General features: G+C 59.4%; 49 protein-coding genes (2 of these 49 only partly in view). 29 read left to right on the top strand and 20 right to left on the bottom strand.

Annotated features, from left to right (window positions below; translation table 11 throughout):
* Together pgl and E1573_RS23910 are read left to right on the top strand one after the other, a co-directional pair.
* Window positions 1–42: the final stretch of a 6-phosphogluconolactonase gene (gene pgl / locus E1573_RS23915; RefSeq protein ID WP_133217010.1), read on the top strand. The gene continues 672 nt to the left of window position 1, outside the view; only the last 42 of its 714 coding nucleotides appear in the window; the start codon falls outside the window, past its left edge; it ends in the stop codon at window positions 40–42.
* Window positions 43–59: 17 nt separating this feature from the next.
* Window positions 60–734, top strand: coding sequence for a bifunctional 4-hydroxy-2-oxoglutarate aldolase/2-dehydro-3-deoxy-phosphogluconate aldolase (locus E1573_RS23910; RefSeq protein WP_133217009.1), 675 nt, complete (start codon window positions 60–62; stop codon window positions 732–734).
* 104 nt (window positions 735–838) lie between these two features.
* Here E1573_RS23910 and E1573_RS23905 read toward each other — a convergent pair whose 3' ends face one another.
* From E1573_RS23905 to E1573_RS23865, 9 genes are all read right to left on the bottom strand, one after another.
* Window positions 839–2,314, bottom strand: a complete 1,476-nt coding sequence (locus E1573_RS23905; protein WP_133217008.1) for a DUF6384 family protein — start codon at window positions 2,312–2,314, stop codon at window positions 839–841.
* Entirely contained in the window at window positions 2,311–2,574 is a 264-nt protein-coding gene (locus E1573_RS23900) for a hypothetical protein (protein ID WP_133217007.1), read from the bottom strand. Before E1573_RS23900 ends, E1573_RS23905 begins: the two co-directional genes overlap by 4 nt.
* A 140-nt stretch (window positions 2,575–2,714) precedes the next feature.
* The gene (locus E1573_RS23895; RefSeq protein WP_256659609.1) at window positions 2,715–3,722 is read right to left on the bottom strand and encodes a DUF6384 family protein; all 1,008 of its coding nucleotides are present in this window, start codon (window positions 3,720–3,722) and stop codon (window positions 2,715–2,717) included.
* The gene (locus tag E1573_RS23890) at window positions 3,719–4,861 is read right to left on the bottom strand and encodes a merozoite surface protein 3b (RefSeq protein WP_133217005.1); all 1,143 of its coding nucleotides are present in this window, start codon (window positions 4,859–4,861) and stop codon (window positions 3,719–3,721) included. Before E1573_RS23890 ends, E1573_RS23895 begins: the two co-directional genes overlap by 4 nt.
* Window positions 4,862–4,870: 9 nt before the next feature.
* Window positions 4,871–6,271, bottom strand: coding sequence for a hypothetical protein (locus E1573_RS23885; protein ID WP_133217004.1), 1,401 nt, complete (start codon window positions 6,269–6,271; stop codon window positions 4,871–4,873).
* A gap of 182 nt (window positions 6,272–6,453) precedes the next feature.
* A complete protein-coding gene (leuA, locus tag E1573_RS23880; RefSeq protein ID WP_133217003.1) occupies window positions 6,454–8,130 on the bottom strand; it encodes a 2-isopropylmalate synthase in 1,677 nt (558 codons plus the stop codon).
* 420 nt (window positions 8,131–8,550) lie between these two features.
* Window positions 8,551–9,375, bottom strand: coding sequence for a M23 family metallopeptidase (locus E1573_RS23875; RefSeq protein ID WP_133217002.1), 825 nt, complete (start codon window positions 9,373–9,375; stop codon window positions 8,551–8,553).
* A 3-nt stretch (window positions 9,376–9,378) separates the two neighbouring features.
* The gene (xseA, locus tag E1573_RS23870) at window positions 9,379–10,758 is read right to left on the bottom strand and encodes an exodeoxyribonuclease VII large subunit (RefSeq protein ID WP_133217001.1); all 1,380 of its coding nucleotides are present in this window, start codon (window positions 10,756–10,758) and stop codon (window positions 9,379–9,381) included.
* A 114-nt stretch (window positions 10,759–10,872) separates the two neighbouring features.
* Complete coding sequence (locus E1573_RS23865; RefSeq protein ID WP_133217000.1) at window positions 10,873–11,754, bottom strand: LysR family transcriptional regulator; 882 nt, start codon at window positions 11,752–11,754, stop codon at window positions 10,873–10,875.
* 102 nt (window positions 11,755–11,856) lie between these two features.
* Between E1573_RS23865 and E1573_RS23860 the strand changes: the two genes are divergently transcribed.
* The 7 genes from E1573_RS23860 (at window position 11,857) to tadA (ending at window position 21,262) form a co-directional block, all read left to right on the top strand.
* Entirely contained in the window at window positions 11,857–12,639 is a 783-nt protein-coding gene (locus tag E1573_RS23860) for a sulfite exporter TauE/SafE family protein (RefSeq protein WP_133217077.1), read from the top strand.
* 18 nt (window positions 12,640–12,657) lie between these two features.
* Entirely contained in the window at window positions 12,658–13,215 is a 558-nt protein-coding gene (locus tag E1573_RS23855) for a sugar ABC transporter ATPase (RefSeq protein WP_133216999.1), read from the top strand.
* Window positions 13,216–13,300: 85 nt separating this feature from the next.
* Window positions 13,301–14,770: an IMP dehydrogenase gene (guaB, locus tag E1573_RS23850; protein WP_133216998.1), complete on the top strand. Its 1,470-nt coding sequence runs from the start codon at window positions 13,301–13,303 to the stop codon at window positions 14,768–14,770.
* A gap of 125 nt (window positions 14,771–14,895) precedes the next feature.
* Window positions 14,896–16,473 carry a glutamine-hydrolyzing GMP synthase gene (gene guaA, locus E1573_RS23845; protein ID WP_133216997.1) on the top strand — a complete coding sequence of 526 codons (1,578 nt, stop codon included), beginning with the start codon at window positions 14,896–14,898 and terminating at the stop codon, window positions 16,471–16,473.
* A 209-nt stretch (window positions 16,474–16,682) separates the two neighbouring features.
* Window positions 16,683–19,280, top strand: a complete 2,598-nt coding sequence (locus tag E1573_RS23840) for a membrane-targeted effector domain-containing toxin (RefSeq protein ID WP_133216996.1) — start codon at window positions 16,683–16,685, stop codon at window positions 19,278–19,280.
* Window positions 19,281–19,400: 120 nt separating this feature from the next.
* The gene (locus E1573_RS23835; RefSeq protein WP_133216995.1) at window positions 19,401–20,780 is read left to right on the top strand and encodes a multicopper oxidase family protein; all 1,380 of its coding nucleotides are present in this window, start codon (window positions 19,401–19,403) and stop codon (window positions 20,778–20,780) included.
* Window positions 20,780–21,262, top strand: a complete 483-nt coding sequence (tadA, locus tag E1573_RS23830; RefSeq protein WP_133216994.1) for a tRNA adenosine(34) deaminase TadA — start codon at window positions 20,780–20,782, stop codon at window positions 21,260–21,262. The genes E1573_RS23835 and tadA overlap by 1 nt, the downstream gene beginning before the upstream one ends.
* Window positions 21,263–21,352: 90 nt before the next feature.
* On the opposite strand, the gene mltF is transcribed toward tadA, so the two are convergent.
* Window positions 21,353–22,813: a membrane-bound lytic murein transglycosylase MltF gene (gene mltF, locus E1573_RS23825; RefSeq protein WP_133216993.1), complete on the bottom strand. Its 1,461-nt coding sequence runs from the start codon at window positions 22,811–22,813 to the stop codon at window positions 21,353–21,355.
* Between the two features lie 244 nt (window positions 22,814–23,057).
* On the opposite strand from mltF, the gene purL reads away from it, so the two are divergent.
* Window positions 23,058–26,957 carry a phosphoribosylformylglycinamidine synthase gene (gene purL / locus E1573_RS23820; RefSeq protein ID WP_133216992.1) on the top strand — a complete coding sequence of 1,300 codons (3,900 nt, stop codon included), beginning with the start codon at window positions 23,058–23,060 and terminating at the stop codon, window positions 26,955–26,957.
* Between the two features lie 2 nt (window positions 26,958–26,959).
* Window positions 26,960–27,271 carry a YqfO family protein gene (locus E1573_RS23815; RefSeq protein WP_133216991.1) on the top strand — a complete coding sequence of 104 codons (312 nt, stop codon included), beginning with the start codon at window positions 26,960–26,962 and terminating at the stop codon, window positions 27,269–27,271.
* Window positions 27,272–27,344: 73 nt separating this feature from the next.
* Here the strand turns inward: E1573_RS23815 and E1573_RS23810 are convergent, their stop codons facing one another.
* From E1573_RS23810 to E1573_RS23795, 4 genes are all read right to left on the bottom strand, one after another.
* Window positions 27,345–31,895 (bottom strand): hemagglutinin repeat-containing protein, encoded by a 4,551-nt coding sequence (locus E1573_RS23810; RefSeq protein WP_256659608.1) that lies wholly within the window; start codon window positions 31,893–31,895, stop codon window positions 27,345–27,347.
* A 27-nt stretch (window positions 31,896–31,922) separates the two neighbouring features.
* Entirely contained in the window at window positions 31,923–33,638 is a 1,716-nt protein-coding gene (locus E1573_RS23805; protein ID WP_256659607.1) for a ShlB/FhaC/HecB family hemolysin secretion/activation protein, read from the bottom strand.
* Window positions 33,639–33,818: 180 nt separating this feature from the next.
* Window positions 33,819–34,376 carry a murein L,D-transpeptidase family protein gene (locus tag E1573_RS23800; protein ID WP_133216990.1) on the bottom strand — a complete coding sequence of 186 codons (558 nt, stop codon included), beginning with the start codon at window positions 34,374–34,376 and terminating at the stop codon, window positions 33,819–33,821.
* 19 nt (window positions 34,377–34,395) lie between these two features.
* Window positions 34,396–34,950 (bottom strand): NUDIX hydrolase, encoded by a 555-nt coding sequence (locus E1573_RS23795; protein ID WP_133216989.1) that lies wholly within the window; start codon window positions 34,948–34,950, stop codon window positions 34,396–34,398.
* A 133-nt stretch (window positions 34,951–35,083) separates the two neighbouring features.
* Between E1573_RS23795 and E1573_RS23790 the strand changes: the two genes are divergently transcribed.
* From E1573_RS23790 to purT, 5 genes are all read left to right on the top strand, one after another.
* Entirely contained in the window at window positions 35,084–35,683 is a 600-nt protein-coding gene (locus E1573_RS23790) for a CoA pyrophosphatase (RefSeq protein WP_133216988.1), read from the top strand.
* A 43-nt stretch (window positions 35,684–35,726) separates the two neighbouring features.
* The gene (locus E1573_RS23785) at window positions 35,727–36,251 is read left to right on the top strand and encodes a gamma carbonic anhydrase family protein (protein ID WP_133216987.1); all 525 of its coding nucleotides are present in this window, start codon (window positions 35,727–35,729) and stop codon (window positions 36,249–36,251) included.
* Entirely contained in the window at window positions 36,251–36,463 is a 213-nt protein-coding gene (locus tag E1573_RS23780; RefSeq protein ID WP_133216986.1) for a DUF1289 domain-containing protein, read from the top strand. Before E1573_RS23785 ends, E1573_RS23780 begins: the two co-directional genes overlap by 1 nt.
* A 63-nt stretch (window positions 36,464–36,526) precedes the next feature.
* A complete protein-coding gene (locus E1573_RS23775; RefSeq protein WP_133216985.1) occupies window positions 36,527–36,994 on the top strand; it encodes a VUT family protein in 468 nt (155 codons plus the stop codon).
* 95 nt (window positions 36,995–37,089) lie between these two features.
* Window positions 37,090–38,271, top strand: a complete 1,182-nt coding sequence (purT, locus tag E1573_RS23770; protein WP_133216984.1) for a formate-dependent phosphoribosylglycinamide formyltransferase — start codon at window positions 37,090–37,092, stop codon at window positions 38,269–38,271.
* A 113-nt stretch (window positions 38,272–38,384) separates the two neighbouring features.
* Here purT and E1573_RS23765 read toward each other — a convergent pair whose 3' ends face one another.
* The 3 genes from E1573_RS23765 to E1573_RS23755 all read right to left on the bottom strand — a co-directional run bounded on the left by E1573_RS23765 (window position 38,385) and on the right by E1573_RS23755 (window position 41,993).
* Window positions 38,385–39,689 carry an MFS transporter gene (locus tag E1573_RS23765; RefSeq protein WP_133216983.1) on the bottom strand — a complete coding sequence of 435 codons (1,305 nt, stop codon included), beginning with the start codon at window positions 39,687–39,689 and terminating at the stop codon, window positions 38,385–38,387.
* 266 nt (window positions 39,690–39,955) lie between these two features.
* On the bottom strand, window positions 39,956–41,167 hold the full coding sequence (locus E1573_RS23760) for a transporter associated domain-containing protein (protein ID WP_133216982.1): 1,212 nt from the start codon (window positions 41,165–41,167) through the stop codon (window positions 39,956–39,958).
* A gap of 13 nt (window positions 41,168–41,180) precedes the next feature.
* Window positions 41,181–41,993 carry an inner membrane protein YpjD gene (locus tag E1573_RS23755; RefSeq protein WP_133216981.1) on the bottom strand — a complete coding sequence of 271 codons (813 nt, stop codon included), beginning with the start codon at window positions 41,991–41,993 and terminating at the stop codon, window positions 41,181–41,183.
* A gap of 196 nt (window positions 41,994–42,189) precedes the next feature.
* Here E1573_RS23755 and ffh point away from each other — a divergent pair, with 196 nt between their 5' ends.
* The 6 genes from ffh (at window position 42,190) to E1573_RS23725 (ending at window position 46,249) form a co-directional block, all read left to right on the top strand.
* A complete protein-coding gene (gene ffh / locus E1573_RS23750) occupies window positions 42,190–43,566 on the top strand; it encodes a signal recognition particle protein (RefSeq protein WP_133216980.1) in 1,377 nt (458 codons plus the stop codon).
* Window positions 43,567–43,804: 238 nt separating this feature from the next.
* Window positions 43,805–44,056, top strand: a complete 252-nt coding sequence (gene rpsP, locus E1573_RS23745) for a 30S ribosomal protein S16 (protein WP_133216979.1) — start codon at window positions 43,805–43,807, stop codon at window positions 44,054–44,056.
* A 5-nt stretch (window positions 44,057–44,061) separates the two neighbouring features.
* Window positions 44,062–44,598 (top strand): ribosome maturation factor RimM, encoded by a 537-nt coding sequence (rimM, locus tag E1573_RS23740; RefSeq protein ID WP_133216978.1) that lies wholly within the window; start codon window positions 44,062–44,064, stop codon window positions 44,596–44,598.
* A gap of 3 nt (window positions 44,599–44,601) precedes the next feature.
* Window positions 44,602–45,354, top strand: a complete 753-nt coding sequence (trmD, locus tag E1573_RS23735; RefSeq protein WP_133216977.1) for a tRNA (guanosine(37)-N1)-methyltransferase TrmD — start codon at window positions 44,602–44,604, stop codon at window positions 45,352–45,354.
* A 42-nt stretch (window positions 45,355–45,396) separates the two neighbouring features.
* A complete protein-coding gene (gene rplS, locus E1573_RS23730; RefSeq protein WP_133216976.1) occupies window positions 45,397–45,747 on the top strand; it encodes a 50S ribosomal protein L19 in 351 nt (116 codons plus the stop codon).
* Window positions 45,748–45,841: 94 nt separating this feature from the next.
* A complete protein-coding gene (locus E1573_RS23725; RefSeq protein ID WP_133216975.1) occupies window positions 45,842–46,249 on the top strand; it encodes an acyl-CoA thioesterase in 408 nt (135 codons plus the stop codon).
* Between the two features lie 60 nt (window positions 46,250–46,309).
* Here E1573_RS23725 and E1573_RS23720 read toward each other — a convergent pair whose 3' ends face one another.
* Window positions 46,310–48,112 (bottom strand): sodium:proton antiporter, encoded by a 1,803-nt coding sequence (locus E1573_RS23720; protein ID WP_133216974.1) that lies wholly within the window; start codon window positions 48,110–48,112, stop codon window positions 46,310–46,312.
* Window positions 48,113–48,188: 76 nt separating this feature from the next.
* Here E1573_RS23720 and xerD point away from each other — a divergent pair, with 76 nt between their 5' ends.
* From xerD to E1573_RS23695, 5 genes are all read left to right on the top strand, one after another.
* On the top strand, window positions 48,189–49,085 hold the full coding sequence (gene xerD, locus E1573_RS23715) for a site-specific tyrosine recombinase XerD (RefSeq protein ID WP_133216973.1): 897 nt from the start codon (window positions 48,189–48,191) through the stop codon (window positions 49,083–49,085).
* Between the two features lie 150 nt (window positions 49,086–49,235).
* Window positions 49,236–49,970: a bifunctional protein-disulfide isomerase/oxidoreductase DsbC gene (gene dsbC, locus E1573_RS23710; RefSeq protein WP_133216972.1), complete on the top strand. Its 735-nt coding sequence runs from the start codon at window positions 49,236–49,238 to the stop codon at window positions 49,968–49,970.
* A gap of 81 nt (window positions 49,971–50,051) precedes the next feature.
* Window positions 50,052–51,356, top strand: coding sequence for a homoserine dehydrogenase (locus E1573_RS23705; protein WP_133216971.1), 1,305 nt, complete (start codon window positions 50,052–50,054; stop codon window positions 51,354–51,356).
* A gap of 104 nt (window positions 51,357–51,460) precedes the next feature.
* The gene (thrC, locus tag E1573_RS23700) at window positions 51,461–52,870 is read left to right on the top strand and encodes a threonine synthase (protein WP_133216970.1); all 1,410 of its coding nucleotides are present in this window, start codon (window positions 51,461–51,463) and stop codon (window positions 52,868–52,870) included.
* A gap of 248 nt (window positions 52,871–53,118) precedes the next feature.
* Window positions 53,119–54,345 (top strand): EAL domain-containing protein, encoded by a 1,227-nt coding sequence (locus tag E1573_RS23695; protein ID WP_133216969.1) that lies wholly within the window; start codon window positions 53,119–53,121, stop codon window positions 54,343–54,345.
* 160 nt (window positions 54,346–54,505) lie between these two features.
* On the opposite strand, the gene E1573_RS23690 is transcribed toward E1573_RS23695, so the two are convergent.
* A complete protein-coding gene (locus E1573_RS23690; RefSeq protein WP_371925217.1) occupies window positions 54,506–55,393 on the bottom strand; it encodes a TIGR02285 family protein in 888 nt (295 codons plus the stop codon).
* Window positions 55,394–55,440: 47 nt separating this feature from the next.
* Window positions 55,441–56,640 (bottom strand): CaiB/BaiF CoA-transferase family protein, encoded by a 1,200-nt coding sequence (locus E1573_RS23685; RefSeq protein WP_133216968.1) that lies wholly within the window; start codon window positions 56,638–56,640, stop codon window positions 55,441–55,443.
* Between the two features lie 130 nt (window positions 56,641–56,770).
* Here E1573_RS23685 and E1573_RS23680 point away from each other — a divergent pair, with 130 nt between their 5' ends.
* On the top strand, window positions 56,771–57,313 hold the full coding sequence (locus tag E1573_RS23680; RefSeq protein ID WP_133216967.1) for a YaeQ family protein: 543 nt from the start codon (window positions 56,771–56,773) through the stop codon (window positions 57,311–57,313).
* A 111-nt stretch (window positions 57,314–57,424) separates the two neighbouring features.
* On the top strand, window positions 57,425–57,487 hold the start of the coding sequence (recJ, locus tag E1573_RS23675) for a single-stranded-DNA-specific exonuclease RecJ (RefSeq protein ID WP_133216966.1). It continues 1,647 nt past the right edge of the window; 63 of the gene's 1,710 nt are visible here — the first part of the coding sequence; it begins with the start codon at window positions 57,425–57,427; its stop codon lies off the right edge, out of view.

Genomic DNA, 57,487 nt, shown 5'->3' with positions numbered 1-57,487 from the left:
GCCTTTCTCCAAGACCCTCTGGATATTTACTGGTGCCCATGAGCCAAGGATCCACCGTTATGACCACGCATGAACTGAAACAGCCGGGAGTTTCGATGACCGACAAGATTGCCCGGATCGATCAGATCTGCACCCAGGCGCGCATTCTGCCGGTGATCACCATCGCCCGTGAAAGCGACATCCTGCCATTGGCCGACGCCCTGGCGGCCGGGGGTATCAAGACCCTGGAAGTCACCTTGCGTTCAGCGCACGGTTTGAAGGCCATCCAGGTCCTGCGTGAACAGCGCCCGGAGCTGTGCGTCGGCGCCGGTACGGTACTGGATCGCAAGACATTTTCCGCCGTTGAAACGGCTGGGGCGCAGTTTGTCGTCACGCCAGGGATCACTCAGGAGTTGCTCGAAGCGGGTGTCGACAGCGACATTCCGTTGCTTCCAGGTATCAGCACACCGTCGGAAATCATGATGGGTTACTGCCTGGGCTATCGGCGCTTCAAGTTGTTCCCTGCCGAGATCAGCGGCGGCGTGGCCGCGATCAAAGCCTTCGCCGGCCCGTTTGGCGACGTGCGCTTTTGCCCTACCGGTGGGGTCAATCTGAGCAATGTGCAAAGTTACATGGCACTGCCCAATGTGATGTGTGTGGGCGGTACCTGGATGCTTAACAGTGACTGGATCAAGAATGGCGAGTGGTCGCGGATTACCGAATGCAGTGCGCAGGCCATGGAGCTTTTGAGCTGATTTGAATTCGTTGTGTGCTACACGGCTTTACGGTGCGCTTGGTCGGCGCACCGTTTTTTTTTAGCCGCTCAGAAGTGGTCAGTTCTACGCTGACCTTGATCGATTTACCAGGTCAGGATCAGGTCGGCGTTTTTCACCACCCGATTGTTGAATGTCATGCTCAACGCATTGGCTGCTTTGTAGCCCATTTTTCGGTTGTCGACTTGTCCGTCACTGAGTCGGTCTTCTTTGATTCTCAGGTATTCGGCATGGCTGATTTGAATGCCGAAAGATTCGTGCGATCTCCACTCGCCTGTATCTGGGTCGAGGATCGAGGTGTAAGCCCATTTGCCCAGCGCATCACGGGATTCGACAATTGCATACCAGCGTTTACCCTGGGTTGAGTCGTCGTCCAGGTTGCAGGAGGTTTGTTCGTCACAGCGTTCAATTGCTGGCCTGATGCCGTCTTTGTCGACGATGTCGAGTGTCAGAGGCTGCTCAGCGAATTCCACCGTCCTTTCGAAACGACCCATCAGGTGGGTGGCGTCCGTTGCGGAGAACGCACCAACAGCGTTGGAAACCCGCATGGATAGCGCCTGCAGTTGTCGGGCGTCCTGGCCACTTAGTTTCAGCTGGCGTGCTCGGCGATCAAACGTGGCTTGCGACTGGATGACATTCTGCAGTTGCTTAGCTTCATCCAGCAATTTATAGAGTTGGTTGATCTCATTGCGTGCTGGGGTATAACCCTGCGTGTTGATTGCTTCGATGGCTTTTCTTGCTTTTTCGGTCTGCTGTGTGATCACAGAAAATTGCCAAGCTGCTTTTTCGTAAAACGGTTGCTCAAGAGTTTTTGACAACTCCAGACGGGCGTCGAAGATACTCTTTATCTCGTCAAGGTTCTGTTGGATATGCTGCAACTGGGTTTCAGCGGCCAGCCGCTTTTGCTTATCGTCCACCAAGTCTTTCTGAGACTGCTGCCTTAGCGAGAATTCTTCGCTCTTATACGCTTGTAATCCAATTAGATCCGCCAACTTTTGGTATTGGATCAAGCTGTCCGACAATTCTGGGCTAACCGGCACACCAGGATTTTTGCGGTGCCACTGCCGATAGTCACTGAGCTTCCGGCCGAGGCTGGAGAAAGTCTCGATAGCATCTTCTGCCTTCATTCTGTCGTTTACATGCATACTGCAGCGTGATATCAGCAGCACATTTGAGATGATTACCGATGCAACGAACACATCCTTGGTCTTAGTCATCCAGTGCTTAGACCACCAGCTGGTAGTGCGCTGTTTGGCTTGTGCTGGAGAGGTGCGCTCGGGCTTGTCGCGCCTTAGTAACCAGCGGCACAGCAATCTGTCGGACCAACTCAGGGCTGGTTGCTCGAAAACCAGTCGTTGAGAGAAAAATTCGCGCACGCCCTGGTCGATCAACTCGTCATCGAAGGCGATGTCATGGCTTTGATAGTAGTTGCGGATACTCGCAGCGATTTCGGCGCGGCGTTTGGGTAGGTCCAGGTGTTCCTGAACTTCCATTTGCTGGCGGCGCAATTCATCGACGACGGCCAGGGCGCCTACTTTCTCGGACAGAGGTACCTTTCTCATGATGTGGCGCGCTCGTTGGCCAGGGCCTGATTGCGTGCTTGCATCGCCAGCAGCATCAGTTCGTTCTGGCGATTGGCCCTGTAATTGACGCGCTTGGCCAGCATGTCATCAAGCCAGCGTTGGAAAAGGCTGTAGTGATACTCATCGGTGCCATAGCCACGATTACGCAGGAATACATAAGCCTGGTTTTCGTTGTATGCACGGAGTTTTTCCTGGCACTCCTTTTGGATATCGTCGTAGTCCCGGTGGGGGCTATGCATGCTGGTCATCCAGTGTCCTTTTCTGATGTGCGTTGCTTGAGTTACACGCTTAATAAAAGTGCCCGAGGCGTCAGTTACATCGCTTCGCGGGGCAAGCCCGCTCCCACCGGTAGGAGCGGGCTTGCCCCGCGATTGGTTTCTCAAAAGCTATGAGTAATGTTCAGTCCCGGCGAGTCCTCATCGATCAGGGGCTCGTCGAGCGTCCGCTCATCGAACGCCAGGTCCATGGTGTAAGCCGGTTTGTAACCGATGTCGCGTTGGTCTATGCGACCGTTGTCGTGTTTGTCTTTCAGCGCCTGGAGATACGCTTCGTGGGTCACCTGTACCGCGATAGAGGTGTGAACCCGCATTTCCTGAACATCTTCACGCCAGTAGGGGATGTGACCGACATTGCCTTTGCCATCGACCGCCTGGACCATCAGGTACCATTTGCGCCCGGCCGTTTTTGAGGCCTTGCACAGTGCACGGTCTGCGCAATGTTCAAAACCGGTCTGCTGGCCCGGCTGGTCGACCAGCTCTAACAGGTATTCATTTCCCAGGAAGTCCATTTGGCGTTCCATTTCCACGAGTACATCCTCCACGTACCCAGGATCACCTTTCTCGATGATGGTCTTAACGCGTAGCGCATAGGAATCCATCAGCGCCTGCAGGCCTGTCGGGAGCGGCATGCTCGCCAAGCGCTTGAGCTGCGCCTTGTAGCGTTGCATGTTGGCGCTTTCAGTTGATGTGCCAGCAACCTTTGGCGCTTGCACGGACTGGGGCTTGGCTGGTGCCTGGGCAGCGCTTGGGCTGTCGGCAACCAATGTCCAGCTCTTGATGGCGATAACCAGAGCCAGAATCAATATCCAGATCAAACCGTGCTTGAACTGCGTCTGACGCATGAACAGCCACGCGATCAGCCGTTCTGTTTTCGACAGCGTAGGGGCCTCGAACATCAGGCGGCGGTCGAAGAACTCGCGTACGCCTTGTTCCACCAGGGCATCGTCACACTCGATGCCCTGCTGCTGGTAATACGCTCTGATCCGCTCGGCGACTTCCGTGCGGCGCCGGTGCAGGTCCAGGTGCTCGCGCATTTGTCGTTGCTGATGGCGAAGCTGGTCGACGAGGGCCATGGCCCCCATCTGTTCGGAGAGTGATCCCCGCTTCATTGCCCGGCCTTGGCCAGCAAGTCGGCAAAGGAACGCTTGGCGTCTTCGACGCAGGCGGCGATTTCCCGGGCGGCGTTGGTCGACTCGGCACGGTAGGTGTCGGTCAGGCCTTTCATGTCGTTCTGGAACGTCAGCATGGCCTGAGCCAGTGAGCGCACTGCGTCAACGCGCAAGGTTGAGCCGTAGCTGGCTTTGACGGCAGCGCCCAGTTGCTGGTTGCCAAGCCCGCCCAGGGCTTCCAGGCCTTTGCTGATACCTTCGGTGGTGGCGTTGAGGGTCTGGGTCGCCTCGGCCATGCCGCTGTTGGCGGTGAACGACACGGCCAGGCTGGTGAGTACCACCTCGTTGGTGGAGAAGAACGAGACCATACGCTGGTACTGGCGCTCTTTGATCACATGCACCTGGCTGATACGGGCAAACACCATTTCGGCGGTGTTGTAGCCCACGCGCAGGTCATCAGCGATGTCTTTGATGATCTGATAGCGCTTGTCTTCATTCTGCAAGGCACGCACGGCTTCATCACGGCTCAGTTCCAGGGCAGCACGGCGAGCCGGCTCTTGGCCTTCGGCGGCCGCCACTGCATTGTTGGCGGCATCCAGCTGACGGGTGCGCTCGGCCAGTACCTTGCCAGCCAGAGCCAGGACTTCCTGGGCATCGACTTCTGCGGTTTTCATCGCCAGGCGGAAGTCCATGTAGGACTCAAGGATCACGTTCTCGCGGGAGATCTGGTCGTTGGCCGATTTGCACACTTGCAGGTAATGCTCGCGGATATCGTTGAAGCGGCTGGGGATAGAACCACGACGTACGTTCATCCACGCCAGCTTGAGCCGCTCAACGGTGTCCAGGCGCCCGTCGTCCATCCAGCCGGCCATGTCTGCGGCATCTTCACGCACCGAGGTGAAGCTGTCGGTGATGTCCATGAAGCGGGTGGAGATGTCCATGCCCTCGATTTGCTCGCGCACCATCGTGTTGAACGCGGTCGATTGTTGCAACACGGTAGCGATCGACGTGACCCGTGTGTTGTCGTAGTCGGCAACACGGTCCAGCAGGGCAAGCACCGGCGCATCCTGGGCGGGTTGCAGGAAATTGATGCCGATGCTGCGCAGGTTGCTGAGGGCCTTTTCCAGGTATTGGCTCATGGGGTGTCCTTACGATGTGGCGCAGCCGGTGGCTGACGAATGCAGGTAGGGGGTTGTTTCGTCGTCGGGCAGGAACTGGGCATCGAGCAGGCCCAGCAGGTAATCAAGGGTGATATCGCGTTTCATGTAACTGCTCAGCAGCTGAGCGACGTCCAGCGAGGCGTTGAAGTATTCACCGCTGTCGTAGTTGTAGCCGCAGACGCACTCCTGGTGACACGAACAGTTGCAGTCCTGAACGTTGCAACTTTCATCTGAACAGCCGTGCAAATGAGGCGTGCAGTGGCACTCGCAGTCGCAGTCTTCGTCGCACTCTACGTCACCGAACAGGTAGTGCCGCAGTTCGATCTCAAGGTCTTTGGCCAGTGCGAAGGCATCATCGGCGGCGAGTTGCTGCTCGTAGCAGTTGTCCAGTTCCTGAAGGATGTTTTGGTGCTCAGTGCACAAGGCTTGCAAGCGTGCACCTGCTTGTGGGTTTGAGGCCAGCACCGGAGTCAGCTCTTCCAGCACGTCCTTCATGCTTTTGCCACCGGTCTGCTCGCTGATCAATTGCAACCCTGCCTGAAAGTCTGGGTCTTCATTGGTGATCAGCGGCAAGCGCTCAGCCTGCAGTTCTTTGGCACGCTGTTTGGCGGCGAATAGCTGGCGAGTGAGCAGCTTCTGCTTGATGTTGAGCGCTTCTTTGCCCGCGGTGCGCTGTGCTTCGTCTTGCAGGTCGTACATGCTCTGCTGCAATGCTTCCAGATTGGCTTGCCGTTCGCTTCGCAGTGTTTCGTTGTAGTGCTGCATTTCCCACAACGTCCGCTCGTTTTCCAGGTTGCTGCGAAAGTTGACCCGCTTGGCCAGCCAGTCGTCGAGTACGCGTGCTACACGGCCGCCTCTGTACTCGGCCATGCCGTAGTGACGATGTCGCAAAAAGGTGTAGATCGGGTGCACCTGGTACTGTGGAAGCTTGGCGGTGCATTCGGCGAGCACTTCGGCGTAATCCGCTTCAGCTTGTTGCTCGGCGGCCAGCGCATGCTGAAGGTGTTGCGACGCGCGCTGGTACTCAGGTGAGCGCTCCAGCCTGGCCTGTGCCTGGCGGTCGATTTCATCGCGCTGTGTGCGCACTTCCCTGGAGCTGCGTAGCGCCTGGGCGATATCCCGTTCCTGTTCGGCCAACAGCTTGCGCAGGCGTTCATGCTCGGCACGGCTGGCGTTCATTCGTTGGGCCATCGTTGCCTGAGCACCGGATACGGGGCGGAAGGTGTGAGCAACGATCGGGCTGAGGTAGTCGATGAGTTCCTGCTGTATGCGCAGGTAGCGTTCCACGAGGGGCAACCGGGCATGATCGGCCTCGTTCATGCGTAGCTCATAGCTACGGGAATGATCTTCGACGATAGCCATCAAGGTGCTGGAAGCCATGCCCTTCATGGCTTGACCTTGGAGCAGGGCTGCGCGTGGTTCATCTGCGTCCTTACAGGTGTGGGTATGTCTACAAATGTGGAACTGAGCCGCAGTATAACGACGCCTAAGATCAAAGTGATGGCGTTTTAAAATTGCGCTAAAAAAAAGCCCGCCTGAAATAGGCGGGCTCTTGTGCAACGGGCTTAGCGTCAGGCGGCTTTACTTGCAGCCTGTTGCGTCAGCGAGCGGTTCAGGGCGCTGAACAGTGCCTTGAAGCTGGCGGTGGTGATGTTCTCATCGATACCTACGCCGTGCACCGGACGGCCACCGGCAACGCGCAATTCAATGTACGCAGCAGCTTTGGCGTTGGTGCCGGCACCGATGGCGTGCTCGTTGTAGTCCATGATTTCCACGGCCACTGGCAAGCCTGCGACCAGCGCTTCCAGGGCGCCGTTGCCTTTGCCGTGCCAGTGCAGGGTGGTTTCACCTTCACTGGACACTTCAACTTCAACCTTGCTGTTGCCGTTCTCTTCCTGCAAGCGGTGGCTGACCAGAGCGTATGGCGAGTTGGCTTGCAAGTATTCGCGGTGCAGCAAGCTGTAGATCTGCTGGGCAGTCATTTCCAGGCCGAGGCGGTCGGTTTCACCCTGAACCACTTGGCTGAACTCGATCTGCATGCGGCGTGGCAAGCTGATGCCGTATTCCTGTTCGAGCAGGTAAGTGATACCGCCTTTGCCCGACTGGCTGTTGACGCGGATGACCGCCTCGTAGCTGCGGCCGATGTCGGCCGGGTCGATCGGCAGGTACGGTACTTCCCACTTGGCATCGTCTTTCTGCTGGCTGAAGCCTTTGCGGATGGCATCCTGGTGCGAGCCGGAGAAAGCGGTGTGGACCAGGTCGCCAACATACGGGTGACGTGGGTGCACCGGAATCTGGTTGCACTCCTCAACTACCTTGCGCACGCCATCGATGTCGGAGAAGTCCAGTTGTGGGTCCAGGCCTTGGGTGTAGAGGTTCAAGGCCAAGGTCACCAGGTCGACGTTACCGGTACGCTCACCGTTACCGAACAGGCAGCCTTCAACGCGATCGGCACCGGCCATCAAGCCCAGCTCAGTAGCGGCGACACCAGTGCCACGGTCGTTGTGGGTGTGCAGGCTGATGATCACGCTGTCACGACGGTTGACGTTACGGCCAAACCACTCGATCTGGTCGGCGTAGATGTTCGGCGTCGAGACTTCAACGGTGGCCGGCAGGTTGAGGATGATCTTGTGCTCAGGCGTCGGGTTCCACACCTCGATCACGGCGTCACAGACTTCCTTGGCAAATTCCAGTTCGGTGGCGCTGAAGGTTTCAGGCGAGTACTGGAACGTCCACTGGGTTTCTGGTTGCTGGGCGGCATATTTGACGAACAGCTTGGCAGCGTTCACCGCGATGTCTTTCACGCCTTGCTTGTCTTGGTTAAAAACGATGCGGCGGAACGACGGGCTGGTGGCGTTGTACAGGTGGACGATGGCTTTTTTCGCACCGCGCAACGATTCGAAGGTGCGAGCGATCAGGTCTTCACGGGCCTGGGTCAGCACCTGAATGGTGGTGTCATCCGGAATATGGCCATCTTCGATCAGGGTACGAACGAAGTCGAAATCGGTTTGCGAAGCCGAAGGGAAGGAGGCCTCGATCTCTTTCACGCCGACACTGACCAGGGTCTTCCAGAAGCGCAGCTTCTTCGCCGCATCCATTGGCTCGATCAACGACTGGTTGCCATCACGCAGGTCGGAGCTGCACCAGATTGGCGTCTGGGTGATGGTCTTCGATGGCCAGGTACGGTCAGGCAAGTTGACGGTAGGGAAGGCGCTGTATTTTTTCGAAGGGTCTTTGAGCATGGTCATGAAAAGCAATCCTTTAGTGTGCGGCCTGATGAAGGTGGCCTGCCGAACGAAAACGAGATGAAAAGGCGAGGCGACGCGATTCAGCTTGGTAGTCGTGCACTGACCAGGCAGAGGCTGCGATGTTGGCGAAGCAGAATGAGGGTCTGAAAGGTTTTCATGCCTTCAACCCTACCCAGTGGGGTTAAAGATGGCAAGCGTTGAGAAAAAATTGATAGGAATGCTTAAAAAAACCAATAAGTCGAAATTTAATAGCGGCTAATTGGTGGTAGCTCATATTTTATTGCGGTGAGCGGCGAGCTTGAGAAATCCGCTGTCAGTGCGCCGGTGGGAGCGGGCTTGCCCCGCGATTGCGGACTGTCTGTTACATCGCATCGCGGGGCAAGCCCGCTCCCACAGCAAGCCCGCTCCTACTGGTTTCGATCAGGGCTGGAAGGCACCGATGAAAATAGCTGGGTCTACCCGTGCATCGTTGAGGCTGACATTCCAGTGCATGTGTGGGCCGGTGGCACGCCCGGTTGCGCCGACCCGTCCGACGATGGCTCCTCGACTCAGCTGCTGGCCAGGCTTCACGTCGATTTTCGACATGTGGCAGAACATGCTGATAAAGCCCTGGCCGTGATCGACGAACACGGTCTTGCCATTGAAGAAGTAATTGCCCACCAGAATCACTTTGCCATTGGCCGGGGTCTTGATCGGGGTACCGGCGGGCACGGCGAAATCCAGGCCGGCGTGCGGGTTGCGCTCTTCGCCATTGAAGAAGCGGCGTACGCCGAACTTGCTCGACAGTGGGCCATTGACCGGTTTGTCGAGCAGCAGGTTGCTGGGCAAGGTCGGGCTGAAGCTGCGGTAGGCCTTGAGCTGTTCGGCCAGCTCGGCGTCGATGCGCTTGAGGTCGGCCGGGTCAGGGTTGACCTGACGCTTGTTCTTCAGGGTGATGCGCTGCTCCGGGTACTTCTTGCTGCCCACAGTAAAGTTCAGCGTACGCGTACCTTGGGTGAGCTGTGCCGGGCCAGTTTTTTGTGTCAGCGGCAGGCCAACAATAGCCAGCCAGTTGTCCTGCTCTTTGACCACCAGTACCGGTTTGCCATCAAAGCGAGCGCTGGGTGCCTGGGCGGCTGGGCCCAGGTTGATGACTGCCACGCCACCGGGGACCGGTTTGTTCAGTTGACGGGTGATGTAGCTGGCCTGGGCGCTGCTGGCGAACATAAGGCACAGCAGCATCAGCGGGGCAAACAGACGAGGCATGGTTCAGTCCAGTAATGAAAGCGTGACCGGGGTCAGGTGGTTGTCTTCAACGCGTACTTGCAGTTCACCTTCGCCCAGGCGGGCTTTCAGGCGCTGACCGTTTTGGGTCTGGGCGGCGCTACGAATGGCCTGGCCGCGCTCATCGAGCAGGATGCTGTAGCCGCGTCCCAAAGTAGCCAGAGGGCTGACCACATGCAGGGTCTGCATATGTGCCTGAAGGCGCTGACGACGGTCTTTAAGTGTTTCGCGCATGGCTCGGGGCAAGCGTTCGGACAGGCTGTCCAGGCGCTGCTTGAGCAGGGCCAGGGTGCGACCAGGATGTTGCGCCGCCAGGCGGGTGTCGAGGCGGGCCAAACGCTCGCGGCGTTGATTCAGGCGTTGTTCGAAGGCTCGGCGCAAGCGCATGTCCAGGTCATCCAGGCGTTGCGCTTGTTGGCGCAGACGTTCGCCGGGGTGGCGCAGGCGTCGGGTCAGGCTGTCGAGGCGCAGGCGGTCATGGCTCAGACGGCTTTGAATACGCAGTAGCAGGCGTCGCTTGAGGCTGTCGATGCGTCGCTGCAAGTCGCTGCTGTCCGGCGCCAACAGCTCGGCAGCGGCCGACGGCGTTGGGGCGCGTACATCGGCGACAAAGTCACTGATCGATACATCGGTTTCATGGCCGACAGCGCTGACGATCGGTGTAACGCAGGCGGCAATCGCTCGTGCCACCGCCTCTTCGTTGAAGCACCAGAGGTCTTCCAGCGAACCACCACCACGGGCCAGGATCAGCGCATCGAAGCCACCACTGTCGGCCAATTGCAGCGCGCGGACGATCTGATTGATCGCTTCTCGGCCTTGCACGGCGGTTGGAATCAGGGTCAGTTCGACTTGCGGAGCGCGGCGGCGGAACACACTGATGATGTCGCGGATTACCGCACCGGTTGGCGAGCTGACAATGCCGATGCGTTGCGGGTGGACGGGTAGGGCCACCTTGCGCTCGGCACTGAACAGACCTTCAGCGCCGAGCTTTTCCTTGAGTGCTTCAAATGCCAGGCGCAGCGCACCATCGCCGGCGGGCTCGACTGTGTCGAGGATCAGTTGATAGTCGCCACGGCCTTCAAACAGCGAGACCTTGCCGCGCACCTTGACCGCCAGGCCGTCGCGCAGGGCCTGACGAACCCGCACCGCATTCTGGCGAAACAAGGCGCAGCGCACCTGAGCACCGCTGTCTTTGAGGGTGAAATAGACGTGGCCGGAGGCTGGGCGGGCGAGGTTGGATATCTCGCCTTCAACCCAGACATTGCGAAACACATCTTCGAGCAGCACCCGGGCGCGGCCGTTGAGCTGGCTGACGGTAAGGACTTCGCGGTCCAGGCCGAGTCTTTCGAAAGGGTCTTTGATCATGGGGCAGCATCATAAAGGAATGTGCCTTGGCGTGGCACTCCATCACCGGTAGGAGCGGGCTTGCCCCGCGATGCGATGTGTCAGACAGAATGCAATCGCTGGGTAAGCTGACTCCTACGTAGCCATGTGTTCGACAACCTGGCGCACCAATGGCCCGGCATCACGGCGGCAGGCCAGCGCCACCGTACTGCGGCATCCTTCATCCGTCAGGGCAATGAACCGCAGTGATGGCGGAGCAATCTCCTGCATGCATTGCGGCAACAAAGCCACACCAAAACCTGCCTGGATCAACTGCAACTGTGTGGTCTTGCGCGACACCACCCGTGCTGCTTTCGGAAAGAAACCCGCCGCCATGCACAACTCGGCAGACAAATAGCTCAAGCCACCGCGTTGGTGATGAGGGATGGAAATAAAGGCCTCATCACGCAACTGCGCCACGCTAACGCTGGAGTGCCTGGCCAGCGGATGATCCTCGCAGACGGCCAGCAACAACGGCTCGTCAAACAGCGGCTGCACACAAAGCCCTTCATGCTGGCGCAGCACCGGCAAGCGCAGCAGGCCTATTTCAAGGCGGTCTTCTGCAAGCTCTACAAGCTGTGCCTCAGAGGATTGCTGGGCGATCTCCATGGCAACTTCCGGGTGGCTTTTCAGATAACCGCTGAGCCGGCTCAGCAGGTGCCCGGTCAATGGCACGGTGCTGGAATGATTGAGGCGCAGGTTGCCGCGTACGCCTTGGCCGACCTCCCGAGCAAGGCGTTCGGCTTTGTCCAGGTCAATCAACAAGGTACGCGCCCTCGGCAAAAAGGCCTGCCCTGCAGCTGTCAGTCGAGGTTGGCGAGCAGTGCGCTCAAACAGCAAGGTATCGAGGTGCGACTCAAGTTCTTTGATCTGCCGGCTCAGGGCCGACTGGGCAATGAACAGACGCTCGGCAGCGGCGCTGAAACTGCCGCTTTCGGCGATTTCGACGAAGTACCTCAACTGGCGGGTAGAGATCATTAGCGGTATGCCGTTTCAAGATGGCTGGTGGCGTAAATGCATATTAGTCGGCATAGCTTGATGCTGGGTAAAGTTTTCCCACCTTCACCGTTGGCGACCACCATGCTCTCGACCTTGTTTGCTCAACTGCCTTTGACCTCCTTTGAATGGCTGTGGATCCTGCTGGGGGTCGGGGCTGCTTATATCGTCTTCGGCGTCGCGGGTTTTGGTACAGCGCTGGTGGCTGGGCCTGTGCTGATCAACTTCATGCCCCTGTCGCGGATCATCCCGTTGCTGGTACTGCTGGATTTTGTCGCCGCTTTCGGCAACTGGCTGCCGACGCGCAAGGCCGTGGCCCGCGCAGAATTGTTCCGCCTGTTGCCGTGCATGGCGCTGGGCTGCAGCCTGGGTGTGGTGTTTCTGCTCAGCCTCAAGTCCGATCTGTTGATGCTGGGTATGGGGCTGTTTGTCAGCGCCTACGCCTTGTATAGCCTGACGGTAAGCGTCAGGCCGACGCAGCTCTCGGCCGCTTGGTCGGTGCCAATGGGAACTGCGGGCGGTTTGTTCGGGGCCTTGTTCGGCAGTGGTGGCTTTCTCTATGCGATTTACCTCAATGCTCGCCTGCTTTCCCAAGAGCAGGCCCGGGCGACTCAGAGCGCGCTGATCAGCTGCAGTACGGTGGTGCGCCTGAGTCTTTTCCTCGTGGCGGGGGTGTACGCGGACCTGCCGTTGCTGCTGCTCGCTCTGTGTCTGGTGCCGATGATGGTAGCCGGGCTCTGTCTGGGGCGGCGCCTGACCCTGGGGATGTCGCGAGAAACCTTTGTTCGCCTGATTACCTGGCTGGTACTGGCCAGCGGCCTTGCCCTGATCGGTCGCTACCTGAGTGAGGTAAACTGGGCGCTTTGAGCATGTTTGGCTGCCGTCATGATTACCCAGAGCATTATTGTCCCGAAGATTTCCACTGTTCCTGTGCATGAGCCCCGCGCCCGGGCGATTCTGCGCTGGCTGGTGCGCGAGAAAATCATCGAGGAACAATTGAGCACCTGCGGCAGTACCGGCAACCGCATGGCCTACGCCATTGGCGAAGGCGCGCGCAAAGTGGTGGAACGGCCCGAGTTGCTGCCTTACGGCCAGGCGGTCAATGGCCTGGAAGTGATCACCAAACGTTGTATCTATACCCCGCTCGACGGCTTCCTTGAAGAGGCGGGCTGCGCCGAGTGCCGTCAGGAGGTGGGGGTAGCGCTGTTCGAGAGCCTGGAAGAGTGGATGCCCGGGCAAACCGACAATTTCATCTGCCCGTTGTGTGGTCATGAAGACGACATCAACGGCTTTCTGTTCCTGCAACCCTGCGCGTTTTCCAACCTGGGTTTTATCTTCAATAACTGGAGTGCGGCGCAGTTCAAACAAACTTTTCTCGATGACTTCGCCGACTGGTTGGATCAGCCGGTGGCTGTCGTGCAGGTAAGCCGCACCGGTAACTGACCGAAGGCCTATCTTTGCATTGAGCGAAAGGCTCTGGATGAGTATAATGGCGCGCTTCCATTTTTCCCGCCCGGGAGCCCCCGCGATGCTGCGTATCAGCCAAGAAGCCCTGACCTTCGACGACATTCTCCTTGTACCTGGTTATTCCGAGGTGCTGCCCAATGAAGTCAGTCTCAAGACCCGTTTGACCCGTGGCATCGAGCTGAATATTCCGTTGGTTTCCGCCGCCATGGATACCGTGACCGAAGCCCGCCTGGCCATCGCCATGGCTCAGGAAGGCGGCATTGGCATCATCCACAAGAACATGACCATCGAGCAGCAAGCTGCCGAAGTGCGCAAGGTCAAGAAGTTCGAGGCCGGTGTGGTTAAAGACCCGATCACCATCGAGGCTGATGCCACGGTACGCGATCTGTTCGAACTGACCCGTCTGAACAACATCTCCGGCGTTCCGGTGCTGCACAATGGCGACCTGGTCGGCATTGTCACCTCCCGTGACGTACGCTTCGAAAGCCGTCTGGATGCCACTGTCCGCGAAGTGATGACGCCGAAAGAGCGTCTGGTCACCGTGAAGGAAGGCGCCGACAAGAACGAAGCACGTGAACTGCTGCACAAACACCGCATCGAGCGCGTACTGATCGTCGACGAGAAATTCGCCCTCAAAGGCATGATGACCGTTAACGATATCGAGAAGGCCAAGGCTTACCCACTGGCCAGCAAAGACGACCAGGGTCGTCTGCGCGTCGGCGCTGCAGTCGGCACCGGCAAAGACACCGGCGATCGCGTTTCCGCACTGGTTGCGGCCGGCGTTGACGTGGTGGTGGTCGACACCGCTCACGGCCACTCCAAAGGCGTAATCGATCGCGTTCGCTGGGTGAAAGAGAACTTCCCTCAGGTTCAGGTCATCGGTGGCAACATCGCGACCGGCGCTGCCGCCAAGGCACTGGCCGAAGCTGGCGCTGACGCCGTCAAGGTCGGTATCGGCCCGGGCTCGATCTGCACCACCCGTATCGTTGCTGGTGTCGGCGTGCCGCAAATCAGCGCTATCGCCAATGTTGCCGCTGCCCTTGAAGGCACCGGTATTCCGCTGATCGCCGACGGTGGCATCCGTTTCTCCGGTGACCTGTCCAAGGCCATCGTTGCTGGCGCCTCTGCCGTGATGATGGGTTCGATGTTCGCCGGTACCGAAGAAGCGCCGGGCGAGATCGAACTGTTCCAGGGTCGTTCCTACAAGGCCTACCGTGGCATGGGCTCGCTGGGCGCCATGTCCCAGGCTCAAGGCTCTTCGGACCGCTACTTCCAGGACTCCTCGGCCGGCGCCGAGAAACTGGTTCCGGAAGGTATCGAAGGCCGTGTGCCGTACAAAGGCACCCTGACCGCGATCATCCACCAGCTGATGGGTGGCCTGCGTTCCTCGATGGGTTACACCGGCAGCGCCAACATCGAAGAAATGCGCACCAAGCCAGAGTTCGTGCGTATCACTGGTGCCGGCATGGCCGAGTCCCACGTGCATGACGTACAAATCACCAAAGAAGCGCCTAACTATCGGGTCGGCTAACGCCTCCAGCCAGTAGTTGAAAGTTTCTAGCTTCAAGCGGTAGCTGCGTTGCAGCAGCTACCGCGTTTCCCCGATCAACTTGCAGCTAGCCGCTCCAGGCTTGCAGCTGCATCAGAGATTGAGTCATGGCCCTCGACATTCACGCTCACCGCATCCTGATTCTCGACTTCGGTTCCCAGTACACCCAGCTGATCGCCCGCCGCGTGCGCGAAATCGGCGTGTACTGCGAACTGCACCCGTTCGACATGGATGATGAAGCGATTCGCGAATTCAACCCGCGCGGCATCATCCTTGCCGGCGGTCCTGAGTCCGTGCACGAAGCCAACAGCCCGCGCGCCCCGCAAGCTGTGTTCGACCTGAAGGTCCCAGTACTGGGCATTTGCTACGGCATGCAGACCATGGCCGAGCAAATGGGCGGCAAGGTTGAAGGTTCCGAGCTGCGCGAATTCGGTTATGCCCGCGTTGACGTGGTCGGCAAGAGCCGCCTGCTCGACGGCATCGAAGACCACGTCGACGATGACGGCGTACTGGGCCTGGACGTGTGGATGAGCCACGGCGACAAGGTTACCCAGATGCCGGGCAACTTCAGCGTTCTGGCCAGCACCCCGAGCTGCCCGATCGCCGGCATGTACGACGATGCCCTGGGCTACTACGGCGTGCAGTTCCACCCGGAAGTGACCCACACCAAGCAAGGCGGTCGCATTCTTTCGCGTTTCGTTCAGGACATCTGCGGCTGTGAAGCCCTGTGGACCCCGTCGAACATCGTTGAAGACGCCATTGCCCAGGTACGTGAGCAAGTGGGTTCGGCCAACGTCCTGCTGGGTCTGTCCGGCGGCGTCGACTCCTCGGTAGTTGCCGCGCTGCTGCACCGCGCCATCGGCGACCAGCTGACCTGCGTATTCGTCGACAACGGCCTGCTGCGCCTGCACGAAGGCGACCAGGTGATGGCCATGTTCAAAGAGAACATGGGCGTCAAAGTGATCCGCGCCGATGCTGAAAAGCAGTTCCTCGACAACCTGGCCGGCGAAGCGGACCCAGAGAAGAAGCGCAAGATCATCGGTCGCACCTTCATCGACATCTTCGATGCTGAAGCCAGCAAGCTGGACAACATCCAGTTCCTCGCCCAAGGCACCATCTACCCTGACGTGATCGAGTCGGCTGGAGCCAAAAGTGGCAAGGCTCACGTGATCAAGTCGCACCACAACGTGGGTGGCCTGCCTGAGGAAATGAACCTCAAGCTGGTCGAGCCACTGCGTGAACTGTTCAAAGACGAAGTGCGCAAGATCGGCCTGGAGCTGGGCCTGCCGTACGACATGGTCTACCGCCACCCGTTCCCGGGCCCGGGCCTGGGTGTGCGTATCCTCGGTGAAGTGAAGAAGGAATACGCCGACCTGCTGCGTCGCGCTGACCATATCTTCATCGAAGAACTGCGCAAGGCTGATTGGTACCACAAGACCAGCCAGGCCTTTGTGGTCTTCCAGCCGGTCAAATCGGTTGGCGTCGTCGGTGACGGCCGCCGTTACGCCTGGGTCGTTGCCCTGCGTGCCGTAGAGACCGTGGACTTCATGACTGCGCGCTGGGCGCACCTGCCTTACGAGCTGCTGGAAACCGTCAGCGGCCGGATCATCAACGAGATCGAAGGCATCTCTCGCGTTACTTACGACGTGTCGAGCAAGCCGCCTGCGACCATCGAGTGGGAATGATCCCGCTAGTGCGTTAATGAGCGCCATGTTCCGAAAGGGACATGGCGTTTTTTTTGTCTGTAGGAGCGGGCTTGCCCCGCGATTGCGTACCGTCCGCCCTATCGCATCGCGGGGCAAGCCCGCTCCCACAGACGCTGTGGTAACTATCTAGCACCGTTGTGTCAGGGCAACTTGCACAGTGAGCCTCTTTGACAACGGAGGCTATTGTGATGAGCGACTCATCTTTGTCCTTGACCCTGCGCAACCAACTCTCGGCGATTGCCCGGCGAGTTGTACTCGCCTTCCCTGACCTGCATGCTGATGCCCGTAAAGCTGCACTGAACTTGCTCAAAGCTGAAGGTGTGCCCAACGGAAATCCGGATCATATTTACTGGCATCGCTTTTCTCAGGGAATGAGCACTAACAGGACGTTCACTGGCTGGCAGCACTTCGGTACCCCCGAGCAATCCCTGACCTTGACCGAGCTGGTTATACGGCGGTTTCGTGTCGGCGATCAGGACAGTGCTGACGTGCTGCCTATGTACGGTGGTTTTTACTCCGTAGGGCCTGACGCTGGTGTCTATAACGAAACCAATGAGGTGCGGCTTGAGCCGGAGCGTGTTCTCAAGGCATTTTGGGTGCTGGATTTTGGTGCCGACTTTCAGCGTCGATCAGCTGCTTTCTGGGCCGATCATGGTGAAGACGTTCGTACCTTGGCCAAGCTCAACTACCTGTCTGAAGCCTTGCAGGCAGGGCTGAGCGGTCAATTGGACGCATTGCAGTTGCAACTGGTGTTCGACGCTGTCGGCTTCGACAGTGGTATTGCCCCGCAACTGCAGCATTTCGAACAGGTGCATTCGCCGCAAGCTGGGATTCAAATTGCTACCTTGAGCCTGTGCGGTCAGGTGTCGACGGACGTCATCTGGTTGAAGGCGCAGGACGGCCATTATGTTCTTTACTTGCCCGGCGCGGTGCCATCTTTTCAGGGGTTCGACAGCGAGGCTGAGGTAGCTGAATACCTGTTCGGCTGGCTTCAGGTGCCAAAAAGCACTGAGCAGTTGCTGGCGCACTTTACCGCAGAACCTCAAGCGTTACAGGCATTGCGCAGCCAACTACAAGGTTTGGCGAAGGGAAGCGTTGAGCACTTTGTAGCCCAAGTGCGAAGGGACCCCATCAGTGGCGAAGTGTTTGCCTGGGTCCGCGACAGCGCCAGACAGCGCATGATCAACGAAGCCGACGCTGTCTTGCGGACCAATTCCGAGCTGCGGATTCAGCTGTGGATCGGCTACCTGAACACGGTGGGGCGCCTGCTTGGCTATATGGTGCCGGCTGGCTGGCCGTTGGCGTTGCTGGTGGTGGCGATTGGGGTGGCCCGAGTGGCGCTGAATGCCGAGCAAGCGGTTGATGGCGATACCCTCGAAGAGCGCCATGCGGGGGTGGTGGGATCAATTCTGGCCGGTGTTGATGTTCTGCTTAATCTTCCGTTTCTGATCCCGTTGGGTAAAGGTTCGGCGCAAGTCCTGGACGAGCGTGAAAGCAATGCGCTGGTCAATGTTCCAGCGGCCACGGCAGGCCCCTCGCGGGGCATCAGTACGCTTGCCAATGGTGGGCAGTACATCGAAATTTCCGGGTTGTCGTACCGCGTACGTTACGACTCGACGTTGGGTACCTGGTTGATCGTGCCTGAGGAAAACCCGTTTTCCTTTGCGGGTGGTATTCCTGTGCGTATGAATGAAGCGGGGCAGTGGGAAGTATTCGAGTCCCCCTGCTTACGCGCTGGCGGTCAGTGCATGAGTGGGATGACGCCGGAGCAGCCGGTTGAAATGGTTGATTATTCGGCGTTCGAGGTCCCGGCAGGTAGCTATGAGGTACCGACCGGTGCGCGCCCGGCCATGCTTGAGCTGATCAATGTAAGTAACCGGCGGATGCTCTCCGGTGATTTTTTCGACCCGGAATCGCCCTTGAATGACGTATGTGACAGCTTGCAGCGAGTCCGTCAGCAACTGAGTGAAGATGCCAGCGGTTTCTTTGCCGGCTGGCCCGAGTTGCCTTACGTTCCACTGGCAGAACCCGTGGCATCGGTTGCCCCGCAACGTGCGTTCTTGGAGTTGCTGGAGCAACACGAAGGCCTGGTGATTGGAGAGTCGCATGGCTCTATCGCCAGCAAGCGTTGGCTGATGGATAACTTCAAGGCGATGTACGACAAAGGTGTGCGCACGCTCTACCTTGAGCATCTGATGAGTGATATGCATCAGGTCGATCTGGATGCCTTTGCCCATACCGGGCAGATGACGCGCAATCTGGAAAGTTACTTGCGGGAGCTTGATGCCGGTCATTTCACTGACCCGGGCGCTCGCTACAACTTTCTGGAACTGGTCAGGAAGGCCCGTGCCAACCGGATCAGTGTACAAGCGATCGATTGCGTGGCGAGCTATCGGCTGGATGGTCTGGATGCGGTGCACTGGGGCAATCCGTTGCGGCAAAAAATGATGAATTATTACGCTCATCAAACGATCTCCATCAGGCAGGCCGCCAGGCCCACTGAACGATGGGTCGCGCTGGTCGGTAATACGCACAGTAATTTTTACAAAAAAGTGCCTGGCGTTGCCGAGCTGCAAGGGGTGCCGGGTTTACGCATCGTCGATGCCGGCCCCGGGCAGGCGACGGGAATAACGCTCGATCCTGGTGAATATTTTCTGCCGAGCATGGGCAAGCCCGATGGCATTGTGCAGGGTGATCTGAGGCTGGCGCTGCAAACCAAGCTTTTACCCGTGCAGTACCTTGACCCGGTCACCGCACCGCCAGGAGTCATTCGCCCCAAGCTCTAGGGCAGCCTGCGGCAACTCTTCACTTAATCTTTCGCATTTGCAGGTGTATCGTATTCGCCCTTCATCGCCAGCCCTGACAGGGCTGGCATGTTGTTCCTGGCAATACGAGGTACCTGCGGCATGGCGTTTACCCGGCGACAAATTCTCGGTGGCCTGACTGGCCTGGTGGCAATCGGCCTGGGTGCCGGCGGTGCATCGCGTTACTGGCTGGGGCGCACTGACCCGAATGCCGGGCATGATTACGAACTGATTGCCGCGCCGCTGGATGTCGAGCTGGTGTCTGGTCACAAAACCGAGGCTTGGGCGTTCGGCCCATCTGCACCGGGTACTGAACTGCGCGTTCGCCAGGGTGAGTGGCTGCGGGTGCGCTTTATCAACCGCCTGCCGGTGCCCACCACTATTCACTGGCACGGCATCCGTTTGCCTCTGGAAATGGATGGCGTGCCGTACGTTTCGCAACTGCCGGTATTGCCAGGCGAGTATTTCGATTACAGGTTCCGCGTGCCCGATGCTGGCAGCTATTGGTATCACCCGCATGTGAACAGCTCCGAAGAGCTGGGCAAAGGCCTGGTCGGCCCGCTGATCGTCGAGGAGCGTGAGCCAACAGGCTTCAAGCATGAGCGTACCTTGAGTCTGAAGAACTGGCATGTGGACGAGCAGGGTGCATACCTGCCGTTCAGCATCCCCCGTGAAGCCGCCCGAGGTGGCACCGCAGGACGTTTGATCACAATCAATGGCCAGGCCAATGCGGTGGTCGAGATGCCTGAAGGGCAGGTTGTGCGGGTGCGTCTGCTCAACCTCGACAATACCCTGACTTATCGGATCAACCTCAAGGGCAATTTCGAAGCCAGGATCTATGCCCTGGATGGCAACCCGATCACCCCACGGCCGTTGGGCAAGGACTACTGGCTCGGCCCAGGCATGCGTATCTGCCTGGCAATCAAGATGCCGCCGGCCGGTGAAGAATTGTCATTACGTGATGGTTCGGTGCGTTTGGGGACGCTGCGCTCAGTGGCCAGTACTGAAGCGCCAGGCGATTGGCCGCCAAAGTTGCCAGCCAACCCGATTGCCGAGCCGGACCTGGCCAATGCCGAGAAGCTTAACTTTAACTTCGAGTGGGTAGGCTCGGTGTCGGTCAACACCGACAACGGCAAGCCACCGAGCTTGTGGCAGATCAACGGTGAGGCCTGGGACATCACTGACAAAACCTGTGCCGAACGGCCAATTGCTACGCTGAAAAAGGGCAAGAGCTATATTTTCGAGCTCAAGAACATGACCCAGTACCAGCATCCGATCCATTTACACGGCATGAGCTTCAAGGTGCTGACCTCGAATCGGCACAAGTTCCCCGAGCAGTACTTCACCGACACCTACTTGCTGGGCAAGAACGAGAGTGCCCAGGTAGCGCTGGTGGCCGATAACCCCGGTACCTGGATGTTCCATTGCCACGTGATCGATCATATGGAAACCGGCCTGATGGCCGCGATCGAGGTGGTCTGATGCGTCAACCACAGATCATTGATCGCAGCCGCGATCAGGCTTTCATGCGTGAGGCGCTGGAGCTGGCGGCGCAGGGCGCGGCCATGGGTGAAGTGCCGGTGGGCGCAGTGCTGGTGCAGCATGGGCAGGTCATTGGCCGGGGCTTCAACTGCCCGATCAGCGGCAGTGATCCCAGCGCCCATGCCGAAATGGTCGCTATCCGCGCTGCAGCCCAGGCGGCGAGCAACTATCGCCTGCCCGGCAGCACCCTGTATGTGACGCTGGAGCCCTGCAGCATGTGCGCTGGGCTGATCGTTCATTCGCGCATTGCCCGGGTGGTGTACGGCGCGCTGGAGCCCAAGGCTGGAGTGGTACAGAGTCAGGGCCAGTTTTTTACCCAGGGCTTTCTCAACCACCGGGTGTTGTTCGAGGGCGGGGTACTGGCAGAAGAGTGCGGGACGATCTTGTCCGAGTTCTTCAAGGCGCGCCGCGCCAAGGCCTAAGAAGCTGTGGGAGCGGGCTTGCTGTGGGAGCGGGCTTGCCCCGCGATAGCTATTTATCAACCAACATCGCATCGCGGGGCAAGCCCGCTCCTACAGCGGGGGCGTAGTTTCTGGCGGTTTGGTCTTGTCGACGCCCGGTACATGCAGGTTGCCATCGGCCACTTGGCTGCCTTCCAGTTGTGGCTGGGTTACCCAGGTGAGGATGTCGTAGTAACGACGTATGTTGGCAACGAAGTGCACAGGCTCACCGCCCCGGGCATAGCCGTAGCGGGTCTTGCTGTACCACTGCTTTTGCGCCAGGCGCGGCAGCATTTTCTTCACGTCCAGCCACTTGTTCGGGTTCAAACCCTCGCGTTTTGCCAGTTTGCGCGCGTCGTCCAGGTGCCCGCCGCCGACGTTGTAGGCCGCGAGGGCAAACCAGGTGCGGTCAGGTTCCTTGATCGAGTCGTCGAGTTGTTCTTTGACGTGCACGAAGTATTTAGCGCCACCACGAATGCTCTGCACCGGGTCCAGGCGGTTGGACACGCCCATGGCCTGCGCGGTGCGCTGGGTCAGCATCATCAGCCCGCGTACGCCGGTCTTGGAGGTGACTTCCGCCTGCCACATCGACTCTTGGTAGCCAATGGCGGCCAGCAGGCGCCAGTCGACCTGTTCCTTCTTGGCTGACGCCTTGAAGTGCTTTTCATAGCGCGGCAGGCGTTGCTGCAGGTGCTGGGCGAAGGTGTAGGCACCGACGTAGCCCAACACATCCACATGGCCGTAATAACGGTCTTTCAAGCGCTGAAGAGTGCCGTTCTTCTGAACTTTGTCGAGAAATTCGTTGATCTCGTTGAGCAAGCTGTTGTCTTCACCGGCGGCTACCGCCCAGCGCTGGTCGCGTGAGTCACCGAGGTCGAAGGCCACCCGTACGTTCGGGAAATACACCTGGTTCATCGCCAATTCGTTGGAGTCCACCAGAGTCAGATCGATCTGGCCTTCATCGACCATACGCAGCAGGTCGACGACTTCCACGGCGTCAGATTCTTCGTATTCAAGTGCGGGATACTGCTTTTTCAGGTCCGCCAGCTGGTCGGCATGGCTGCTGCCCTTGAGCACCATGATTTTCTTGCCGATCAGGCCTTTGGCGTCGGTAGGGCGCGACCGGCCGTTGCGGTAGATGACTTGAGGGGTGACTTCCAGATAGGGGTGGGAAAACCGTACCTGTGCCTTGCGCCGTTCGCTGCTGACCAGTCCGGCCGCTGCCAGAACCGGGCCGGAGGGTTTGCCAAGCTGATCGTACAGTTCGTCGAGATTGTCGGCGGTTTCGATCTTGAGCTCCACCCCCAGTTCGTCGGCAAAGCGTTTGACCAGCTCGTACTCGAAGCCGGTTTCACCGTTACGGTCTTCGAAGTAGGTGGCCGGGCTGTTGCGGGTGATCACGCGCAGCACACCGTCCTCCTTGACGCGCTCTAGGGTGCTGGGTTTTTCAACACAGGCACCGAGCATCAGGAAGAGTCCGATTGCGATGAGCCATCTGGCGCAGCGCTGGCGCAAAGCAGTTTGGGCGAACATAGGTTGCAGTATACGCAAAGGTCAGGCCCCGCCATATCTCGACAACGGTTTGCTTGTCTGCTAACGCGGTTTACGTTAGGGAAGAGCGATTGGCAGGGTGGGTCGGTTTTTTGACCCCTGAGTCCGGTTTGTTTCGCCGACACGCGGGCGCGTCAGAATGCTGTGTTTCGGGTGCCGAAAGCGTCGAATTTAGGCTAGAATGCACGGCCTCTAAGCACACCCCCTTCCTGAGGCTGTCCCGACGATGTTGATCCTGCGCGGCGCTCCTGCCCTTTCTGCCTTTCGCCACGGTAAATTACTCGAGCAATTGAGTCAGAAAGTCCCCGCTGTTAGTGGTTTGTATGCTGAATTCGCTCATTTCGCCGAGGTTGACAGCGATCTGACTGCCGACCAACAGCAAGTGCTCGCGCGCCTGCTCAAGTACGGCCCGAGCGTACCGGTACAGGAGCCGAGCGGTCGCCTGTTCTTGGTGATGCCACGCTTCGGCACCATCTCACCCTGGTCGAGCAAGGCCAGCGACATCGCCCACAACTGCGGCCTGGAGAACGTCCAGCGCCTGGAACGTGGTATTGCCTACTACGTCGCTGGTGAGCTGAGCGAGGCCGACGCGGCCCTCGTTGCCCAGCAACTGCACGACCGCATGACGCAGATCGTCCTCGGTCGTCTGGAAGACGCTGCCGGGCTGTTCAGCCACGCCCAGCCCAAGCCGATGACCTCGGTAGATATCCTCGGCGGTGGCCGTGCGGCACTGGAAAAGGCCAACGTCGACCTGGGCCTGGCCCTGGCTGAAGACGAAATCGACTACCTGGTCGACGCCTTCCAGACGCTGGCACGCAACCCGAACGACATCGAACTGATGATGTTCGCCCAGGCCAACTCCGAGCATTGCCGTCACAAGATTTTCAACGCCAGTTGGGACATCGACGGCCAGGCTCAGGAAAAGAGCCTGTTCGGCATGATCAAGAACACCTATCAGATGCACAGCGAAGGCGTGCTGTCCGCTTACAAGGACAACGCTTCGGTGATCGTCGGTAACGTTGCCGGGCGCTTCTTCCCGAACCCTGAAACCCGCCAGTACGGCGCGGTGCAGGAGCCGGTGCACATTCTGATGAAGGTCGAGACCCACAACCACCCGACCGCCATTTCGCCGTTCTCCGGCGCCTCCACCGGTTCCGGTGGTGAAATCCGCGACGAAGGCGCGACCGGTCGTGGCGCCAAGCCCAAGGCAGGCCTCACCGGTTTCACCGTGTCTAACCTGCGTATCCCGGGTTTTGAACAACCGTGGGAGAAGCCGTACGGCAAGCCAGAGCGCATCGTCAACGCCCTCGACATCATGGTCGACGGCCCATTGGGCGGCGCTGCGTTCAACAACGAATTCGGTCGCCCGGCCCTGACCGGTTACTTCCGTACTTTCGAGCAGTCGATCACTACCCCGCACGGTGAAGAAGTGCGCGGTTACCACAAGCCGATCATGCTCGCCGGCGGTATGGGCAACATCCGCGAAGATCACGTCAAAAAAGGCGAGATTACCGTCGGTGCCAAGCTGATCGTCCTGGGTGGCCCGGCCATGCTGATCGGCCTGGGCGGTGGTGCAGCCTCTTCGGTGGCTACCGGTGCCAGTTCTGCCGACCTGGACTTCGCCTCGGTACAGCGTGAAAACCCGGAAATGGAACGCCGTTGCCAGGAAGTCATCGACCGTTGCTGGCAGTTGGGTGACAACAACCCGATCGCCTTCATTCACGACGTCGGTGCCGGTGGTATTTCCAACGCCTTCCCGGAACTGGTGAACGACGGTGGCCGCGGCGGTCGCTTCGAGCTGCGTAACGTCCCGAACGACGAGCCGGGCATGGCCCCGCACGAAATCTGGAGTAACGAATCCCAGGAGCGTTACGTGCTGGCCGTCAGCGCGGGCGACTTCGAGCGCTTCAAGGCTATCTGTGAACGCGAGCGCTGCCCGTTCGCGGTGGTCGGCGAGGCCACCGAAGAGCAGCACCTGACCGTTACCGACAGCCACTTCAACAACACCCCGGTGGACATGCCGCTGGAAGTGCTGTTGGGCAAGCCGCCACGCATGCACCGTTCGGTGACCCGTGAAGCGGAACTGGGCGACGATTTCGACCCAAGCAGCCTGGAGCTGAAGGATTCGGTCGAGCGTGTACTGCGTCACCCGGCCGTGGCCAGCAAGAGCTTCCTGATCACTATCGGCGACCGCACCATTACTGGCCTGGTTGCCCGCGACCAGATGGTTGGCCCGTGGCAGGTTCCGGTGGCTGACGTTGCCGTTACCGCTACCAGCTTCGACGTCTACACCGGTGAAGCCATGGCCATGGGCGAGCGTACCCCACTGGCCCTGCTCGACGCACCGGCCTCTGGCCGTATGGCCATCGGCGAAACGCTGACCAACATGGCTGCCTCGCGCATCGAGAAACTCTCCGACATCAAACTGTCGGCCAACTGGATGTCCGCCGCCGGTCACCCGGGTGAAGACGCGCGTCTGTACGACACCGTCAAGGCTGTTGGTATGGAACTGTGCCCTGAGTTGGGCCTGACCATTCCGGTTGGTAAAGACTCGATGTCGATGAAAACCAAGTGGAGCGAAGAGGGCGCAGAGAAGTCTGTGACTTCGCCGCTGTCGCTGATCGTGACCGGTTTCGCACCGGTGACCGACATCCGCAAGACCTTGACCCCGCAACTGCGCATGGACAAGGGCGAAACCGACCTGATCCTGATCGACCTGGGCCGCGGCCAGAACCGCATGGGCGCCTCGATCCTGGCCCAGACCCACGGCAAGCTCGGTGCCCAGGCACCGGACGTCGACGACGCCGAAGACCTCAAAGCCTTCTTTGCCGTCATTCAGGGTCTGAACGCCGACGGCCACCTGTTGGCCTATCACGACCGTTCCGACGGCGGCCTGATGGCCACCGTGCTGGAAATGGCCTTCGCCGGCCACTGCGGTCTCGAGTTGGAACTGGACACCCTGACCAGCAAGCGCGAGAAGATTGCCGCCATCCTCTTCAACGAAGAGCTGGGTGCGGTCATTCAGGTGCATCAGGACGCTACCGGTGAAGTGCTGGCTCAGTTCAGCGCTGCAGGCCTTGGCGAAGACTGCGTTGCGGTGATCGGTCAGCCGATCAACAACAGCGAAGTGCTGATCAAGTTTGCCGGTGAAGAACTGTTCAAGGGCGACCGCCGTCTGCTGCAACGTCAGTGGGCTGAGACCAGCTACCAGATCCAGCGCCTGCGTGATAACGCCGATTGCGCCGATCAGGAATTCGACGCCCTGCTGGAAGAAGACAATCCAGGCCTGAGTGCCAAACTCGCCTTCGACGTCAACCACGACATCGCTGCGCCGTACATCAAGAAAGGCGTACGTCCTCAAGTGGCGGTCCTGCGTGAGCAGGGCGTCAACGGTCAGGTCGAGATGGCGGCTGCCTTCGATCGCGCCGGCTTCAACGCGATCGACGTGCACATGAGCGATATCCTCGCCGGTCGCGTCGACCTGAACGCGTTCAAAGGTCTGGTCGCCTGCGGTGGCTTCTCGTACGGTGACGTGCTGGGTGCCGGTGAAGGCTGGGCCAAGTCGGCGCTGTTCAACAGCCGTGCCCGTGATGCCTTCCAGGGCTTCTTCGAGCGTAACGACAGCTTCACCCTCGGCGTGTGCAACGGTTGCCAGATGATGTCCAACCTGCACGAGCTGATTCCGGGTACCGAGTACTGGCCGCACTTCGTGCGTAATCGCTCCGAGCAGTTCGAAGCCCGTGTGGCCATGGTTCAGGTTCAGGAGTCGAACTCGATCTTCCTGCAAGGCATGGCCGGTTCGCGTATGCCAATCGCCATTGCGCACGGTGAAGGCCATGCCGAGTTCGAAAGCGAAGAAGCCCTGCTGCAAGCGGACCTGTCTGGTTGCGTAGCGCTGCGCTTTGTCGACAACCACGGCAAGGTTACCGAAACCTACCCGGCCAACCCGAACGGTTCGCCGCGCGGGATCACCGGCCTGACCAGCCGCGACGGTCGCGTCACCATCATGATGCCGCACCCTGAGCGGGTCTTCCGTGCCGTGCAGAACTCCTGGCGTCCGGATGACTGGAACGAAGACGCTGCCTGGATGCGTATGTTCCGCAACGCGCGGGTCTGGGTGAACTAAGGGTGTACAAACTCGCCTTCTTCGTTCCGCCCAGCCATGTGGACGAAGTCAAAGCTGCTGTGTTCGCCGCTGGCGGCGGACGCATCGGCGATTACGACTGCTGTGCCTGGCAGGTGTTGGGCCAGGGCCAGTTCCGCCCGCTGGATGGCAGCAAGCCGTTCATCGGGCAGCGCGGGGTGGTCGAGCAGGTCGAAGAGTGGCGGGTGGAGTTGGTGGTGGCCGACGCGCTGATCAAGCCGGTGGTCGCCGCACTCAAGCAGGCTCATCCTTACGAAACACCAGCTTATGAGGTTTGGCAGCTCGCTGACTTCTGAAGTTTGATGGCCCAATCGCGGGGCAAGCCCGCTCCTACAGATTCTGTGGGAGCGGGCTTGCCCCGCGATGTTTTCAACGCTTAGTAATACTTGAAGCCAGGCTAGTGCTGCGGTTATGACCGCTGGTGCGCAACAAGCCCAAATCGACGCTGTTTTCCCCCTCGCTGTTGCCTGCTCCGCTATAGGCATCGATCAAGCCGGTGGTGAGATCGACCGGAGCGTTGGAGGCATTGATCCCCACTTCAAATCGAGAATCGCGACCGTTCAGGGTTTCCTGAGTCAGCGTTCCACCGCCGAGCCCTACCTTGCCTGCTGCAGACTGCAAGCGGGCACCTGAGAGCTTCGTTTCACCCAAGACTGCCAAGGCGATGCCGTCACGGCCACTGAGCGTAGCTTGGCTGGCGACACTTTGACGCTGCGTGCGCTCGACCTTCACGTTCAGCGTCGGTGATACCTTCGGGTCGACCTTTTGCACGACAGGCCCGACATGCTTATCGGTTTTGTTGGCGAACGGTCCAGCCAAGGCATTGGCGGCGTTGGCGTAGCCTTGCGGGTTCTTCTCCTTGCTCAGGCGTGCGTCTACCTCGACTTTCAAGGCGTTGACGCGGTCTTGTTGACTGGAGAGCTGCAGGTTTCCTCCAATCTGGCCATTGATGTGTTCTGCATTCATAGAAACTCCTTCCAGGCGAGTGTCTGCCAGGCTGTTAAGGGTGATCTGCCCAGCACGCCACTGACTGTTTACATAAGTGAGGTTGTCGCGCCGGTCGATATTCACCTGTGCGCGGGCATGCAAGCCGCGTTTGTCTTGTTCGGCCGTCGCACCGGGCGCGGCGTTGAACCCTGCACCCGCTGTTACCTTGAGGTTGTTGCGCTGGTCCGAGCTGTTGACCGCCTCGATCAACAGCCCACCATTGCTGGCGTCGATGTTCACCTTGGCTGCCGAAGCATCGACCCCTTGCAGGTGCACGGCATTGGCGTGTGAGGCGGTGCTACTGACTGTCAGTTTGTCCTTGGCAAACCACTGGGCACCGGTGGCGGTGCTGCTGTTTTCATCAGTACGCCCGTTACCGAAGTGGCCACCAATGCCTCCACCTTTGCCATCGGCGGAGGTTTTGGCTTGCAGTTCCAGGCCGCCATCAAGGCTGCTGCCTTGCGCTTTGTGGGTGTCCGTGGCGGTCTTGACCAGCAGTTTTCCGGTGCTGTTCAAATTGATGTTGCCGACCTTGGCCGTTTCACTACCGATGCGGCTGCCGGTCAGTTCCAGATCGCCACCGGCTTGCAGCGTCACGTCACCCTTGGCGTCGATTGTTGCGACTCGTGCCTGGGTGTCGGTGCTGTCGAGTGCGTTGTGGTCCAGGTAGCCTCGCACATCGAGGGCCTTGCCGGCCGGGGCGTTGCCACCCTTGGCCCAGGCGTTGCCGTCGAGCTGTTTCAGGCTGCTCTGCTGTTTATCGTTGGCCTGATCCAGCTTCAGGTTGCCGCCAGCCTGCAGCAACAACGACCCGTCGCCTGCATCGAACTGCGTGCCTTCATAACGTCCATCACTGCCCAGTTGAATCTGGATACCCGTTTTTCCATACAGACTGCCGGGCTGTGCCGTGTGCTTGAGTTCGTCTTTTTGCAGTGAGCCGCCCTTGCCTGAGAGGCGCAGGTTAATGTCGCTGCCGGTGGTGGTGTCGACGCGCAGGCCCGCTTCGACATCCAGCCGGTTGACGGTTTGGCTGTTGACGTTCTGAGCAGCAGCGAACTGATGCGAGCCGGCCTGGATCGACAATGAACCCTGTTCGGCCCGGTAGTGGGTGCCGGTGTCGTTAATGGTGTCGGCTTTAACGGTGATGCTGGCACCTTTCAATTCAGTGACCTGGGCAGTGCTGGACTGCTCAATCGCCTCGCGGTTCAAGTGCGCGCCGTTGAACTCAGCTCCCAGATTGGGTGGTGCCAGTGCATCCTCAACCGAGGCCTGCTGGAAGCGGCTGGCTTCTTTGCCATTGATCAGGTTTTCAATGGGGCGGGTCAAGTCTTGATAAGCAAGGCTGGCGCCCAAGCTCGCTTGCCAGTTTTTCTCGGTGAGCCGGCTACTTTGGGTGTTGTCTATCGCGCGGTTCTGCACAGTATCGGCGTTGACCACCAGTGCTTTGCCTGCCTTCACTTTCGCGGCCTCGTTGACCAATGCGCCGGTCGTGATGTGCAGGTTGCCACTGGCCGTCAGGTTGGTGCTTTGTACTTGGCTTGCCTGCTCTTCAAGGGTTTTTTCCTTGTGGTAGCCCTCGAAGGCACTGCTGAGGTTATCGATACCGCCACCGACCTTCAGGCTACCCCCGCTGTTGCGGGTAGTGGTCGTTTGCGCTTGCTGGTTGTGGGAGGCGCCAAGGTGGACGTTCTTGGCGTTTAGTTTCAGGGCACCGGCATTTGCGTTGACACTGGCTGCCTGCAGGTTGATGTCCTTTTTGCTGCTGATCTGCACTTTACCGGCGGAGAGGGTGCTGGCGATCTGCTTTGTTTCGCTGCTGGTGGTATCTGTCTGTGTGACGTTGTAGCCCACCGATGCTGTGTACTGGTGCGAGTCGGGCTTGTTCTCACCGGCAAGCTTGTTCTGGCTGGCGTTGGCGGTGAAGCCTTGGCTTTGTTGGTGGCCGGTCGCGTTCCGGGATTGTTCGGCAGCGCTGACAGTAAGGTCGTTCTCGGCGTGCAACTGCAGTTGTTGCTTGGCGTTGAGCCTGGCGCCTATCACGCGCAGCTCATCGGCACTGGCCAGGCGCAGGTTACTTTGCGAGTCCACGTCACTGATCAGCACGTCTTTATACTGTTCCTGGTGCTGACTTTTATCCGCGATCAGGCCGAACAGCTTGCTGTCGTTCTTGCGCTGGTTGAAGCTGGACTGATTTTCAGCCGCCTCAACGGTCAACAAGCCTTTCTCGCTGATCAGCAACGCGTCGCCCTGGCTGTTGACCTTCGAACCTTTGATTTGCACCTGATCAGCGGTCACTGTCAGGGCACCGCCAACTTGAATGGCGCTGCCGTGGGCAGTTTGCCCCTCGGCATCAGACTCGCCGTCTTTGCCAAAAAAGGTGCCGGACACCAGATCACCGCGGTAGTCCTTGGTCTGTTTGCTGTCTTTGAGCGACACCGGGGTGACTTCTACAGCGCTGGCCTTGAGCGTCATGTCGCCCGTACTGGTCAGCTTGCTGCCCTGAATGTGGGTGCGCCCGCCCGAGGTCAGGGCTATCTGCCTGGCGGACAGCTCGCTGGCTTTGGCACTCTCCTGGTAGTTGTCGCTGTCCTGGTCGCCACGCCATAAGTGCTTGCGATGGCGAATCTGCTCTTCGAGTTGATGGTTGTCGATGTCGGCGCTGATCTTCAAATTATCGCCAGCGTTTACCTTGAGGTCGCCGTCGGCTTGAACCTTGGCAGCATGCAGCTCGATCTCTTTGCCTGCTGTCAGGCTTATGTCCTGGCTTGCCTGCAATTGACTGCCCAGGTGTTCGCGGTCAGTGCGAGTGGTTTTCCGGTCGTAGGTTTCGGTGGTGACGAACCACCATTTTTCCTCTCGACTGGCATTATCGTGCTGCACCGATTCAAGCATTTGGCTGTCGAGAGTCAGGTTTTTCCCGGCTTTGGCGTGGATTTGTTGCCCTTTGACCTCAACCGCCTTCAGGCTGAGGTTGTCCGCAGCGTTCAGGCTCACAGTGCCTTTATCAGTGTGCAAGCGGCTGCGCTGATGCGCCGCCCTGCCGATTTCAAGCCCACCCTTTGAGTTGATGGTAATCCCGTTGCGCGCTTGCAGATGCCCAGCGCCCACGCGTACACCAGCGCCTTCAGCAGTGCTGACAATCCTGATGCGTCCGGCCTGCATGGCACCGAACAGGCTGGCATCGACACTGCCAGTGGGGGCGGCGAGGTGCTCTATCACCTGTTGATCGGTGGAGCGCACACGGTTGCGGCCAGCGATCAGGTTCAGATCGCCATCAGCCGTCAGTGGGCCCTGGCTGTCGATGCGCGGGGCGATCAGGTCAAGGGCGCCCTCAAGGTTGCTCTGGCCATTCTGGAGCACCTTCAAGGTGCCATCGGCATTGCGGGTGTCGAGGTGCTTGATGCGCTGGTTCTCAGTTTCCGCAGTGCCGACCAGGAAGCCTGCGCGGGTGGTGTTGATGAAGCTGCCACCGTTGAGGGTAATACCATTGGGGTTGGCCAATATGTAGTCAGCCGGTCGCCCGAAAATCTCTTGAGGTCCCTCGATGCGCGAGGCGTTGCGGCTGATCACTTCATTGAGGATGGTTGAGGCCGCGTGCCCCTGGAACTGCGGGTTGGCCGCCAGGGCGCCCGCCAACTGCGATTGCCCGGCCTGCAGAGCGTTGTTGAGCACCACTCCGGGCTTGTGGACGTTGTAGTCGAGGAATTGGTTGTGCGACAGGCCGCTGGCGTTGGGAGCAACGATGTTGATGACCGGTACGCCATGCTGGTTGCTGATCAACGGCGTGCCGCTGGCGCCGCTGGTCGCTTGCAGCCCGTTGTCAGCGAGGCTGACATACGGTGTCAGCAGGCTCAGGGCGATGACCCAGCGCAGATGATTGGGATTCAGCCGCTCAAGGCTGGATGAAGGGTGTCGCGTTTTGGTGGACATCATGGTCGTCTCTCTTTGTTGTTGTGGACATCAGATGTTCAGTACCCACTCCAGCAGCCAGTACCCCGATTCAAGTTGCTGGTGTGGTGTTGCACTGGCATGCAGTGCGCGCTGGTAGTCGAGCGTGAGGCGGCTGTCGGGCAGGCTCAATTCAAGGCCGGCGTGAGCGCCGATCAGCCGCTGCGCAGCGCTGCCATGGTCGAATTTGCTCCAACCCAGATCCACGCCCAGTTGCGGGCTCAGGACCAGGCCGTGAGGAAGATCCAGCGTCAGGGGCTGGCTCAGGTTGTTGCGCCAGATCGCACCACTGGCGCCGGAAATCAGTAGTTCTCGGAAACCGCGTACACCGCTGTTGTCGCTCAGTAGCTGCTGCTCGACGGCGGGCAGGGCATCGGGGCTGTATTGCAGGTTCAGCTCGCTTTGCCAGCGCCATGGCCAGCCCGGATCGCGACTTTGGCGCAGGTGCAGCAACTGGGCGCGGTACTTGCGAAAGCGCGGTTGGGGCGCGTGGCGAAACAGGGCGTCGCGGTCGGCACCGAACCCGCCCAGGCCCCGGCTGACACCCAGGTAGGCACTCCACAGGCCAGCTTCCAGCCAGAGCGCATTCAGCCCTGCTTCAACGCTGGTGAGTGTCGGGCTTTGCACTTGCAGGTGTTGTTCGTTCAGGTAGCTGTCCAGGCGCTTGTGCTCCAGGCGCAGACTGCTGCTGAGCAACCCCTGTTGATTGCGCCACAGGTTGCGCTCCAGGCCCAGACTGTAGAAATCGCTCTGACCGCTGCTACGTAGATCGCGACCGCGAAAGCGGGACTGGTAGTGAACCTGGTTGAAACTGACAGCGTAAGTCCAGGCGCCATAGGGGATGTTGTAGTAAACCCCGTAGCCCCGGCTGTAACGTGGGCCGGTTTTTACGGTGGAGTTGGCCGAAACCTGCAGGAAGTCATTGAGTTGCAGAGGGCTGTCCAAACCGAAGCTCAGGCTCAGGCGATCGCGCCCGGTCTGTGCGCTACCGCGATTGTCGAAGACGCTACCCAGGTGCCAACGATTGCTGATCTGCCTGGGAATCACGACAACGCGGGTGGCGCCAGCCGTGCTGCCGGGGAGCAAATCGACGCCCAGATCAAAGGCCTTCAACCGGTTCAGCTGATCCAGGCCTTGTTCCAGTTCGCTCAAGCGCAAGGGCTGGCCCAGTAGCGTCGGAAAGGCGCTGTTCATCGAAAGGGGAAGGTCGGGCTCGGCCAGTTCGACCGACTCGACAAAACCCTCGACAATCACGATGTCCAGCGTGCCCCCGGCCACCGGGCGGCTGGCAAGGTAGGGGCGGCTGGCGACATAGCCGGCTTGTACATAGTGTTGAGTGATGGCCTTGAGCACCTGGTTGATCCGGGAAGGCCCCATGCACGGGATGATCAACGGCCTCAGTGCGTCGGCCAGTTCGGCAGAAGACAGCTGCTGATTGCCGGCCAGGCGCAGCCCGCGCAATGGCCAGCACGGGCCACTGTCGGCGTTGGCAGCGGTTTCTGTACTGGCGGGAGAGGGGTGATCCGAGCGTTGCAGTGTGCGCAGGCGTTGACGTTGCTCCAGCTGTTCACGCTGTAGGCGTTGATCCTGAAGTTGTTGCACCGCCGGGAGGCTGTCAGCCTTAGCCGATTGCGCAGCCCACGGCAACAAGCCCGCAAAGCCCAGGGCGAGGCAGGTCATTTGCCAGGGGCAGAGGCGTGCAGCGGTGCGGCAGGGGGCCTTGGGCATTTCAGTCGCGTCCAGGTTGGTGAGTGCTGAAAACACACCGGATCATCCGATTGAGCGGATTTTATGGACGTGACTATTCGTTTGGATGCGGTACGAAGCCTGTCAGCCTGTAAGGCTCAAGCTTGAACCGAGTAAGGGATTTCCGGCGCTAGGCGCCGGAATGTAGGAGGTGATGTCAGATCAAGGGCGAATTTCGATCATCGTGCCGTCGGGCACCATGTCCCAGACTTCACGCATGTCGCGATTGGTCATGGCAATGCAGCCCTCGGTCCAGTCCAGTGTATGGAACACCTCTTCAGGGTATTCCTCGTCCAGCGGGGTGCCGTGGATCATGATCATGCCGCCGGGCGGTACACCTTCACGGCGTGCCCGTGCGGAGTCGCTGATGTTCGGGTAGGACACATGCATGGCCAGGTTGTAGCGATCGCTTTCCTTGCGCCAGTCGATCCAGTAAAAGCCCTCTGGGGTGCGTTTGTCACCCTCTTGCAACTTCGGGCCCTTGGGCTGTTTGCCCAGGGAAATGCGATAAGTTTTCAGCGGTGCGCCGCCACTGATCAGTTGCAGGCGGCGTTCCGACTTGATCACCAGGATCTTGTCGATCAGCGCCGTTGAGCCGGGTTTTGGCTGGAGAGGCGAGGGCGCGACCTTCTGAATAGGTTTGGTCACGATCGTTTCGGTAAACCCTGCCTGTGACACCGAAGCCACACTCAGGCAGAAAAGGGCAAACAACCAGCGCATGAAACGATATCCCTGAAAACTAGGTGTTGAGTGACGAAACGAGCAAGGGTGGCAGACATTCGTTGCCAATTGGGTACTGCTGCTCGATGCGGTCACGATAATAGCATTCTAGGGTACGCGTCACGGTCCTGAAAGCCAGCTCGTCCCACGGGATTTCATTTTCATCGAAAAGCCGCACTTCCAGGCTCTCGACGCCAACGTCGAATGCCAGATCGGCCAGCTCGGCGCGGAAGAACACATGCACCTGGTTGATGTGTGGCAAGTCGAACAGCTGGTACAGGCTCATTTGCCCGACGCGGGCACACGCTTCTTCGACGGTTTCGCGACGGGCGGCTTGTTCCAGTGTCTCGCCGTTCTCCATGAAGCCGGCCGGCAGCGTCCAGTAACCCCGGCGCGGCTCGATCGCCCGGCGGCACAATAAGACCTGGCTGCCCCAGGTTGGCAGGACGCCAGCGACGATATTGGGGTTCTGGTAATGAATGGTCTGGCAGTGCTCGCACACATAACGCAGACGTGTATCGCCTTCGGGAATGCGTTGAATTACCGGATTGCCGCACGCGCTGCAGAATTTCATGCTTTTATTCCTATAGGTTGTGCTTATCTTTGCGCGACTTTCGCTGCGGCTGCAAGCCGGTTCACCTCGGGGCTTGGGCGGCTCGCGGCTTTGGTGCATCATGCAGACCGGGCTTTGGAATCGAGAGAGAGCAATGCTGGACGAGCTACTTCGCCGCGTGAGCAGTCATACGCCGGGTACCCTGGAAACCGATCGTCGTTTTCCCGAGGCAGCTGTGTTATTGCCCATCACCCGTAGTGAAGAGCCTGAGCTGGTGTTGACCTTGCGCGCCAAGGGGCTGTCGACCCATGGTGGTGAAGTTGCCTTCCCTGGCGGGCGCCGCGACCCTGAAGACCCTGACCTGATGTTTACCGCCCTGCGTGAAGCCGAAGAGGAAATCGGCCTGCCGCCCGGCCTGGTGGAGGTCATCGGACCGTTGAGCCCGCTGATTTCGTTGCATGGCTTGAAGGTCACGCCTTTCGTCGGGCTGATACCCGACTTTGTCGAGTATCGCGCCAATGATGCGGAAATCGCTGCGGTGTTCACTGTGCCGCTGGAGTTCTTCCGCCAGGACCCGCGCGATCACACCCACCGTATCGACTACCAGGGGCGCAGTTGGTATGTGCCCAGCTACCGCTATGGCGAGTACAAAATCTGGGGGCTGTCGGCAATCATGATCGTCGAGCTGGTCAACTTGCTTTACGATGCCCAGATCAATTTGCATCAACCGCCAGAGCGCTTCATTCCAATTTGAGCGGGCTCACCCGCCATCACTGCCGGACCGTGAGGAACTACGCATGAAATACCGTCTGGGCGACCTGCGGGTCGAAACCCATCCAAACAGCTGGGTGGCGCCCACTGCCACGTTGATCGGCAAGGTACGCCTGCAGGCGGGGGCCAACGTCTGGTTCGGCGCAGTCCTGCGCGGCGATAACGAGCTGATCGATATCGGTGAGAACAGTAACGTTCAAGACGGTACAGTGATGCATACCGACATGGGCTCGCCGCTGACCCTGGGCAAAGGCGTTACCGTCGGCCATAACGCCATGCTGCATGGCTGCACAGTGGGCGACCACAGCCTGGTGGGTATTAATGCGGTCATTCTCAATGGCGCGCGTATTGGCAAATACTGCATCATCGGCGCCAATGCCCTGATTCCGGAAGGCAAGGAAATTCCCGATGGTTCATTGGTGATGGGCTCACCAGGCAAGGTAGTGCGAGAGCTGACCGACGAGCAGAAGAAGATGCTCGAGGCCAGCGCTGCACATTACGTGCATAACGCCGAGCGCTATGCCCGTGATCTGGCGCCTCAGGAGGATTGATGAGCAGTACCGAACGCCCGGTCGCTTCACCCTGCGTGCACATTTGTGCCCTGGATGACGACGACATCTGCACCGGCTGCCAGCGCAGTGCTGCCGAAATCACCCGCTGGGGGCGGATGGACAACAGTGAGCGCCGCCAGGTGCTGATGCGCTGTCATGAGCGAGCCGTGGCGGCAGGGCTGATCCTCAGCGTCAACGGCGCTGCCTGCTGATCCGGTACTTGGCCGCAGGCGGCAGCTGCAGTACCCTGTAGCGCTTGTCCTGCGGTCTATCCCATGCCCTTTCTGATTGCCTATATCAGCAGCGTTGTGCTGATCAACTACGCCTTTTCCAGCGCCCCCCACCTGGATGTCATCTGGTCGGCCTGGGGTGGCCTGGTGTTTATCCTCCGTGACATGGTGCAGACCCGTTACGGTCACGGTGCGCTGGTTGCCATGCTGGTGGCCCTGGTGCTGTCGTATGTCACCTCGGAGCCGGCCATTGCCTTGGCCAGTGCTACCGCCTTCGCAGTGTCGGAGCTGATCGACTGGCTGGTCTTCAGTATCACCAAGCGCCCCCTGCACGACCGTCTCTGGCTGAGTTCGGCGCTGAGCATCCCTATCGATACCTTCATCTTCTTCGGCATGATCGGCGCCTTGACCCCAGCGGTCGTGAGCACCGCTCTGGCCTCCAAGTTCGCCGGTGTGACGGCGGTCTGGCTGATCATGGCCTGGCGTTTGCGCAAGCGTGCCATCACCGGTTGAGGCCTCGCAGCCTGCTTCATGTAAAATGGCGCTCCTTTTCACCGGGTTGCCCGCTTGAAAGGCAGCCCAGGAATCCTTCCCTCTGAGGACTTGAGATGACCCGTATCGGAACCCCATTGTCGCCAACAGCGACCCGCGTACTGTTGTGTGGCTGCGGCGAGCTGGGCAAGGAAGTGGTGATCGAGCTGCAGCGCCTGGGCGTTGAGGTGATCGCCGTGGACCGTTACGCCGATGCTCCGGCCATGCAAGTCGCGCATCGCAGCCATGTGGTCAACATGCTCGATGGTGCCGCGCTGCGCGCTGTGATCGAAGCTGAGAAACCGCACTACATCGTGCCGGAAATCGAAGCCATCGCCACTGCGACCCTGGTTGAGCTGGAGAGCGAAGGCTTCACCGTGGTGCCAACCGCGCGAGCTGCGCAGTTGACCATGAACCGTGAAGGCATTCGTCGTCTGGCGGCTGAAGAGCTGGATTTGCCGACCTCGCCATACCACTTTGCCGATACCTTCGAAGACTACAGCAAGGCTGTCGAGGACCTGGGGTTCCCGTGCGTGGTCAAGCCGGTGATGAGCTCCTCAGGCAAGGGCCAAAGCCTGCTGCGCAGCCGCGATGATGTTCAGAAGGCCTGGGACTACGCTCAGGAAGGCGGTCGTGCAGGCAAGGGCCGGGTCATCATCGAAGGTTTCATTGATTTCGACTACGAGATCACCCTGCTGACCGTGCGTCATGTTGGTGGCACCACCTTCTGCGCGCCGGTAGGGCATCGCCAGGAGAAGGGTGACTATCAAGAGTCTTGGCAGCCGCAAGTCATGAGCCCCAAAGCCCTGGCCGAATCCGAGCGGGTCGCCAAGGCCGTGACCGAGGCACTGGGTGGCCGCGGCATGTTTGGTGTAGAGCTGTTCATCAAGGGCGATCAGGTGTGGTTCAGCGAAGTGTCGCCGCGTCCGCACGACACCGGGCTGGTGACCTTGATCTCCCAAGACCTGTCGCAGTTCGCCCTGCATGCGCGGGCCATTCTTGGCTTGCCGATTCCGCTGATCCGCCAGTTCGGCCCATCGGCGTCGGCGGTGATCCTGGTCGAAGGGCAGTCGCAACAAACAGCCTTCGCCAACCTCGGCGCTGCACTGAGCGAGCCGGACACCGCCATTCGTCTGTTTGGTAAACCTGAAGTCAACGGCCAACGCCGTATGGGCGTATGCCTGGCCCGTGACGAGTCGATCGAAGCTGCCCGGGCCAAAGCAACCCGCGCTTCGCAAGCGGTCAAAGTAGAACTGTAAAGTTCTCCGCGAACCTGCGGTGGGAGCGGGCTTGCCCCGCGATGCCATGCGACAGACAGAACGCAATCGCGGGGCAAGCCCGCTCCCACCGAAGGCAGTAGGCCCTACGGGGCTTACAGCTCCGAGTGCCGGGTTTCTTTCAGGCATAGCACGGCAATCAGGCTCAACAGCGCCGCCGCCGATACATACCCCCCCACCCAGCTCAAACCGCCCATCGCCACCAGTTTCTGCGCGAAGAAGGGGGCTGCCGAGGCACCGACGATTCCGCCCAGGTTATAGGCCGCTGAAGCTCCGGTGTAGCGCACATGGGTGGGAAACAGCTCAGGCAGCAGTGCGCCCATCGGGGCAAAGGTCACGCCCATCAAAAACAGCTCGATGGCCAGGAACAGCGCGACACCGGCAGTAGAGCCCGAGGTCAGCAAGGGCTGCATGGTAAAGCCCGAGAGAATCGCCAGAATCGCGCCAACGATCAGCACTGGCTTACGCCCATAACGGTCACTGAGCCAGGCCGACAGCGGGGTGGCCAAGGCCATGAACAACACGGCGAAGCACAGCAGGCCCAGGAAGGTTTCACGGCTGTAGCCCAAGGTCGAGACGCCATAGCTGAGCGAAAACACCGTCGAAATGTAGAACAGCGCGTAGCACACCACCATCGCCGCCGAGCCCAGCAATACCGGCAGCCAGTACTGCGCAAACAGTTCGATGACCGGCATTTTTACCCGCTCGTGGCGCGCCACGGCTTTGGCGAAAATCGGCGTTTCTTCAAGCTTCAAGCGCACATAGAGGCCGACGATGACCAGCGCGGCGCTGAGCAGGAAGGGAATACGCCAGCCCCAGCTACGAAATTGCTCGTCGGTCAGCAGCATGGCCAGGGCCAGGAACAGACCGTTGGCGGCCAGGAAGCCAATGGACGGGCCTAGCTGCGGGAACATGCCGAACCAGGCGCGCTTGCCTTTGGGGGCGTTTTCAGTGGCCAGCAATGCTGCACCGCCCCATTCGCCACCCAGTCCCAAGCCCTGTCCGAAGCGCAGTACACATAACAGGATCGGTGCCCAGGCCCCGATGCTGTCATAACCCGGCAGCACGCCGATCAGCGTGGTACATACGCCCATCAGCAACAGTGAGGCGACCAGGGTCGATTTGCGTCCGATACGGTCACCAAAGTGGCCGAACAGTGCAGAACCCAGCGGGCGCGCCAGAAAGGCGATGCCGAAGGTGAGGAAGGCCGAAAGCATCTGTGCAGTGCCAGAGGTCTGCGGGAAGAACACTGGCCCGATCACCAGTGCTGCGGCAGTGGCGTAAACGTAGAAGTCGTAAAACTCAATGGCGGTGCCGATGAAGCTGGCAGTGGCGACCCGTGCTGGGGAATTGCCAGAGCTGGTCTGAGTCGTTTCGTCGTAAGTACTGCTAGTTGTCATGCGATGGTCCCTGACAGTCGAGTGCTCCACGGGCAAGGCCGCCGACCTGCACAGGCAGGCCTTGGCAAACCAATGCCCAAGCATATTGTTGTTGATCGCGTGACTGAGGATACGCCCGTTGGGGATAGGGGCGGCGCAGGCAATGTTCGGGGGTGTGAAGCAATGCCGCTAATTGCGCGTTATTCAGTGGTGCGCACTGACCGGGAAACGCTGAGAGCGGGTAGCAAGCGAGACGGCCAGGCTGGGTAAGCGTGGGGGCAGTATAACTAGCGCGTTACGGTCCAGACCAGTATGCGGCTGGCGCAATTGTCTTCTGTTTCAAGAATTTCCAGGCGATATCGGCCGATTTTCAAACACACTGCACTGGAAGGGATGCTTTCCAGGGCTTCAGTGACCAGGCCGTTGAGGGTCTTGGGCCCATCACTGGGCAGGTGCCAGCCCAGGCTGCGGTTCAAGTCGCGAATCGATACTGTGCCCTCGATAACGAAACGTCCATCGGCCTGCGGGTGGATGTGAGGGTTTTCTTGATGGTGTTCGTCTTCGAACTCGCCAACGATTTCTTCAAGGATGTCTTCCAGGGTGACGATACCCAGCACCTCGCCGTATTCGTCGACCACTACGCCAAGGCGCCGCTGTTGCTTATGGAAGTTCAGCAGCTGTATTTGCAAGGGGGTGCTTTCAGGGACGAAGTAAGGGTCGTAGCAGGCCGCCTGCAGGGCTTCGCGGGTCAGCTCGGCCTTGGGTAGCAGGTGGCTGATCAATTTGGTGTTGAGCACCGCTTCAACCTGGTTGATGTCGCTGTGATACACCGGCAACCGGGTGTGACGGCTGATGATCAACTGCTCGATGATCTGCTCGATCGGGTCGTCAAGGTTGATACCGTCGACCTCGTTGCGCGGGACGAGGATGTCATTGACGGTGATCTTGTCCAGTGCCAGAAGGCTTTCCGGCAGGTTCAGACGGTGTTCGGCCTGCAGCTCTTCTGTGCCGCCGTCGCTGTCGTCCAGTTCATGCAGGCTTACCGCATGGGGCTGAATGCGGAACGGGCGCAGTAGCAGTCGGGCGAATGTATCGAGCAACCAGGCGAGGGGTTGGAACAGTTTCAGCGGGGCTTTGAGTACGCTGTTGCCCAAGGTAATGAACGTGTGCGGGTTGCGTCGGGCCAGTTGGCGCGGCAGGTATTCGGCCAGCACCAACAACAGTGCGGCGGCGCCAAGGCCGGCCAGCCAGAAACCCTGCTCGCCGCTGTAGCGCTGGCCCAGCAGGCAGGCCAAGGCCAGCACCAACATTTTGCCGAGGGTCGAGCAGAGCACAAGCGATTGGGGGGTGACTGCCAGTTCTGGGTGCTCGTCCGTCAGGTGATTGCGCCGCACACCGTTGAGTTGCTGCTGGGCGGCGTCCACTGCGGTGAACAGCGCCGACCAGAGCAACGCCAATGCCAGAATGCCAAGCAAGGGTCCTAACGGCAGTGCGTCCATTTACCTGTGCCCGTCAGATGTGCAGGATGAATTCACGCACCAGCTTGCTGCCGAAATAGGCCAGCATCAGCAGGCAGAAACCGGCCAGAGTCCAGCGAATTGCCTTGTGGCCACGCCAGCCCAGACGCGTACGGCCCCATAGCAGCACGCCGAAGACAATCCAGGCCAGGCAGGCCAGCAGCGTCTTGTGAACCAGGTGCTGCGCAAACAGGTTGTCGAGGAACAGCCAGCCGGAAATCAGCGACAGCGACAGCAGCGCCCAACCGGCCCACAGGAAGTCGAACAGCAGGCTTTCCATGGTTTGCAGGGGCGGGAAGTTCTTGATCAACCCGGAAGGGTGCTTGTGCTTGAGCTGGTAATCCTGCACAAGCAGCAGCAGGGCCTGGAACACGGCGATGGTAAACATGCCGTAGGCCAGGATGGACAGCAGGATATGCGCGAGAATGCCCGGCTCTTCATTGATCAAGGGCACCGTGCCCGGTGGTGCGAACTGCGCCGTCAGCGCCGTGAGCATGCCCAGCGGGAACAGCAACAGCAGCAGGTTTTCCACCGGAATGCGCAGGCACGCCAGTAGGGTAATGGCAATCACTGCTGTGGCGATCAGGCTGGCTGCGCTGAAGAAGTCCAGGCTCAGCCCGAGCGGTGTGAGCAACTGCCAACACAACGCGGTGCCCTGGGCAATAACCGCCAGCAGGCCCAGCAGGCCGAGCAGGCGCTTGTCTGCCTTGGCGCCCTGCGCCAGACGGGTTCCTTGATAGACAGTCGCGGCAGCGTACAGGGCGGCGGCGATCAGATTGGGTAGCAAGCTGGGTGACAAAGGGAGCATAAGTCCTGTTAGGCAAGCCCGAAAAGAGCTGAGTTTGGCATAGAACGCGCCTGCCAAGGAAGACTGCCAGCCGACGGCGAGGTGTGCGCTGGCCCGAGTCTTCGTTATAATCGCCGACCTGCCCCTGCCCAAGGCCCGTCGAATACGCCAGAGGCAGCTGATAAACCTCGGTTCTACAGAGCCTGAAAGGATCACCATGTTTGAAAACCTGACCGACCGCCTGTCACAGACGCTGCGCCATGTCACCGGCAAAGCCAAGCTGACCGAAGACAACATCAAAGACACGCTGCGTGAAGTGCGCATGGCGTTGCTCGAGGCTGACGTCGCCCTGCCGGTGGTCAAGGATTTCGTCAACAAGATCAAAGAGCGTGCGGTCGGCACCGAAGTGTCACGCAGCCTGACCCCGGGTCAGGCCTTCGTGAAGATTGTCCAGGCCGAGCTCGAAGAGATGATGGGGGCGGCCAACGAAGAGTTGAGCCTCAATGCTGCGCCGCCGGCCGTGGTGCTGATGGCCGGTTTGCAAGGTGCGGGTAAAACCACCACCGCCGGTAAGCTGGCGCGCTTCCTTAAAGAGCGCAAGAAAAAGTCGGTAATGGTGGTCTCGGCTGACGTTTATCGTCCTGCGGCGATCAAGCAGCTGGAAACCCTGGCGGGTGATATCGGCGTTACTTTCTTCCCGTCCGACATCAGCCAGAAGCCCGTGGCCATTGCTGAAGCGGCCATCCGCGAAGCCAAGCTGAAATTCATCGACGTGGTCATCGTCGACACCGCCGGTCGTCTGCACATCGACGCCGACATGATGACCGAGATCAAAGACCTGCACGCTGCGGTCAAGCCGATCGAAACCCTGTTCGTGGTCGACGCCATGACCGGTCAGGACGCGGCCAATACCGCCAAGGCCTTCGGTGACGCACTGCCGCTGACCGGCGTGATCCTCACCAAGGTTGACGGTGACGCCCGTGGCGGTGCCGCGCTGTCGGTCCGCGCCATTACTGGCAAGCCGATCAAGTTCATCGGTATGGGTGAGAAGACCGAAGCGCTCGAGCCGTTCCACCCGGACCGTATCGCTTCGCGCATCCTCGGCATGGGCGACGTGCTCAGCCTGATCGAGCAAGCCGAGCAGACCCTCGATAAAGAAAAGGCCGACAAACTGGCCAAAAAGCTGAAGAAGGGCAAGGGCTTCGACCTCGAAGACTTCCGCGATCAGCTGCAACAAATGAAGAACATGGGTGGCCTTGGCGGCCTGATGGACAAGCTGCCTAGCATCGGCGGTGTCAATCTGGCACAGATGGGCAATGCCCAGGGCGCAGCTGAAAAGCAGTTCAAGCAAATGGAAGCGATCATCAACTCCATGACCCCGGCCGAGCGCCGTGACCCTGACATGATCAGCGGTTCGCGCAAACGTCGGATCGCCATGGGTTCCGGCACCCAGGTGCAGGATATCGGCCGTTTGATCAAGCAGCACAAGCAGATGCAGAAGATGATGAAGAAGTTTTCTGCCAAAGGTGGCATGGCCAAAATGATGCGTGGTCTGGGCGGTATGATGCCCGGCGGCGGCATGCCCAAGCTGTAATCCGATTCAGATCGTCGGCGCGAATGCGGGCCGACGATCGGAACCCCGCCTCTGGCGGGACACTGCTGCCTTATATACAGAGCAGCGCTAACCGCAGATCAGCAGGCTGGCCTTTTAACCACCGGTAAAAAGGCATTTGCAAAAGTCCGGATATTCCTTGAGAATATGCGGCCTTTCGGGCACCCGTGTGCCCGCTGTGCATTATGATTTGCAGCACCGACTACAGGAACGATGTTCAATGCTAACCATCCGTCTTGCCCGTGGCGGCTCCAAAAAGCGCCCATTCTACACCCTGACCGTGACCGACTCGCGTAACCCGGTTACCGGTTCGCACATCGAGCAGGTTGGTTTCTTCAACCCTATCGCTCGTGGTCAGGAAGTTCGTCTGTCCCTGAAAGAAGACCGCGTTGCTCACTGGCTGAGCGTTGGCGCACAGCCGTCTGAGCGTGTTGCTCAGCTGCTGAAGGAAGCTGCCAAGGCTGCTGCCTGAGCAATATGAACGCGACGCCAGAAAGTGCTGATGACTTGATCGTTGTCGGCAAGATTTTCTCGGTTCACGGCGTTCGCGGCGAAGTGAAGGTGTATTCCTTTACCGATCCGATTGAAAACCTGTTGCAGTACCGCAAATGGACGCTTCGGCGCGAAGGCGTGGTGAAACAGGTAGAGCTGGTCAGTGGCCGTTCCACTCAAAAGGATCTGGTCGCCAAGCTCAAAGGCCTCGACGATCGTGATGAAGCCCGTCTTCTGAGCGGTTATGAGATCTGTATCTCGCGGAGCCTTTTGCCCAACCTGCCTAGCGACGAGTACTACTGGTACCAGTTGGTAGGTCTGAAAGTCATCAACCAGGACGAACAACTGTTCGGCAAGGTTGATCACCTGTTGGAGACCGGCGCGAACGATGTAATGGTGGTCAAGCCCTGCGCGGGCAGCCTGGATGATCGCGAGCGGTTGTTGCCCTATACAGAGCAATGCGTGCTGGCAATCGACCTGGATGCAGGCGAAATGAGGGTGGAATGGGACGCGGACTTCTAAGCAATGGCCAGCCTGCGCGTAGACGTCATCACGCTGTTCCCCGAGATGTTCTCGGCCATCAGTGAGTACGGCATTACCAGCCGAGCGGTAAAGCAGGGGTTGTTGCAACTGACCTGCTGGAACCCGCGGGACTACACCACAGATCGTCACCATACGGTGGATGATCGGCCGTTTGGCGGTGGCCCGGGCATGGTGATGAAGATCAAGCCTCTGGAAGATGCCCTGGTACATGCCAGGCAGGCAACCGGAGAGGCGGCGAAGGTAATATACCTGAGCCCGCAAGGCCGCAAGCTGGATCAGTCGGCGGTCAAAGACCTGGCGAGTCAAGAGTCGTTGATTCTGATAGCCGGTCGTTATGAAGGCATCGACGAGCGCTTTATTGAAGCTCATGTCGATGAAGAGTGGTCGATTGGGGACTACGTATTGTCAGGTGGCGAGCTGCCTGCAATGGTCCTGATTGATGCGGTTACGCGACTGCTGCCCGGAGCTTTAGGGCATGTGGACTCGGCGGAGGAAGATTCCTTCACTGATGGTCTGCTTGATTGCCCGCACTACACCCGACCGGAGGTGTATGCGGATCAGCGTGTTCCCGACGTGTTGCTTAGTGGCAACCATGCACACATCCGGCGATGGCGTTTACAGCAGTCCCTTGGGCGGACCTATGAACGACGCGCCGATCTTCTGGAAAGTCGCTCACTTTCTGGAGAAGAGAAGAAGCTGCTCGAGGAATATCTCCGAGAGCGGGACGATAGTTAACGTATCGATGGTAGATCTGACGATTTACCTTAGGAGCACAGCATGACCAACAAAATCATTCAGCAGCTCGAAGCTGAGCAGATGAGCAAAGAGATCCCTACCTTTGCCCCGGGCGACACCATCGTCGTTCAGGTGAAAGTGAAGGAAGGTGACCGTTCGCGTCTGCAAGCTTTCGAAGGCGTTGTAATCGCCAAGCGTAACCGTGGTCTGAACAGTGCTTTCACTGTTCGTAAGATCTCCAACGGTGTTGGTGTTGAGCGTACTTTCCAGACCTACAGCCCGCAAATCGACAGCCTGGCCGTGAAACGTCGTGGTGACGTGCGTAAAGCCAAGCTGTACTACCTGCGCGACCTGTCCGGTAAAGCCGCTCGCATCAAGGAAAAACTGTCCTGATGACAGTTTGACCGGCGGCTACGGTCGCCATGCGAAAAAAGCAGCCTTCGGGCTGCTTTTTTGTTGTCTGTAATTTGTCCCAGATGTGAAGTGTATGAGCCTCAGAGAGCAGGAAATCGAACGCCGTACTGAACTGTCGGTGACCCGCGTCACCAAAGCGGTGTTCCCGTCTACCACTAACCACCACAACACCTTGTTTGGTGGCACTGCCCTGGCTTGGATGGACGAAGTATCGTTCATCGCTGCGACGCGTTTTTGCCGTTTGCCGTTAGTCACCGTGTCTACCGACCGGATCGACTTCAAGCACCCGATTGCCGCCGGATCGATTGTCGAGCTGGTTGGGCGAGTGGTGACCGTTGGCAATACCAGCCTCAAAGTCGAGGTTGAGGTATTTGTTGAAAGCATGAGCTGTGACAGCCGTGAGAAGGCGATTCATGGTCTGTTCAGCTTTGTGGCGATTGATGAAGACAAGCGTCCGGTGCCGGTGTTGCCTGGGTTCTGAATTCTTGATCGCGGGGCAAGCCCGCTCCCACCGGCCTGTAGCAGCGGGCTTGCTCCGCGATTAGCTGTGTTCCGGCTGAATCAAAGCGACCACCGTCCACCCGGCGCCGGGCTTGAGCACGCTGTCAGGCCCGAACACATGCACCCAACCGCTAGCGTCACAGGCGAACAGCAAGGTGGCTCGTTCGCCATGCAGGGCCTGATAGTCCGCCCAGCCAAAGTTATCGGTCAGGTGAGTGCTGTACAGTTCGGCGCCTTGGTGCAATTGGTTGGCCAATTGCGAGTACGTCAGCGCCTGGCTTCCCAGCACATGGCCGCGGTGTTCATCACTGGCGCGGTGTTTGTCACTGCGTCGGGATTCCAGGCCGCTGGCCAGCACGAACAAGCGCGCATGCCCGAAGTCATGGCGAAAGCGTGCGCAGGCCAGGGTGTTCAGTTCCCCTGAAGGGGAAAGCCCGAGTAAGTGCCCCAGGCCAACCAGGTCCAGATGGGCATCGGCATGTTGCGAGGCCGGGTTGCCAAAGTAGGTGGGCAGCCCCTCCATGCGCGCCGCGCGAATATTCTCCCAGCTGGAATCGGTCAGCAGCACGCGGCAGTCGAGTTGTTGCAATGCCTTGGCGATGGCTCTGGCCGGCGGATTGGCGCCGACGATCAGAAAGCCGCTGGGGGCGGGTTCGGCCACCTTCAGCAGGCGGGCCAGTGGCCGCGCCGTTGCGCTTTGCAGTACCACTGTGCCAATGATCACCGCAAAGGTCAGTGGCACCAGCAACAGGGCACCTTGGTGGCCAGCCTCACTCAAGCGAATGGCGAAGATGGCCGAGACTGCGGCTGCAACGATCCCGCGCGGAGCAATCCAACTGAGCAAGGCGCGTTCACGCCAGTTCAGTTGCGAGCCCCAGGTCGACAGGGCGACGTTCAGTGGCCGTGCAATCAATTGGATCACCAGCAGCAGCGCCAGTACGGCTGGGCCGAGGCCGATGAGGGCGTCCAGGTCCAGGCGTGCAGCGAGGAGGATGAACAGCCCGGAAATCAGCAACACGCTCAAGTTTTCCTTGAAGTGCAGAATTTGCCGGACATCCACGCCCTTCATGTTGGCCAGCCACATACCCATGATGGTCACCGCCAGCAGGCCGGACTCATGCATGACCTGGTTGGAGGCAATGAAAATCCCCAATACCGCCGCCAGCGATGCCAGGTTGTGCAGGTATTCGGGCAGCCACTGCTCACGCATGATCTGCCCGAGGATCCAGCCCCCGGCTGCACCAAAGGCACTACCGCACAGAATCACACCGGCAAAGGTCATCAGGCTTTGGCTCAGCCCTTCGTCTGCAGCGCTGGCAATGATGAAGCTGTACACCACCACGGCGAGCAGGGCACCGATGGGGTCGATGACGATGCCTTCCCAGCGCAGGATATTGGCAATGGTCGATTTCGGACGTACCACGCGTAGCATCGGCACAATTACGGTTGGGCCGGTCACCAGGGTCAGGGTCCCGAACAGGGTCGCCAGCATCCAGTCAAAGCCGAGCAGCCAGTGGGTGGCCAGGGTGATGATGATCCAGGTCGACAAGGCACCGAGGGTCACCATGCGCTGTACCACCGAGCCGATCTCGCTCCATTGCGACAGGTGCAGGGTCAGGCTGCCTTCGAACAGAATCAGTGCCACTGCCAGCGAAACCAGCGGCATCAGCAGCGGGCCGAACAGGGCTTGCGGGTCGAGCCAGCCGAGGATCGGCCCGGCTAAAATGCCGCTGAGCAACAGAAAGAGAATGGCCGGCAGTTTCAGGCGCCAGGCCAGCCATTGGCAGGCGAGGGCGGCAGCACCGATGCCGCCGAAGGTCAGCAATATGTGTTCTTCGTTCATGCGCATTCCCTATGCCAACCGTGTTGTGGAAGACTAGCGCTAAATTTTCGTTTTTGTCTTACACCGTCGAGTTGTCATGCCCGCACTAGAGCATCCCCTGATTGACCAATTCCTTGATGCCCTGTGGCTGGAAAAAGGCCTGGCCGACAATACCCGTGAGTCCTACCGCAGCGATCTGGCGTTGTTTAATGGCTGGCTGCAGGAGCACGGTGTGGTATTGCCCGATGCCGGTCGCGAGCTGATTCTTGATCATCTGGCCTGGCGCCTGGATCAGGGCTACAAGCCGCGTTCGACCGCACGTTTTCTTTCGGGCGTACGTGGGTTTTATCGCTACTTGCTGCGCGAGAAGTTGATTGCGGTTGATCCAACCCTGCAAGTCGACATGCCGCAGCTGGGCCGGCCGTTGCCTAAATCGCTGTCGGAAGCAGACGTCGAAGCACTGCTGCAAGCGCCGGACCTGAGCGAGCCGATCGGCCAGCGCGACCGCGCCATGCTCGAAGTGCTGTACGCCTGCGGCCTGCGCGTCACTGAGCTGGTCAGCCTGACCCTGGACCAGGTCAACCTGCGTCAGGGGGTGTTGCGCGTCATGGGCAAGGGCAGCAAGGAGCGTCTGGTGCCGATGGGCGAGGAAGCGGTGGTGTGGCTGGAGCGTTACCTGCGCGACGGGCGCAACGAATTGCTCAACGGGCGTCCGAGTGATGTGCTGTTCCCCAGCCAACGCGGCGAGCAGATGACCCGGCAGACCTTCTGGCACCGAATCAAGCATCAGGCCCAGGTGGCGGGGATCAACAAAAGCCTGTCGCCCCACACCCTGCGCCATGCCTTTGCTACTCACTTGCTCAACCACGGAGCCGACCTGCGCGTGGTGCAGATGCTGCTGGGCCACAGTGACCTGTCCACCACCCAGATCTACACCCACGTCGCCCGTGCCCGCTTGCAAGAGCTGCACGCCCGTCATCATCCGCGTGGTTGATCGCCAGCGTTTGTGCTTGTGTCGTCTGGGGTCGGTCTGTGCCGATATGTTGTGGTAGGCTTGGACGGTTTGCATCAAGGGCCGTTTGCACGCCGTTGTTTCAGCCTGCGCGCTGCACGAACGCCCCTTTGCCCGCCTTCAGGAGTTTCCATGCGCGTGACCCAGATTATCGCCACCGCCGCCTTGGCGCTGGTCAGTACTTTTGCCTCTGCCGCCGACACCGCCGAACAGGCGATCCGCAAGACCCTGCAAACGCTGGAACTGGGTGTTCCGGTCGAAAGCGTTTCCGCCAGCCCGTTGAACGGCCTGTACGAAGTCAAGCTTGAAGGTAGCCGTGTGCTGTATGCCAGCGCCGATGGTAAGTTCGTAATGCAGGGCTACCTGTTTCAGATCCAGGACGGTAAACCGGTCAACCTGACCGAAAAAACCGAGCGTCAGGCCATCGCCAAGAGCATCAATGCTATTCCAGCGGCAGAGATGGTGGTTTATCCTGCCAAGGGCGAAACCAAATCGCACATCACTGTGTTTACCGACACGACCTGCCCGTACTGCCACAAGCTGCACGCCGAAGTCCCTGAGTTAAACCGCCGCGGTATTGAAGTGCGTTACGTTGCCTTCCCGCGCCAGGGTCTCGGTTCCCCGGGCGATGAACAACTGCAAGCCGTTTGGTGCTCCAGCGACCGTAAGGGCGCGTTGGACAAAATGATCGACGGCAAAGAAATCAAGGCTGCCAAATGCGCCAACCCGGTTGCCAAGCAATTCCAGCTGGGCCAGTCGATTGGTGTCAATGGAACCCCGGCCATCGTTCTTGAAGACGGCCAGGTGATTCCGGGCTATCAACCGGCGCCGCAGGTTGCCAAGCTGGCGTTGGCCGGCAGCAAATAATTCAACAAGCGAGCCGTCACCATGGGGAGACGGCTGTTTTCACGAACGGCTGCGTGCCGTTCGTTCAATGGGGAGTTCACAGTGAAACCGGTCAAAGTAGGCATCTGTGGGTTGGGGACCGTCGGTGGCGGAACCTTCAATGTACTTCAGCGTAACGCCGAGGAGATCGCCCGCCGTGCCGGGCGTGGTATTGAAGTGGCACAGATTGCCATGCGTTCGCCAAACCCGAATTGCCAGATTACCGGTACCCCCATTACCGCTGACGTATTCGAAGTTGCCACGAACCCGGAAATCGACATTGTCATTGAGCTGATTGGCGGTTACACCATCGCTCGAGACCTGGTGCTCAAGGCCATCGACAACGGCAAGCACGTGGTCACCGCCAACAAGGCGCTGATCGCCGTACATGGCAACGAAATCTTCGCCAAAGCGCGTGAGAAGGGCGTCATCGTTGCGTTCGAAGCGGCCGTGGCTGGTGGCATTCCGGTGATCAAGGCGATCCGTGAGGGTCTGTCGGCCAACCGCATTAACTGGGTTGCCGGGATCATCAACGGCACAGGCAACTTCATCCTCACCGAAATGCGCGAGAAAGGTCGTGCCTTCCCAGAAGTACTGGCTGAAGCCCAGGCCCTGGGTTATGCCGAAGCCGACCCGACCTTCGACGTCGAAGGTATCGATGCCGCGCACAAGCTGACTATCCTGGCCTCGATTGCCTTTGGTATCCCGCTGCAGTTCGATAAAGCCTACACCGAAGGCATCACCCAGCTGACCACCGCTGATGTGAACTACGCCGAAGCGCTGGGCTATCGGATCAAGCACCTGGGCGTTGCCCGCAGCACTGCCAGCGGCATCGAGTTGCGCGTACACCCAACCCTGATCCCGTCCGATCGCCTGATCGCCAACGTCAACGGCGTGATGAACGCAGTGATGGTCAACGGTGATGCGGCTGGTTCGACCTTGTTCTACGGTGCTGGCGCCGGCATGGAACCTACCGCCTCTTCGGTGGTGGCTGACCTGGTCGACGTGGTCCGTGCAATGACTTCCGATCCGGAAAACCGTGTGCCGCACCTGGCCTTCCAGCCTGATTCGTTGTCGGCGCATCCGATTCTGCCGATCGAAGCCTGCGAATCGGCGTACTACCTGCGTATCCAGGCCAAGGATCACCCAGGTGTTCTGGCTCAGGTGGCAAGCATCCTGTCGGAGCGTGGCATCAATATCGAATCGATCATGCAGAAGGAAGTTGAGGAACAAGACGGCCTGGTGCCGATGATCCTGCTGACCCACAGCGTGGTCGAACAACGCATGAACGACGCCATCACCGCCCTGGAAGCATTGCAGGATGTGGTCGGCAACGTGGTACGTATCCGCGTCGAACAACTGAATTGACATTAGCTGCAAGCGGGAAGCTGCAAGCTGCAAGGTAACGCCCGATGATGGGAACTTGCGGCTTGAAGCTTGAAGCTTGAGGCTCAAACCAAAGGTTTGTACATATGCGCTACATCAGCACCCGCGGCCAGGCTCCGGCCCTGAATTTTGAAGACGTCCTGCTTGCAGGTCTTGCCAGTGATGGCGGCCTGTATGTACCGGAAAACCTGCCACGCTTCACTCAAGAAGAGATCGCTTCCTGGGCTGGCCTGCCATACCACGAGCTGGCGTTCCGGGTGATGCGCCCGTTCGTCACCGGCAGCATTGCCGATGCCGATTTCAAGAAAATCCTCGAAGAAACCTACGGTGAGTTCGCTCACGCTGCCGTAGCGCCGCTGCGTCAGCTGAACAGCAATGAATGGGTGCTGGAGCTGTTCCACGGTCCGACCCTGGCGTTCAAGGACTTCGCCCTGCAACTGCTGGGTCGTCTGCTGGATCACGTGCTGGCCAAGCGTGGCGAGCGCGTAGTGATCATCGGCGCAACCAGTGGTGACACCGGTTCGGCGGCCATCGAAGGCTGCCGTCGATGCGACAACGTCGACATCTTCATCCTGCACCCGCACCAGCGTGTGTCGGAAGTTCAGCGTCGGCAGATGACCACCATCTTCGGTAACAACATCCACAACATCGCCATCGAAGGCAACTTCGATGACTGCCAGGAAATGGTCAAGGCCAGCTTCGCTGACCAGAGCTTCCTCAAAGGCACTCGCCTGGTGGCAGTGAACTCGATCAACTGGGCGCGGATCATGGCCCAGATCGTTTACTACTTCCACGCAGCCCTGCAGTTGGGTGGCCCGGCGCGTTCAATCGCGTTCTCGGTACCAACCGGCAACTTCGGCGACATCTTCGCCGGCTACCTGGCACGCAACATGGGCCTGCCGATCAGCCAGCTGATCGTCGCCACCAACCGCAACGACATCCTGCACCGCTTCATGAGCGGCAACCAGTACGTCAAGGAAACCCTGCACGCGACCCTGTCGCCGTCGATGGACATCATGGTGTCGTCCAACTTCGAGCGCCTGCTGTTCGACCTGCACGGTCGCAACGGTGCTGCCATTGCCGACCTGATGGACAGCTTCAAACAGGGCGGCGGGTTTAGCGTCGATCAAGATCGCTGGACCGAAGCGCGCAAGCTGTTTGATTCGCTGGCAGTCGATGACGCGCAAACCTGCGAGACCATCGCTGAAGTCTTTGCCCAAACCGGCGAAGTGCTTGATCCGCACACCGCCATCGGGGTTAAAGCGGCCCGTGAGTGCCGCCGCAGCCTGGATACACCGATGGTCGTGCTGGGTACCGCGCACCCGGTCAAGTTCCCGGAAGCGGTGGAGAAGGCTGGCGTTGGTAAAGCACTGGAGCTGCCAGCGCACCTGAGTGATCTGTTCTCCCGTGAAGAGAAATGCACAGTGTTGGCCAACGACCTCAAGGCGGTTCAAGCTTTTGTCAGCCAGCATGGCAACCGCGGTAAACCGCTCTGATTGAGCCATCGTCACACAAGAAAGCCCGTCACTTGAACTGACGGGCTTTTTTTTGCCTCTGTAGGAGCGGGCTTGCCCCGCGATTGCGACCTGTCAGCCAACGCGAATCGCGGGGCAAGCCCGCTCGTACGGCAGTTTTTTAAGCCCCGCCCAGCAACTTTGGGAATTTTCCGATAGGTGGCAATGCCCCACTTGTCTAGAGTGACGCCTGTGCCATCGCACAAGACTGCAATTGCGGGGTAAAGCACATGCGCTCACTCAAGGTTCTGATTCTGGAGGACCATCCGTTTCAACTCATGGCCTTGCATCAAATGCTCAACGCCAATGGCGTGTTTGATGTGTTGGCTGCAGACACCGTCGAAGTGGCTTGCCAGGCGCTCGATCGACGCGGGCATGTCGATATCGCCATTTGCGACCTGCAGATCGAAGGCGCCGACGGCCTGGAGTTGATCCGGCACATGGCCGAAAACCATTTGGCACGTGCCTTGATCATTTTGAGTGGTGCTGAAGCGTGTGTGATTGAAAGCGTGGCGGCATTGGCTGAGCACCTGGGCCTTAAGGTGCTGGGGGCGATGCAGAAGCCGGCCAATTCTCTGCTTGTGAATCAGTTGCTGCGCCGCTACCTGGAGCTGGACCAGGACCCTGGTGAGCCCAAGGCTGCCGAGCCACGACCAGCCCCCGAGTTGCTGAACCTGAGCGCAACAGAGCTGGCGCAGAGTAAAGAACAGTGGATGGTGTACTACCAGCCTAAAGTCTGCCTCGACGGCCAACTGAGGGGCGCTGAAGCGCTGGTGCGGTGGCAGCATCCCCAGCTGGGGACGTTGTCGCCCGCACTGTTTTTTCCGCTGCTGGAGCGCGCCAATCTGATCGCCACCTTGACGTGGCATGTGCTGGACCAGGCACTGGCGTTTAGCGCGCAGTGTCAGGACCAGATTGGAAGTGCACTGCCGGTTGCGGTGAACATTACTCCGCAATTGCTGTTGCACGATGACTTTTACCAGCAGGTCAAAGCCGCGTTGCACCGTCATGCCGTTCCTCCCAGCGCCCTGACCCTGGAAATTATCGAAACCGCAGGCAGTGCCTTGAACGATCAGCAACTTGAAGGGTTGTTGCACCTGCGTATTCTCGGGTGCCAGTTATCCATCGACGACTTCGGTATGGGCGAATCCAATGTACAGCGTCTGCTGGAGTTGCCGTTCAGCGAATTGAAACTGCCCAGCGAATTCGTTCGTGGCATGAGCCAGGATGCCCGTAAGGCTGCAGTGGTGGCAGGGGCGTTGATCATGGCACGGCGCATGAGCCTGAATGTGGTGGTCGAAGGGGTGGAAAGCGCTGACGATCTGCAAGCGATCGCGGCGCTCGGGCAACCGGTCATTCAAGGCTACTTCATCGCCCGGCCAATGCCTGGGGCCGAGCTGCTGAATTGGATTGCCTCGCGTGAGCAAGCTGGGATCCAGCACTTGGCCAATGCTTGAGTGCTTTCAAGGAACCTTTACCACCGCAAGTAATCAGAGCATGCAATGACAGTTGATCGGCATTTTGCTCCTATGCCCATCAACGGTCACTGGAAGTCCCATCAGACTTCGATTTAGCCTCGGGCGGTCTCCCCAACGTCCGGGGTTTCTTTTTGCCTGTTCAATGCGAATCGGGGAAAAATTGTCGGCTTTCTTGCAGGTAACGTTCGCGTAGTTCCGGGTCCAGCCATTGTGCGTACAGGTTGGGCAAGGTTTCGCGGCGCAGTGATTTAAGCAGCTGATCGATGTGGCTGATGGCTTCGCGCCCCAGTGGCGTATCGGCGCAACCCACATGGATGAATTGATAGCGGGCTACGCCTTGTATGGGATAAAACCGGTAATCGCTGGTTTGCCATCCTTGCTGCTGGATCAGGTAACGAGCTTCCGGCCAGTAGCCGAGCAACAGCTGCAAGCGCTGGCGTTTCTGCATCTCCAGCAAGTTGCTTACCGCATCATTGCCATAGTGGCGGCTGAGCGTCTGATCAGGCAGGGTCTTGAGCAGTGCGTCCACCGGCGGGCTATAACTGCGTTCGGCAACCACTCCCAGTTTGAGTGGCGTGCCGGCCAGCAGTGCACGCAGGTCCACTTCCTGGTTGCGCACATAAGGGGTGAGCAGTGCCTGATCCTGCTGGCGAATCAGCAGACCGCTGCTCAGCACCCCCAGGCTAGGCTGGGAGAAATGCACATACCGTGCACGTTCAGGTGTCCAGAGCAAGGTAGGGTCGCACGCCAGTCGCTGCTCTTGGAGCATTTGATTACCGCGGGCGCGATTGACTCGGATGATGCTGTGATCGTATTCGGGCATCTGTTCGATGAGCATGGGCAACAACTGGTCGACCACCCCCTGGCCTTTGCTCGAACCTTCGAAAACCGTCAAGGGCGGCAGGTCGCGCAGCAGCCAGAGCATGCGCTCCTTGGCCCAGGCCGCGCCAGGCAAGCTTGCCCCCAGCAGGGTGCAGCTCAGCAGCGACAACAGCATGCGACCGCGCAAGCGCCTGCGTTTGCTCATGTACGAGTCTCCACCCTTGGGCCGGTAACAGGATTAACTGTGATGCTTCAAACGGCGCCCTGCTCACGCAGGCGGGCGATGGCCGAGGCGTCATAACCTAGTTCAGCGAGCAACTGGTCGGTGTGCGCACCCAGTTGCGGGCCGACCCATTCGCTCGATCCTGGAGTTTCCGACAACTTGGGTACGATCCCCGGCATCTTGAACGGCTTGCCGTCGGGTAACTTGGCCTGCAGGAACATCTCGCGGGCCAGGAACTGTGGATCGCTGAACATGTCTTCGGCGCTGAAAATTCGGCTGGCCGGTACCTGGGCGTCATTGAGTACTTGCATCAATGAGTCCAGCGGCACGCTGCGGGCCCAGCGGTCGATGACCGCGTAGAGTTCGTCGCGGCGCAGGTCACGACCATCGTTGCTGGCCAGCGTAGGGTCATCAGCCAGGTCCTGACGGTCGATGGCCTGCATGAAACGCTTGAAGATCGCATCGCCGTTGGCACCGATCTGTACATGCTTGCCATCGGCGCTGGTATGAATCGACGATGGCGTGATACCCGGCATGATGTTGCCGGTGCGTTCGCGAATGAAGCCGAACACATCGAACTCCGGCACCATGCTTTCCATCATCGCGAAGATGGCCTCGTACAAAGCCACGTCGACCACCTGGCCTTCACCGCCATTGACCTCACGGTGACGCAGGGCCATCAAAGCGCCGATCACCCCCCACAGCGCGGCAATGGAGTCGCCGATGGAAATGCCGGTACGCACCGGCGGGCGGTCTTCGAAGCCAGTAATGTAGCGCAGCCCCCCCATAGACTCGCCGACTGCGCCAAAACCAGGCTGGTCTTTCATCGGCCCGGTCTGGCCGAACCCCGACAGGCGCACCATGACCAATTTGGGGTTAAGGGCGTGCAAGGTCTCCCAACCCAGGCCGAGTTTTTCCAACACGCCGGGGCGGAAGTTCTCGATGAGGATGTCCGCCTCGCTCAACAGCTTTTTCAGGATCTCAATGCCTTCGGCATGCTTGAGGTTGAGGGTCAGCGATTGTTTGTTGCGGGCCTGGACGAACCACCACAGCGAGGTGCCTTCATACAGCTTGCGCCATTTACGCAGCGGGTCGCCGCCATCGGGTGATTCGACCTTGATCACCTGGGCACCGAACTCGGCGCAAATGCGCGAGGCAAACGGGCCGGCGATCAAGGTGCCGAGTTCGATGACTTTGAGGCCGGCGAGGGGTTTGCTGGGCGTAGGCATAAGGCGTCCGTGGCAGCTGGTCAGAGCTCCCGTTTTTATCACAGCTGCGCGAGTCCAGAAACTGCTGCGGCGCAAGGAACCCGCGGATCGGTTAGACTGGGCGACTTTCCTTGCCGCAAGAAGCCCGTCCATGGCCCAGCCTTCCACCACCTACAAATTTGAACTGAACCTTACCGATCTCGACCGCGGCGTGTATGAAAGCGTCAAGCAGACCATCGCCCGTCACCCGTCGGAAACCGAGGAGCGCATGGCCGTGCGTCTGCTGGCATATGCCCTGTGGTACAACGAACAACTGAGTTTTGGGCGTGGCCTGTCGGATGTGGATGAAGCGGCGCTGTGGGAAAAAAGCCTGGATGACCGCATCTTGCACTGGATTGAAGTCGGCCAACCGGATGCCGAACGCCTGACCTGGTGTTCGCGCCGCACCGAGCGCACCAGCCTGCTGGCCTATGGCAGCCTGCGCGTATGGGAAAGCAAGGTGATTCCTGCGGTGAAAAACCTCAAGAACCTGAACATCGCCGCGGTACCGCAAGAGGTATTGGAAACCCTCGCCACTGATATGCCACGTGCGATCAAGTGGGACGTGATGATCAGCGAAGGCACGGTGTTCGTGACCGATGACCGTGGTCAGCACGAAGTCCAACTGCAGTGGTTGCTCGGCGAGCGCGGCTGATCCGCCTATCGCGGGGCTGGCTTTATGGCCAATTGCTGCCCCAGAGTTGCCCCTCTGTGGGAGCGGGCTTGCCCCGCGATAAATACTCCACTTACCTCTGAAGATCCCGTCATGCGCATCGAACCACGCCCTCTGCCAGCCATCATGCCCGCGCTCGGCGATCTGCCGCCGCTG

The organism is Pseudomonas sp. H9, assembly GCF_004353925.1.
GTDB lineage: Bacteria > Pseudomonadota > Gammaproteobacteria > Pseudomonadales > Pseudomonadaceae > Aquipseudomonas.
Note: the sequence above shows the minus strand (reverse complement) of the source record. Positions and strands in the feature narration are given on the sequence as shown.

What these genes read in the sequence shown, in the direction of transcription:
- E1573_RS23895 (WP_256659609.1), bottom strand. Translation starts at nt 3,722, where the DNA reads ATGAAGCGGGGATCACTCTCCGAACAGATGGGGGCCATGGCCCTCGTC.
- E1573_RS23755 (WP_133216981.1), bottom strand. Translation starts at nt 41,993, where the DNA reads ATGCTCCCTTTGTCACCCAGCTTGCTACCCAATCTGATCGCCGCCGCC.
- purL (WP_133216992.1), top strand. Translation starts at nt 23,058, where the DNA reads ATGTTGATCCTGCGCGGCGCTCCTGCCCTTTCTGCCTTTCGCCACGGT.
- E1573_RS23680 (WP_133216967.1), top strand. Translation starts at nt 56,771, where the DNA reads ATGGCCCAGCCTTCCACCACCTACAAATTTGAACTGAACCTTACCGAT.
- E1573_RS23800 (WP_133216990.1), bottom strand. Translation starts at nt 34,376, where the DNA reads ATGCGCTGGTTGTTTGCCCTTTTCTGCCTGAGTGTGGCTTCGGTGTCA.
- E1573_RS23690 (WP_371925217.1), bottom strand. Translation starts at nt 55,393, where the DNA reads ATGAGCAAACGCAGGCGCTTGCGCGGTCGCATGCTGTTGTCGCTGCTG.
- E1573_RS23810 (WP_256659608.1), bottom strand. Translation starts at nt 31,895, where the DNA reads ATGATGTCCACCAAAACGCGACACCCTTCATCCAGCCTTGAGCGGCTG.
- E1573_RS23910 (WP_133217009.1), top strand. Translation starts at nt 60, where the DNA reads ATGACCACGCATGAACTGAAACAGCCGGGAGTTTCGATGACCGACAAG.
- guaA (WP_133216997.1), top strand. Translation starts at nt 14,896, where the DNA reads ATGGCCCTCGACATTCACGCTCACCGCATCCTGATTCTCGACTTCGGT.
- E1573_RS23905 (WP_133217008.1), bottom strand. Translation starts at nt 2,314, where the DNA reads ATGAGAAAGGTACCTCTGTCCGAGAAAGTAGGCGCCCTGGCCGTCGTC.
- E1573_RS23805 (WP_256659607.1), bottom strand. Translation starts at nt 33,638, where the DNA reads ATGCCCAAGGCCCCCTGCCGCACCGCTGCACGCCTCTGCCCCTGGCAA.
- dsbC (WP_133216972.1), top strand. Translation starts at nt 49,236, where the DNA reads ATGCGCGTGACCCAGATTATCGCCACCGCCGCCTTGGCGCTGGTCAGT.
- ffh (WP_133216980.1), top strand. Translation starts at nt 42,190, where the DNA reads ATGTTTGAAAACCTGACCGACCGCCTGTCACAGACGCTGCGCCATGTC.
- E1573_RS23685 (WP_133216968.1), bottom strand. Translation starts at nt 56,640, where the DNA reads ATGCCTACGCCCAGCAAACCCCTCGCCGGCCTCAAAGTCATCGAACTC.
- E1573_RS23855 (WP_133216999.1), top strand. Translation starts at nt 12,658, where the DNA reads ATGATTACCCAGAGCATTATTGTCCCGAAGATTTCCACTGTTCCTGTG.
- E1573_RS23790 (WP_133216988.1), top strand. Translation starts at nt 35,084, where the DNA reads ATGCTGGACGAGCTACTTCGCCGCGTGAGCAGTCATACGCCGGGTACC.
- E1573_RS23840 (WP_133216996.1), top strand. Translation starts at nt 16,683, where the DNA reads ATGAGCGACTCATCTTTGTCCTTGACCCTGCGCAACCAACTCTCGGCG.
- E1573_RS23720 (WP_133216974.1), bottom strand. Translation starts at nt 48,112, where the DNA reads ATGAACGAAGAACACATATTGCTGACCTTCGGCGGCATCGGTGCTGCC.
- E1573_RS23780 (WP_133216986.1), top strand. Translation starts at nt 36,251, where the DNA reads ATGAGCAGTACCGAACGCCCGGTCGCTTCACCCTGCGTGCACATTTGT.
- E1573_RS23695 (WP_133216969.1), top strand. Translation starts at nt 53,119, where the DNA reads ATGCGCTCACTCAAGGTTCTGATTCTGGAGGACCATCCGTTTCAACTC.
- thrC (WP_133216970.1), top strand. Translation starts at nt 51,461, where the DNA reads ATGCGCTACATCAGCACCCGCGGCCAGGCTCCGGCCCTGAATTTTGAA.
- rplS (WP_133216976.1), top strand. Translation starts at nt 45,397, where the DNA reads ATGACCAACAAAATCATTCAGCAGCTCGAAGCTGAGCAGATGAGCAAA.
- E1573_RS23765 (WP_133216983.1), bottom strand. Translation starts at nt 39,689, where the DNA reads ATGACAACTAGCAGTACTTACGACGAAACGACTCAGACCAGCTCTGGC.
- rpsP (WP_133216979.1), top strand. Translation starts at nt 43,805, where the DNA reads ATGCTAACCATCCGTCTTGCCCGTGGCGGCTCCAAAAAGCGCCCATTC.
- E1573_RS23890 (WP_133217005.1), bottom strand. Translation starts at nt 4,861, where the DNA reads ATGAGCCAATACCTGGAAAAGGCCCTCAGCAACCTGCGCAGCATCGGC.
- trmD (WP_133216977.1), top strand. Translation starts at nt 44,602, where the DNA reads ATGGCCAGCCTGCGCGTAGACGTCATCACGCTGTTCCCCGAGATGTTC.
- E1573_RS23795 (WP_133216989.1), bottom strand. Translation starts at nt 34,950, where the DNA reads ATGAAATTCTGCAGCGCGTGCGGCAATCCGGTAATTCAACGCATTCCC.
- E1573_RS23760 (WP_133216982.1), bottom strand. Translation starts at nt 41,167, where the DNA reads ATGGACGCACTGCCGTTAGGACCCTTGCTTGGCATTCTGGCATTGGCG.
- E1573_RS23725 (WP_133216975.1), top strand. Translation starts at nt 45,842, where the DNA reads ATGAGCCTCAGAGAGCAGGAAATCGAACGCCGTACTGAACTGTCGGTG.
- rimM (WP_133216978.1), top strand. Translation starts at nt 44,062, where the DNA reads ATGAACGCGACGCCAGAAAGTGCTGATGACTTGATCGTTGTCGGCAAG.
- E1573_RS23860 (WP_133217077.1), top strand. Translation starts at nt 11,857, where the DNA reads ATGCTCTCGACCTTGTTTGCTCAACTGCCTTTGACCTCCTTTGAATGG.
- E1573_RS23875 (WP_133217002.1), bottom strand. Translation starts at nt 9,375, where the DNA reads ATGCCTCGTCTGTTTGCCCCGCTGATGCTGCTGTGCCTTATGTTCGCC.
- E1573_RS23835 (WP_133216995.1), top strand. Translation starts at nt 19,401, where the DNA reads ATGGCGTTTACCCGGCGACAAATTCTCGGTGGCCTGACTGGCCTGGTG.
- E1573_RS23900 (WP_133217007.1), bottom strand. Translation starts at nt 2,574, where the DNA reads ATGCATAGCCCCCACCGGGACTACGACGATATCCAAAAGGAGTGCCAG.
- purT (WP_133216984.1), top strand. Translation starts at nt 37,090, where the DNA reads ATGACCCGTATCGGAACCCCATTGTCGCCAACAGCGACCCGCGTACTG.
- guaB (WP_133216998.1), top strand. Translation starts at nt 13,301, where the DNA reads ATGCTGCGTATCAGCCAAGAAGCCCTGACCTTCGACGACATTCTCCTT.
- mltF (WP_133216993.1), bottom strand. Translation starts at nt 22,813, where the DNA reads ATGTTCGCCCAAACTGCTTTGCGCCAGCGCTGCGCCAGATGGCTCATC.
- E1573_RS23865 (WP_133217000.1), bottom strand. Translation starts at nt 11,754, where the DNA reads ATGATCTCTACCCGCCAGTTGAGGTACTTCGTCGAAATCGCCGAAAGC.
- E1573_RS23785 (WP_133216987.1), top strand. Translation starts at nt 35,727, where the DNA reads ATGAAATACCGTCTGGGCGACCTGCGGGTCGAAACCCATCCAAACAGC.
- leuA (WP_133217003.1), bottom strand. Translation starts at nt 8,130, where the DNA reads ATGACCATGCTCAAAGACCCTTCGAAAAAATACAGCGCCTTCCCTACC.
- xerD (WP_133216973.1), top strand. Translation starts at nt 48,189, where the DNA reads ATGCCCGCACTAGAGCATCCCCTGATTGACCAATTCCTTGATGCCCTG.
- E1573_RS23885 (WP_133217004.1), bottom strand. Translation starts at nt 6,271, where the DNA reads ATGAAGGGCATGGCTTCCAGCACCTTGATGGCTATCGTCGAAGATCAT.
- tadA (WP_133216994.1), top strand. Translation starts at nt 20,780, where the DNA reads ATGCGTCAACCACAGATCATTGATCGCAGCCGCGATCAGGCTTTCATG.
- E1573_RS23775 (WP_133216985.1), top strand. Translation starts at nt 36,527, where the DNA reads ATGCCCTTTCTGATTGCCTATATCAGCAGCGTTGTGCTGATCAACTAC.
- xseA (WP_133217001.1), bottom strand. Translation starts at nt 10,758, where the DNA reads ATGATCAAAGACCCTTTCGAAAGACTCGGCCTGGACCGCGAAGTCCTT.